The sequence below is a fragment of the Weissella paramesenteroides ATCC 33313 genome, assembly GCF_000160575.1.
Lineage (GTDB): Bacteria > Bacillota > Bacilli > Lactobacillales > Lactobacillaceae > Weissella > Weissella paramesenteroides.
The window spans coordinates 1-53,247 of the sequence record NZ_GG697136.1 but is presented as its reverse complement, the minus strand read 5'-3'; the positions used below and the strand labels follow the sequence as shown (position 1 = coordinate 53,247).

Annotated in this window: 83 protein-coding genes (1 of these 83 only partly in view); 76 read left to right on the top strand and 7 right to left on the bottom strand. The window is 38.9% G+C overall.

Translation table 11 applies throughout. The annotated features are described in order from the left end of the window. From HMPREF0877_RS09185 to HMPREF0877_RS09090, 22 genes are all read left to right on the top strand, one after another. On the top strand, window positions 1-1,325 hold the 3' portion of the coding sequence (locus tag HMPREF0877_RS09185; RefSeq protein ID WP_002829105.1) for a terminase large subunit. 490 nt of this gene lie to the left of the window's left edge; 1,325 of the gene's 1,815 nt are visible here — the last part of the coding sequence; its start codon lies off the left edge, out of view; it ends in the stop codon at window positions 1,323-1,325. A gap of 563 nt (window positions 1,326-1,888) precedes the next feature. Further along, complete coding sequence (locus HMPREF0877_RS09180; RefSeq protein ID WP_050755332.1) at window positions 1,889-3,124, top strand: phage portal protein; 1,236 nt, start codon at window positions 1,889-1,891, stop codon at window positions 3,122-3,124. Beyond that, window positions 3,096-3,824 carry a head maturation protease, ClpP-related gene (locus tag HMPREF0877_RS09175; protein WP_002829103.1) on the top strand — a complete coding sequence of 243 codons (729 nt, stop codon included), beginning with the start codon at window positions 3,096-3,098 and terminating at the stop codon, window positions 3,822-3,824. Before HMPREF0877_RS09180 ends, HMPREF0877_RS09175 begins: the two co-directional genes overlap by 29 nt. Beyond that, the gene (locus HMPREF0877_RS09170; RefSeq protein ID WP_002829102.1) at window positions 3,824-5,011 is read left to right on the top strand and encodes a phage major capsid protein; all 1,188 of its coding nucleotides are present in this window, start codon (window positions 3,824-3,826) and stop codon (window positions 5,009-5,011) included. The genes HMPREF0877_RS09175 and HMPREF0877_RS09170 overlap by 1 nt, the downstream gene beginning before the upstream one ends. Before the next feature lie 46 nt (window positions 5,012-5,057). Beyond that, entirely contained in the window at window positions 5,058-5,411 is a 354-nt protein-coding gene (locus tag HMPREF0877_RS10320; protein WP_002829101.1) for a hypothetical protein, read from the top strand. Next, the gene (locus HMPREF0877_RS09160; RefSeq protein WP_002829100.1) at window positions 5,411-6,322 is read left to right on the top strand and encodes a hypothetical protein; all 912 of its coding nucleotides are present in this window, start codon (window positions 5,411-5,413) and stop codon (window positions 6,320-6,322) included. The genes HMPREF0877_RS10320 and HMPREF0877_RS09160 overlap by 1 nt, the downstream gene beginning before the upstream one ends. Window positions 6,323-6,366: 44 nt before the next feature. Continuing rightward, the gene (locus tag HMPREF0877_RS09155) at window positions 6,367-6,702 is read left to right on the top strand and encodes a head-tail connector protein (protein WP_002829099.1); all 336 of its coding nucleotides are present in this window, start codon (window positions 6,367-6,369) and stop codon (window positions 6,700-6,702) included. Then, the gene (locus HMPREF0877_RS09150) at window positions 6,677-7,060 is read left to right on the top strand and encodes a hypothetical protein (protein ID WP_002829098.1); all 384 of its coding nucleotides are present in this window, start codon (window positions 6,677-6,679) and stop codon (window positions 7,058-7,060) included. The genes HMPREF0877_RS09155 and HMPREF0877_RS09150 overlap by 26 nt, the downstream gene beginning before the upstream one ends. A gap of 1 nt (window position 7,061) precedes the next feature. Further along, on the top strand, window positions 7,062-7,586 hold the full coding sequence (locus HMPREF0877_RS09145; protein WP_040761172.1) for a hypothetical protein: 525 nt from the start codon (window positions 7,062-7,064) through the stop codon (window positions 7,584-7,586). Window positions 7,587-7,588: 2 nt separating this feature from the next. Further along, entirely contained in the window at window positions 7,589-7,990 is a 402-nt protein-coding gene (locus HMPREF0877_RS09140; protein WP_002829094.1) for a DUF806 family protein, read from the top strand. Window positions 7,991-8,005: 15 nt separating this feature from the next. Further along, window positions 8,006-8,587, top strand: coding sequence for a major tail protein (locus tag HMPREF0877_RS09135; protein ID WP_002829092.1), 582 nt, complete (start codon window positions 8,006-8,008; stop codon window positions 8,585-8,587). A 162-nt stretch (window positions 8,588-8,749) separates the two neighbouring features. After that, window positions 8,750-9,130 carry a hypothetical protein gene (locus HMPREF0877_RS09130; RefSeq protein WP_002829091.1) on the top strand — a complete coding sequence of 127 codons (381 nt, stop codon included), beginning with the start codon at window positions 8,750-8,752 and terminating at the stop codon, window positions 9,128-9,130. A 17-nt stretch (window positions 9,131-9,147) separates the two neighbouring features. Further along, window positions 9,148-9,321, top strand: coding sequence for a hypothetical protein (locus tag HMPREF0877_RS10185; RefSeq protein ID WP_002829090.1), 174 nt, complete (start codon window positions 9,148-9,150; stop codon window positions 9,319-9,321). Beyond that, the gene (locus HMPREF0877_RS09125) at window positions 9,321-15,539 is read left to right on the top strand and encodes a phage tail tape measure protein (RefSeq protein WP_002829089.1); all 6,219 of its coding nucleotides are present in this window, start codon (window positions 9,321-9,323) and stop codon (window positions 15,537-15,539) included. Before HMPREF0877_RS10185 ends, HMPREF0877_RS09125 begins: the two co-directional genes overlap by 1 nt. 40 nt (window positions 15,540-15,579) lie before the next feature. Then, window positions 15,580-16,377, top strand: a complete 798-nt coding sequence (locus HMPREF0877_RS09120) for a phage tail domain-containing protein (RefSeq protein WP_002829088.1) — start codon at window positions 15,580-15,582, stop codon at window positions 16,375-16,377. A gap of 3 nt (window positions 16,378-16,380) precedes the next feature. Further along, on the top strand, window positions 16,381-23,355 hold the full coding sequence (locus tag HMPREF0877_RS09115) for a phage tail spike protein (protein WP_002829087.1): 6,975 nt from the start codon (window positions 16,381-16,383) through the stop codon (window positions 23,353-23,355). Next, window positions 23,321-23,446 carry a hypothetical protein gene (locus HMPREF0877_RS10460; protein WP_002829086.1) on the top strand — a complete coding sequence of 42 codons (126 nt, stop codon included), beginning with the start codon at window positions 23,321-23,323 and terminating at the stop codon, window positions 23,444-23,446. The genes HMPREF0877_RS09115 and HMPREF0877_RS10460 overlap by 35 nt, the downstream gene beginning before the upstream one ends. Before the next feature lie 2 nt (window positions 23,447-23,448). Beyond that, window positions 23,449-23,727, top strand: coding sequence for a hypothetical protein (locus HMPREF0877_RS09110; protein ID WP_002829084.1), 279 nt, complete (start codon window positions 23,449-23,451; stop codon window positions 23,725-23,727). Between the two features lie 2 nt (window positions 23,728-23,729). Beyond that, a complete protein-coding gene (locus HMPREF0877_RS09885; protein ID WP_002829083.1) occupies window positions 23,730-24,200 on the top strand; it encodes a hypothetical protein in 471 nt (156 codons plus the stop codon). Further along, a complete protein-coding gene (locus HMPREF0877_RS09100) occupies window positions 24,193-24,468 on the top strand; it encodes a holin (protein ID WP_040761168.1) in 276 nt (91 codons plus the stop codon). The genes HMPREF0877_RS09885 and HMPREF0877_RS09100 overlap by 8 nt, the downstream gene beginning before the upstream one ends. After that, window positions 24,461-25,378, top strand: coding sequence for a lytic exoenzyme target recognition domain-containing protein (locus HMPREF0877_RS09095; protein WP_002829081.1), 918 nt, complete (start codon window positions 24,461-24,463; stop codon window positions 25,376-25,378). The genes HMPREF0877_RS09100 and HMPREF0877_RS09095 overlap by 8 nt, the downstream gene beginning before the upstream one ends. Window positions 25,379-25,493: 115 nt before the next feature. Then, window positions 25,494-25,688, top strand: coding sequence for a hypothetical protein (locus HMPREF0877_RS09090; protein ID WP_002829080.1), 195 nt, complete (start codon window positions 25,494-25,496; stop codon window positions 25,686-25,688). A 1,037-nt stretch (window positions 25,689-26,725) separates the two neighbouring features. On the opposite strand, the gene HMPREF0877_RS09085 is transcribed toward HMPREF0877_RS09090, so the two are convergent. Genes HMPREF0877_RS09085 through HMPREF0877_RS09075 form a run of 3 tightly spaced genes read right to left on the bottom strand, consistent with a single transcriptional unit; the run spans window position 26,726 to window position 28,075 of the window. After that, on the bottom strand, window positions 26,726-26,974 hold the full coding sequence (locus HMPREF0877_RS09085; protein WP_002829079.1) for a hypothetical protein: 249 nt from the start codon (window positions 26,972-26,974) through the stop codon (window positions 26,726-26,728). Window position 26,975: 1 nt separating this feature from the next. After that, entirely contained in the window at window positions 26,976-27,731 is a 756-nt protein-coding gene (locus HMPREF0877_RS09080; protein ID WP_002829078.1) for a ParA family protein, read from the bottom strand. Further along, on the bottom strand, window positions 27,731-28,075 hold the full coding sequence (locus HMPREF0877_RS09075) for a helix-turn-helix transcriptional regulator (protein ID WP_002829077.1): 345 nt from the start codon (window positions 28,073-28,075) through the stop codon (window positions 27,731-27,733). The genes HMPREF0877_RS09080 and HMPREF0877_RS09075 overlap by 1 nt, the downstream gene beginning before the upstream one ends. A gap of 159 nt (window positions 28,076-28,234) precedes the next feature. On the opposite strand from HMPREF0877_RS09075, the gene HMPREF0877_RS09070 reads away from it, so the two are divergent. The 17 genes from HMPREF0877_RS09070 (at window position 28,235) to pnuC (ending at window position 38,936) form a co-directional block, all read left to right on the top strand. Further along, window positions 28,235-28,462, top strand: coding sequence for a hypothetical protein (locus HMPREF0877_RS09070; protein ID WP_002829075.1), 228 nt, complete (start codon window positions 28,235-28,237; stop codon window positions 28,460-28,462). A gap of 17 nt (window positions 28,463-28,479) precedes the next feature. Beyond that, complete coding sequence (locus HMPREF0877_RS09065; RefSeq protein WP_002829074.1) at window positions 28,480-28,950, top strand: siphovirus Gp157 family protein; 471 nt, start codon at window positions 28,480-28,482, stop codon at window positions 28,948-28,950. Beyond that, window positions 28,950-29,288: a hypothetical protein gene (locus HMPREF0877_RS09060; protein ID WP_002829073.1), complete on the top strand. Its 339-nt coding sequence runs from the start codon at window positions 28,950-28,952 to the stop codon at window positions 29,286-29,288. Before HMPREF0877_RS09065 ends, HMPREF0877_RS09060 begins: the two co-directional genes overlap by 1 nt. Next, the gene (locus tag HMPREF0877_RS09055; protein WP_002829072.1) at window positions 29,285-29,971 is read left to right on the top strand and encodes an AAA family ATPase; all 687 of its coding nucleotides are present in this window, start codon (window positions 29,285-29,287) and stop codon (window positions 29,969-29,971) included. Before HMPREF0877_RS09060 ends, HMPREF0877_RS09055 begins: the two co-directional genes overlap by 4 nt. Beyond that, window positions 29,961-31,298: a DEAD/DEAH box helicase gene (locus HMPREF0877_RS09050; RefSeq protein ID WP_002829071.1), complete on the top strand. Its 1,338-nt coding sequence runs from the start codon at window positions 29,961-29,963 to the stop codon at window positions 31,296-31,298. The genes HMPREF0877_RS09055 and HMPREF0877_RS09050 overlap by 11 nt, the downstream gene beginning before the upstream one ends. Window positions 31,299-31,306: 8 nt before the next feature. After that, the gene (locus tag HMPREF0877_RS09045; RefSeq protein ID WP_002829070.1) at window positions 31,307-31,807 is read left to right on the top strand and encodes a DUF669 domain-containing protein; all 501 of its coding nucleotides are present in this window, start codon (window positions 31,307-31,309) and stop codon (window positions 31,805-31,807) included. Between the two features lie 53 nt (window positions 31,808-31,860). Further along, on the top strand, window positions 31,861-34,251 hold the full coding sequence (locus tag HMPREF0877_RS09040; RefSeq protein WP_002829069.1) for a phage/plasmid primase, P4 family: 2,391 nt from the start codon (window positions 31,861-31,863) through the stop codon (window positions 34,249-34,251). A 25-nt stretch (window positions 34,252-34,276) separates the two neighbouring features. Beyond that, on the top strand, window positions 34,277-34,615 hold the full coding sequence (locus HMPREF0877_RS09035) for a VRR-NUC domain-containing protein (protein ID WP_002829068.1): 339 nt from the start codon (window positions 34,277-34,279) through the stop codon (window positions 34,613-34,615). Next, window positions 34,605-35,021 carry a hypothetical protein gene (locus HMPREF0877_RS09030; protein WP_002829066.1) on the top strand — a complete coding sequence of 139 codons (417 nt, stop codon included), beginning with the start codon at window positions 34,605-34,607 and terminating at the stop codon, window positions 35,019-35,021. The genes HMPREF0877_RS09035 and HMPREF0877_RS09030 overlap by 11 nt, the downstream gene beginning before the upstream one ends. Window positions 35,022-35,024: 3 nt before the next feature. Continuing rightward, window positions 35,025-35,873, top strand: a complete 849-nt coding sequence (locus tag HMPREF0877_RS09025; RefSeq protein ID WP_002829065.1) for an SPFH domain-containing protein — start codon at window positions 35,025-35,027, stop codon at window positions 35,871-35,873. 104 nt (window positions 35,874-35,977) lie between these two features. After that, complete coding sequence (locus HMPREF0877_RS09020) at window positions 35,978-36,607, top strand: deoxynucleoside kinase (RefSeq protein WP_002829064.1); 630 nt, start codon at window positions 35,978-35,980, stop codon at window positions 36,605-36,607. After that, a complete protein-coding gene (locus tag HMPREF0877_RS09015) occupies window positions 36,600-36,989 on the top strand; it encodes a hypothetical protein (RefSeq protein WP_002829063.1) in 390 nt (129 codons plus the stop codon). The genes HMPREF0877_RS09020 and HMPREF0877_RS09015 overlap by 8 nt, the downstream gene beginning before the upstream one ends. After that, window positions 36,976-37,401 carry a DUF3310 domain-containing protein gene (locus HMPREF0877_RS09880; protein ID WP_002829062.1) on the top strand — a complete coding sequence of 142 codons (426 nt, stop codon included), beginning with the start codon at window positions 36,976-36,978 and terminating at the stop codon, window positions 37,399-37,401. Before HMPREF0877_RS09015 ends, HMPREF0877_RS09880 begins: the two co-directional genes overlap by 14 nt. A gap of 1 nt (window position 37,402) precedes the next feature. Continuing rightward, on the top strand, window positions 37,403-37,705 hold the full coding sequence (locus HMPREF0877_RS09005) for a hypothetical protein (protein WP_002829061.1): 303 nt from the start codon (window positions 37,403-37,405) through the stop codon (window positions 37,703-37,705). Beyond that, the gene (locus tag HMPREF0877_RS09000) at window positions 37,680-38,108 is read left to right on the top strand and encodes an HNH endonuclease (RefSeq protein WP_155809309.1); all 429 of its coding nucleotides are present in this window, start codon (window positions 37,680-37,682) and stop codon (window positions 38,106-38,108) included. The genes HMPREF0877_RS09005 and HMPREF0877_RS09000 overlap by 26 nt, the downstream gene beginning before the upstream one ends. Then, complete coding sequence (locus tag HMPREF0877_RS10180; RefSeq protein WP_002829059.1) at window positions 38,086-38,235, top strand: hypothetical protein; 150 nt, start codon at window positions 38,086-38,088, stop codon at window positions 38,233-38,235. Before HMPREF0877_RS09000 ends, HMPREF0877_RS10180 begins: the two co-directional genes overlap by 23 nt. After that, the gene (pnuC, locus tag HMPREF0877_RS08995) at window positions 38,232-38,936 is read left to right on the top strand and encodes a nicotinamide riboside transporter PnuC (RefSeq protein WP_002829058.1); all 705 of its coding nucleotides are present in this window, start codon (window positions 38,232-38,234) and stop codon (window positions 38,934-38,936) included. The genes HMPREF0877_RS10180 and pnuC overlap by 4 nt, the downstream gene beginning before the upstream one ends. A gap of 106 nt (window positions 38,937-39,042) precedes the next feature. Here pnuC and HMPREF0877_RS10175 read toward each other — a convergent pair whose 3' ends face one another. From HMPREF0877_RS10175 to HMPREF0877_RS08980, 4 genes are all read right to left on the bottom strand, one after another. Continuing rightward, window positions 39,043-39,207, bottom strand: a complete 165-nt coding sequence (locus tag HMPREF0877_RS10175; protein WP_002829057.1) for a hypothetical protein — start codon at window positions 39,205-39,207, stop codon at window positions 39,043-39,045. A 277-nt stretch (window positions 39,208-39,484) separates the two neighbouring features. After that, window positions 39,485-40,057 (bottom strand): hypothetical protein, encoded by a 573-nt coding sequence (locus tag HMPREF0877_RS08990; protein ID WP_002829056.1) that lies wholly within the window; start codon window positions 40,055-40,057, stop codon window positions 39,485-39,487. Window positions 40,058-40,109: 52 nt separating this feature from the next. After that, on the bottom strand, window positions 40,110-40,517 hold the full coding sequence (locus HMPREF0877_RS08985) for an ImmA/IrrE family metallo-endopeptidase (RefSeq protein WP_002829055.1): 408 nt from the start codon (window positions 40,515-40,517) through the stop codon (window positions 40,110-40,112). Continuing rightward, window positions 40,514-40,843, bottom strand: coding sequence for a helix-turn-helix domain-containing protein (locus tag HMPREF0877_RS08980; RefSeq protein WP_002829054.1), 330 nt, complete (start codon window positions 40,841-40,843; stop codon window positions 40,514-40,516). The genes HMPREF0877_RS08985 and HMPREF0877_RS08980 overlap by 4 nt, the downstream gene beginning before the upstream one ends. Window positions 40,844-41,067: 224 nt before the next feature. Between HMPREF0877_RS08980 and HMPREF0877_RS08975 the strand changes: the two genes are divergently transcribed. From HMPREF0877_RS08975 to HMPREF0877_RS08825, 37 genes are all read left to right on the top strand, one after another. Further along, window positions 41,068-41,283: a hypothetical protein gene (locus HMPREF0877_RS08975; protein WP_002829053.1), complete on the top strand. Its 216-nt coding sequence runs from the start codon at window positions 41,068-41,070 to the stop codon at window positions 41,281-41,283. Further along, window positions 41,273-42,274: a BRO family protein gene (locus tag HMPREF0877_RS08970; protein WP_002829052.1), complete on the top strand. Its 1,002-nt coding sequence runs from the start codon at window positions 41,273-41,275 to the stop codon at window positions 42,272-42,274. The genes HMPREF0877_RS08975 and HMPREF0877_RS08970 overlap by 11 nt, the downstream gene beginning before the upstream one ends. 189 nt (window positions 42,275-42,463) lie before the next feature. After that, on the top strand, window positions 42,464-42,649 hold the full coding sequence (locus HMPREF0877_RS08965; RefSeq protein ID WP_002829051.1) for a hypothetical protein: 186 nt from the start codon (window positions 42,464-42,466) through the stop codon (window positions 42,647-42,649). After that, window positions 42,639-43,103 carry a hypothetical protein gene (locus tag HMPREF0877_RS08960; RefSeq protein WP_002829050.1) on the top strand — a complete coding sequence of 155 codons (465 nt, stop codon included), beginning with the start codon at window positions 42,639-42,641 and terminating at the stop codon, window positions 43,101-43,103. The genes HMPREF0877_RS08965 and HMPREF0877_RS08960 overlap by 11 nt, the downstream gene beginning before the upstream one ends. A 13-nt stretch (window positions 43,104-43,116) precedes the next feature. Beyond that, entirely contained in the window at window positions 43,117-43,275 is a 159-nt protein-coding gene (locus HMPREF0877_RS10170) for a hypothetical protein (RefSeq protein WP_207634884.1), read from the top strand. Further along, complete coding sequence (locus tag HMPREF0877_RS10165) at window positions 43,253-43,429, top strand: hypothetical protein (protein WP_002829048.1); 177 nt, start codon at window positions 43,253-43,255, stop codon at window positions 43,427-43,429. The genes HMPREF0877_RS10170 and HMPREF0877_RS10165 overlap by 23 nt, the downstream gene beginning before the upstream one ends. Continuing rightward, window positions 43,426-43,752: a hypothetical protein gene (locus HMPREF0877_RS08955; protein ID WP_002829047.1), complete on the top strand. Its 327-nt coding sequence runs from the start codon at window positions 43,426-43,428 to the stop codon at window positions 43,750-43,752. Before HMPREF0877_RS10165 ends, HMPREF0877_RS08955 begins: the two co-directional genes overlap by 4 nt. Continuing rightward, entirely contained in the window at window positions 43,736-44,026 is a 291-nt protein-coding gene (locus HMPREF0877_RS08950) for a hypothetical protein (protein ID WP_002829045.1), read from the top strand. Before HMPREF0877_RS08955 ends, HMPREF0877_RS08950 begins: the two co-directional genes overlap by 17 nt. Next, window positions 44,016-44,195, top strand: a complete 180-nt coding sequence (locus HMPREF0877_RS08945) for a hypothetical protein (protein WP_002829044.1) — start codon at window positions 44,016-44,018, stop codon at window positions 44,193-44,195. Before HMPREF0877_RS08950 ends, HMPREF0877_RS08945 begins: the two co-directional genes overlap by 11 nt. Then, the gene (locus HMPREF0877_RS08940; protein ID WP_002829042.1) at window positions 44,192-44,428 is read left to right on the top strand and encodes a hypothetical protein; all 237 of its coding nucleotides are present in this window, start codon (window positions 44,192-44,194) and stop codon (window positions 44,426-44,428) included. The genes HMPREF0877_RS08945 and HMPREF0877_RS08940 overlap by 4 nt, the downstream gene beginning before the upstream one ends. A gap of 109 nt (window positions 44,429-44,537) precedes the next feature. Beyond that, window positions 44,538-44,825 carry a hypothetical protein gene (locus tag HMPREF0877_RS08935; protein ID WP_002829039.1) on the top strand — a complete coding sequence of 96 codons (288 nt, stop codon included), beginning with the start codon at window positions 44,538-44,540 and terminating at the stop codon, window positions 44,823-44,825. Beyond that, on the top strand, window positions 44,826-44,984 hold the full coding sequence (locus HMPREF0877_RS10160; protein WP_002829037.1) for a hypothetical protein: 159 nt from the start codon (window positions 44,826-44,828) through the stop codon (window positions 44,982-44,984). Then, on the top strand, window positions 44,985-45,287 hold the full coding sequence (locus HMPREF0877_RS08930) for a hypothetical protein (protein ID WP_002829036.1): 303 nt from the start codon (window positions 44,985-44,987) through the stop codon (window positions 45,285-45,287). Window positions 45,288-45,295: 8 nt separating this feature from the next. Then, window positions 45,296-45,484 (top strand): hypothetical protein, encoded by a 189-nt coding sequence (locus HMPREF0877_RS08925; protein ID WP_002829035.1) that lies wholly within the window; start codon window positions 45,296-45,298, stop codon window positions 45,482-45,484. A 35-nt stretch (window positions 45,485-45,519) separates the two neighbouring features. Beyond that, window positions 45,520-45,717, top strand: a complete 198-nt coding sequence (locus HMPREF0877_RS08920) for a hypothetical protein (protein ID WP_040761163.1) — start codon at window positions 45,520-45,522, stop codon at window positions 45,715-45,717. Continuing rightward, entirely contained in the window at window positions 45,717-45,884 is a 168-nt protein-coding gene (locus tag HMPREF0877_RS10155; RefSeq protein ID WP_002829033.1) for a hypothetical protein, read from the top strand. The genes HMPREF0877_RS08920 and HMPREF0877_RS10155 overlap by 1 nt, the downstream gene beginning before the upstream one ends. Beyond that, window positions 45,874-46,014, top strand: coding sequence for a hypothetical protein (locus HMPREF0877_RS10150; protein WP_002829032.1), 141 nt, complete (start codon window positions 45,874-45,876; stop codon window positions 46,012-46,014). Before HMPREF0877_RS10155 ends, HMPREF0877_RS10150 begins: the two co-directional genes overlap by 11 nt. Then, a complete protein-coding gene (locus HMPREF0877_RS08915) occupies window positions 45,998-46,339 on the top strand; it encodes a hypothetical protein (RefSeq protein WP_148529128.1) in 342 nt (113 codons plus the stop codon). The genes HMPREF0877_RS10150 and HMPREF0877_RS08915 overlap by 17 nt, the downstream gene beginning before the upstream one ends. Before the next feature lie 61 nt (window positions 46,340-46,400). After that, window positions 46,401-46,598 carry a hypothetical protein gene (locus HMPREF0877_RS08910; protein ID WP_002829030.1) on the top strand — a complete coding sequence of 66 codons (198 nt, stop codon included), beginning with the start codon at window positions 46,401-46,403 and terminating at the stop codon, window positions 46,596-46,598. Continuing rightward, complete coding sequence (locus tag HMPREF0877_RS08905; RefSeq protein WP_148529127.1) at window positions 46,586-46,825, top strand: hypothetical protein; 240 nt, start codon at window positions 46,586-46,588, stop codon at window positions 46,823-46,825. Before HMPREF0877_RS08910 ends, HMPREF0877_RS08905 begins: the two co-directional genes overlap by 13 nt. 59 nt (window positions 46,826-46,884) lie before the next feature. Then, window positions 46,885-47,100 (top strand): hypothetical protein, encoded by a 216-nt coding sequence (locus tag HMPREF0877_RS08900; protein ID WP_002829028.1) that lies wholly within the window; start codon window positions 46,885-46,887, stop codon window positions 47,098-47,100. Then, a complete protein-coding gene (locus HMPREF0877_RS08895; protein WP_002829027.1) occupies window positions 47,087-47,284 on the top strand; it encodes a hypothetical protein in 198 nt (65 codons plus the stop codon). The genes HMPREF0877_RS08900 and HMPREF0877_RS08895 overlap by 14 nt, the downstream gene beginning before the upstream one ends. Beyond that, on the top strand, window positions 47,256-47,504 hold the full coding sequence (locus tag HMPREF0877_RS08890) for a hypothetical protein (protein WP_148529126.1): 249 nt from the start codon (window positions 47,256-47,258) through the stop codon (window positions 47,502-47,504). The genes HMPREF0877_RS08895 and HMPREF0877_RS08890 overlap by 29 nt, the downstream gene beginning before the upstream one ends. Next, window positions 47,485-48,030, top strand: coding sequence for a thymidine kinase (locus HMPREF0877_RS08885; RefSeq protein ID WP_002829025.1), 546 nt, complete (start codon window positions 47,485-47,487; stop codon window positions 48,028-48,030). Before HMPREF0877_RS08890 ends, HMPREF0877_RS08885 begins: the two co-directional genes overlap by 20 nt. Beyond that, window positions 48,014-48,214, top strand: a complete 201-nt coding sequence (locus tag HMPREF0877_RS08880; RefSeq protein WP_002829024.1) for a hypothetical protein — start codon at window positions 48,014-48,016, stop codon at window positions 48,212-48,214. Before HMPREF0877_RS08885 ends, HMPREF0877_RS08880 begins: the two co-directional genes overlap by 17 nt. Further along, on the top strand, window positions 48,214-48,429 hold the full coding sequence (locus HMPREF0877_RS08875; protein WP_002829023.1) for a hypothetical protein: 216 nt from the start codon (window positions 48,214-48,216) through the stop codon (window positions 48,427-48,429). The genes HMPREF0877_RS08880 and HMPREF0877_RS08875 overlap by 1 nt, the downstream gene beginning before the upstream one ends. 2 nt (window positions 48,430-48,431) lie before the next feature. Next, a complete protein-coding gene (locus HMPREF0877_RS08870; RefSeq protein WP_002829022.1) occupies window positions 48,432-48,929 on the top strand; it encodes a hypothetical protein in 498 nt (165 codons plus the stop codon). Further along, window positions 48,929-49,837 (top strand): RNA ligase family protein, encoded by a 909-nt coding sequence (locus tag HMPREF0877_RS08865; RefSeq protein ID WP_040761161.1) that lies wholly within the window; start codon window positions 48,929-48,931, stop codon window positions 49,835-49,837. The genes HMPREF0877_RS08870 and HMPREF0877_RS08865 overlap by 1 nt, the downstream gene beginning before the upstream one ends. Beyond that, complete coding sequence (locus HMPREF0877_RS08860; RefSeq protein ID WP_002829020.1) at window positions 49,827-50,165, top strand: hypothetical protein; 339 nt, start codon at window positions 49,827-49,829, stop codon at window positions 50,163-50,165. The genes HMPREF0877_RS08865 and HMPREF0877_RS08860 overlap by 11 nt, the downstream gene beginning before the upstream one ends. Further along, complete coding sequence (locus HMPREF0877_RS08855; protein ID WP_002829019.1) at window positions 50,165-50,824, top strand: hypothetical protein; 660 nt, start codon at window positions 50,165-50,167, stop codon at window positions 50,822-50,824. Before HMPREF0877_RS08860 ends, HMPREF0877_RS08855 begins: the two co-directional genes overlap by 1 nt. After that, window positions 50,824-51,057, top strand: a complete 234-nt coding sequence (locus HMPREF0877_RS08850) for a hypothetical protein (protein WP_002829018.1) — start codon at window positions 50,824-50,826, stop codon at window positions 51,055-51,057. The genes HMPREF0877_RS08855 and HMPREF0877_RS08850 overlap by 1 nt, the downstream gene beginning before the upstream one ends. Before the next feature lie 59 nt (window positions 51,058-51,116). Next, entirely contained in the window at window positions 51,117-51,257 is a 141-nt protein-coding gene (locus HMPREF0877_RS10030) for a DUF1737 domain-containing protein (RefSeq protein WP_002829017.1), read from the top strand. 68 nt (window positions 51,258-51,325) lie between these two features. Then, the gene (locus HMPREF0877_RS10280) at window positions 51,326-51,574 is read left to right on the top strand and encodes a hypothetical protein (RefSeq protein WP_002829015.1); all 249 of its coding nucleotides are present in this window, start codon (window positions 51,326-51,328) and stop codon (window positions 51,572-51,574) included. After that, complete coding sequence (locus HMPREF0877_RS08840; protein WP_040761159.1) at window positions 51,546-52,169, top strand: hypothetical protein; 624 nt, start codon at window positions 51,546-51,548, stop codon at window positions 52,167-52,169. Before HMPREF0877_RS10280 ends, HMPREF0877_RS08840 begins: the two co-directional genes overlap by 29 nt. Then, a complete protein-coding gene (locus tag HMPREF0877_RS08835; RefSeq protein WP_002829013.1) occupies window positions 52,157-52,492 on the top strand; it encodes a hypothetical protein in 336 nt (111 codons plus the stop codon). The genes HMPREF0877_RS08840 and HMPREF0877_RS08835 overlap by 13 nt, the downstream gene beginning before the upstream one ends. A gap of 4 nt (window positions 52,493-52,496) precedes the next feature. Then, window positions 52,497-52,742: a hypothetical protein gene (locus tag HMPREF0877_RS08830; protein ID WP_002829012.1), complete on the top strand. Its 246-nt coding sequence runs from the start codon at window positions 52,497-52,499 to the stop codon at window positions 52,740-52,742. Between the two features lies 1 nt (window position 52,743). Further along, on the top strand, window positions 52,744-53,019 hold the full coding sequence (locus tag HMPREF0877_RS08825; RefSeq protein WP_040761157.1) for a hypothetical protein: 276 nt from the start codon (window positions 52,744-52,746) through the stop codon (window positions 53,017-53,019). Window positions 53,020-53,247 lie beyond the last annotated feature (228 nt).

Sequence of the window (53,247 nt, the reverse complement as noted above, 5' to 3'; positions counted from 1 at the left end):
ACGGGGAAAACGGTGCCGAAGTCTATGCACTAGCCAACATGAAAGCGCAAGCTGGTCGACTGGTTGATGAAACTATTGCGATGATTGACGCATCGGAATTCCTAAAGAAAAGATTTAAGACAACTAAGTCAATGCACAAGGTGGAGCATCAAAGAACACACTCCACAATATTATCATTGTCTGCTGAGAAACATAGTAAAGATGGTTTCAATACTAGCTTTGCCGTGTTTGATGAAATCCACGAGTATAAAGATTATGAGTTAATTGAGGTTATGCGTCGTTCAATGGGACAACGTATGCAACCATTAACTGTTTATATCAGTACAGCTGGTACAGTATTAGACGGACCAATGACCGATTTCTTTCGAAGCGGTAAAGAAACTTTGGAACAGTACGACGAGAATTTAAATGAACGTTCATTTTACTACTTAGCTAAGATAGATGATGTTAAGGAAGCTGACAACCCAGAAATGTGGATCAAGGCTAATCCAAACTTACCAATGATGGACGGACTTAGTTTACTATCTAATTATAAAAAAGATATGCGTACACCACAGCAACGTCGTGATTGGATAACTAAGCAATTCAATCTGTTCAGTGAGAGTGGTGAACAAAGTTTGCTAGATGCGGAAACCATTTTAGCTAATAACGATGAAATAGATGAATCAGAATTAGCTGGTATTCACCCAGTTGCCGGATTTGACCTTTCTGATACGGAAGATTTTACGGCAGCTGCATTAGAATTCCCGTTACCAGATGGTCGGATATTTATTAAGCAGCATACTTGGATTCCACAAGCACGTTATGATCGTGAGGAACAATATAAGGAACGTTTCAATGAATGGATAGAAGCAGATGAAATGACCGTATTGCCAGGCGAACATGTTGACCATGGTGCTGTCTATGATTGGTTAATCGAAATGGATAAGCAGTATACAATCAGACAAATTAACTATGACCCAGCTAAAGCAATTACTTTGAATGCGATGTTAGAGAACCAAGGTTTCCACACTGAGGTTACTCGACAAGGGTTTACCACACTAGGTGGCCCATTACAAAATTTCAAAGAACTAATGCTTGACCACAAGGTAGTATTTAACAATAGTAGATTATTTAAATGGTATCTATCAAACGTTGCATTAGTAACTGACCGTAACAATAATTGGATGCCGACGAAAACTAGTCGCTATCGAAAGATAGATGGATTTGCCGCAGCATTAAATTGCCACGTGACAATTGCTCCAATGTTGGTATCAAATATAAATAATAGTGAACCAAATTTGACGTATATGTCGTTTGAAGAACTGATGAATTTAGACGCTTAATGGGCGTCTTTTTTTGAATGATTCATTTTTGAAATGAGTCACAAATGCGTCACTAATGAGTCATTGTTTTAAGGTTGTTTTATGTTTAATTTAAGTTATGTTTAAGCTATAAAATTGGTTGTACTAATTGTTGAACAAATATCCACAATGGTGAGAGAATTATGAGACCAATGTTCGTGATAACCGAACTATGAATGATTCATTTTGACGCATTTTGACTCTACCTTAAAAATGAGTCACTAGCTACAAACGTTTATATAATAAGGTTGTTAGCGCTTACATTTTTTAAGAATGATTCATTTACTCTTTTTTTAGAAAAAGTATAAAAGAAAAAAATAAAAAGAAATAATCTATATATAGAAAGACGATACCGAAATATCCGCCAATGAGTCATTTTTGGAATTTTCAGAGGTGCTACACACTGTGGAAATCGGAGGCATATTTCGTGTGGAAATAACTAGTTAAAATAAGTGTAGACTAATTGTAGACTAATTGTAGATTCCATAGTTCAATACAGCTATATAATGGTAGTATAGAGAAATTATCAAAAAGGAAGTGTGCCTGTGGGAATCCTACATAATGTTTGGGAACGTTTGAACGCGTCGCCAAAATCAAGCGGTACATCTTCTGCTCCTCTCATCATGACGAATAACCTTTTCGGAACTGGTAAGGTCGAGTTACAGAAAGACCCAGTAATCTTTTCTGTCATTACTCGACTTGCTGGTATCATCGCTTCTATGAATGTCGACTTGTATGATGCCGATCGTAAACACATTAGAACAGATTCAATTGATCGGTTAGTTTCTCAACAAGCTAATCCGGTTTTTTCGTCTTATGATGTTTGGCACAAAGCGGAAGTTGACCGGAATGAATTTGGCAACGCCTATGTGTTTATCCAATACGATGAGTACCTACAACCGAAAGCACTTTGGAATTTAGACCATGGGTTAGTAATGCCATTTATTAATTCGGACGACTCTACCGTGTGGTATAAAGTTCAAGGACAAAATGGCGCGATGTATGTACCAGCGTATCAGATGATTCACTTGAAACATTTGACTGGTTCGTCACGTGTTGTTGGAATTAGTCCGATTGATGTATTACAAGGTTCCGCAGATTATAACGAGGCCTTCAATAAATTCTCGCTGAATGAAATGTCTAAGCGTGATGGATTTACCATTAAGTTTGATAAGAACATTGATGACACTCGTAAGAAAGCTGTTGCATTAAACGTTCAAGCATTTATCAAAGATAACTCTGGTGTGCTGTTCAGCGAACCGGGCATGGAAGTTGATACGATTGACCGTAAGATTGCGACTGCTGATGTTGCACGTAATGATGATACTTATATCAGACGTGTGGCCAACGTGTTCAACGTCCCACTGATATTCTTGAACTCTGGTGATCAGGGTTCTGGTTATCGTGATTCCGAAGAACATTTCATCACGTTCGTTGAAGGAACTATCTTACCAATTGTTCGACAGTATGAATCAGAATTGAATATGAAACTATTAACCGACAGCCAAAAGGCAGCCGGTTTTTATTTTAAGTTCGATACCAACGTGTTGCTTCGTGGAAATACTGCTGCACGTACCGCATACTACCAGATGTTAATTCGTAATGGTATTGCTTCACCAGAATACATTCAAGAATTAGAAGGTATTCCAATCAACAACCAAGCTGGCGCTAACAAGTTATGGATATCAGGAGACTTATATCCAACTGATGCCACGATGGAAGAACGAACTGGAAAGGAGACAGAAGACAACGATGTACTTTCAGATGAAAGCGACGGATAACGAAGTTGCTGAAATTCATATTGATGGTGAGATTGTTTCTGAGAAGTTATGGGATAGCGATGTCTCAGCAACTGATTTCCGAGATTCATTAAAAGAACTTGGGCCAGTTAAAACAATCAACATGTCCATCAATTCACCCGGTGGTTCCGTGTTCGACGGAATTGCCATTTACAATATGCTAAAGAAAAATCCTGCAACGGTTAATGTAACGGTTGAGGGATTAGCTGCTTCAATTGCTTCGGTTATTGCAATGGCTGGTGATACATTGACGATGGACACTGGTTCAATGTTGATGATTCACAACCCATTCACAATGGCAGTTGGTAATGCTAGTGAGTTACGCGAGATGGCCGATACGTTAGACCAAATTCGTGAAAGCTCTGTGAATATTTACCACGAGAAAACTGGTATCGACAAAGAAGCAATCAAGTCAGTCATGGATAATGAAACATGGCTAACTGCTGATGAAGCAATCACTGCTGGTTGGGCTGATCAAAAGAATGAACGTCCAGCTGTAATGCAATCAATATCACAACGATACTCCGACATGTATGAACACGTGCCGGAGTTTTTGAATGCTCAAGAAAAACCTGACAAGGAACAATCCGAGGGAATGAGCATGGAAGAACGCAAACAACGTGCTGAGGCAATTCAAGATTATATCGATAGTGCCGAAGCTTATCTAAAGGAGATCAAGTAATGAATTTATATCAAATGCGTGGTGCGGTACAAAACCTAGGTGAAGTCGCTAAGGCTGACAACGAAAAGTACCAAGAAGTTTTATTGAATCCTAAGGCTACGTCAGAAGAAATTTCTGAAAAGCAAAAAATTGCTGCTGATTCTAAGCAACGTTACGAAGGTATGCGTGAGCAATATAACGAAGCAAAGAAAGCAGAAGATGAAGCCGCTGCTGCTGATGCAGAGGATCCAAAGAAGAAGAAGGCTACTGATACACCAGCTGAAAAAGATGTTAATGCATTTGCAGAACGTCTACGTGGCGTAATCAAGTCAGGTCAATCAATTGACTTAAACGGATTTAAGCAAGCTGCTGGCGTATCAGTTAACGGTGAAGATGGTCCGGTTGTTGGTGACAACTTCCTACCAATTACTTTGTCAAACGAAGTAATCTCAGAGCCTGATATGCCAAACCCATTACGTGGTGTTATCTCAACATCATCAATGGTCAACTTGCGTATTCCAGCTTTGGACGTTGAGTTCGGTGACGCATTCAAGACTATTGGTGAAGGTGCCGAAGCTAACGAAGCCGAAGTGTCAGGAAAGCAAATTACTTTCGGACGTTTCGAGTCAAAGGTTCGTATCGGATTTACTGATACGTTGGTAGCTGGTACGTCATTGGCATTGCTACAATATGCACAACAAAAGTTAGCTAACGGAGCTTCAATGCTTGAATTAGCACGTGCCTTTGCCTCAACGCCAGTTGTTGGTGAGGAACACATGTCATTGTATGACGCATCAAATGGCATCAAGCACATTGCTGGTGACGATTTGTTCACTGCTATTCTTGATGCTTTGGCTGACTTGTCAGATGCTGATGTTGATCAAGCAGCTGTATTTATGAAGCGTGCTGATTACAACAAGATTATCAAGGTATTAGCTAACGGTTCTGCAACACTATATGCTGCACAACCTGAATCAGTTATTGGTGTGCCAGTTTACTTTACGTCATACGCTGTAAAGCCAGTCGTTGGTAACTTCGCAATGTACCACCAAAACTACGATCCACAAGGTTCATTGATTGAACAATACCGTAAGCCAGAAACTGGTGTTACTTACGCTCAATACACATTATGGTACGACGCAGCTATCAAGCGCCCATCTGCATTCCGTATTGTTGACGTAGCAGCGAGTAGCGCCAAAGGCGAGTAAGATAACTACCACCGCTAATAGTGCAGAAATTGAGGTGAATTAACTAATGGCTAAATTCGATTTATACAAAGACGGTAAGGTCGACCAAGCTGGCGTTGAGTCACCTATCGAAATTACTGGATTAAAGCCAGCGACACAATATGACAACTATGCGGTTGCCTATGCTGGCCAATCAGCGAAGACTGAATTGTCGTTTAAGACACAGGCAGAGCCTACAACAACGACGACAACCACTCCAAAGCCGACAACAACTACAACGACAGCTAAACCAACTACAACAACGACAACCACAACAGTGGCTCCGACAACAACTACCACTACTACGTCAAAGCCTACTACGACAACGACGACTACGGTAGCCCCAACCACAACTACAACCACGGAGGCTCCTAAGGCTTAATGAAAATACTATTAGCACAACCAACAGTATTGCGCTTTAAGTGGGAATTGAAAGTCCTTCTAAATAATTTAGATAACTTACATTTTCCATTAAATGACGTAGTGCTTTTGTTTGCTAGTGATAGTAACGATTATGCTGATTACTTCCGTAGCAAGTTTGGTGTTGAGACACATACGTACACTGATAATCGTGTGGATAAAAAGTATATTCCTAGTATTCGACCATATCTTTGGTGGCAATTTTTATCAGAGGATAGTCAACGAGAAACAAGTTCCTACCTATATATAGATAGTGATATTATCTTTCGAGAGTTGCCTGTTACTCCTGATAATTTATCAACTAATAGATGGTATTGTGCCGATACGCTAGGATATACAAATTATACATACGTTAGTACACGTCCATGTGGTGACGAAATAGTTGCAAAGATGAATGATATTGTTGGTGTAACAACTAATCAATTAAAAGAAATCGATAGAGGTATGGGTGGTGCACAATGGTTTATTGATAAACCAAAATCAGATTACTGGTTTCAGGTTTATCATAACTGTATCGACATCTATAACTACTTTCAATCAATTCCAAACAAAACAGACATTGGCCAATCAACAGGAGGGTATATCCAATCGTGGACGGCCGAGATGTATGCGCAAGTTTGGACTTTAGCTGCATTCAATATTGTTCCAACGGTCACCGACGAACTGTCATTTAGTTGGGCAGTCGATGATATTGAAAAATATTATGAACATAAATTATTTCATAATGCTGGTGTCATAAGTGATATGAACGATCTTTTTTTTAAAGGTAACTATATTGATCATGAACCGTTCGATGATGATTTATCGTTTGTTAATAAACAGAAAGCCTCGTACAAATACGTACAGGCAATTACCGCCAGTAAGCATATTTAACTACCGAGCGGGTGGGACGCCCGTTATTAAGGAGATAACTTTTTATGACTGATGAAGTATACTCCGATATCTTGAAATTAGTAAAACAAAATTTACGTATCGTATTCAACGATGAAGATGATATTTTAAAAACCATGATTCAATCAGCTGACAGAACCGTACGTCATGCTGTTGGCACACAAGAAAGTTTCTTTGTGGACAATCCAAGTTATGTGTTAGCGATTTTGAAACTAACTGCAAATGACTACTTAAATCGTTCTGCTACGACTGATGTTAACTTGTATAAAACACCGACTGGGTACAATGATTTAATCTTAGAAATGAAAGCTGATTACATGGTGTGGGAGCAAAACAATGGCACGATTACAGAAGTACGTTGAGTTACCTAGATTCAATCAAAAAATAACATTCGGTCATTATCAATCCCACGAAGACCAAGACGGTATTGTACGACAAGAATTCGTGAAAGATTTCTTTTTATGGACTTCACCATACCGCATTCTTTATCACGAACAAGTTGGAAACGAAGGCCCAAACCAGCAAGAAGATCAGGTGTACGCAATTAAAGATCAGGGCAAAGTTCACATCAATATGTTAGCGCATATCGATGATATTGAGTATGTCGTGGTTCGTGTATCACCATGGGGAGACTTAAGAGATCCACGTGGTTACGACTTGCTCACATTACAACGTGGTAATGGTGTTAATCGTACATACCGCAATGCAGGAGGTACTTAATATGGAAATGGATTTAGACATTGACCTATCAGGGTTAAATAAAATTGCTGACCAGATTAATCTATCAATTGCAGAGAAACAACAGATTACTGAACAAGGTGCAAGGCAAGCACAATTAGGAATTCAGGATTCACTTAAGAGTAAGACTGATAATACTGGTGGTTCTAAGCCTCATACTACACCAGACGGTACAACCTTCACTAATCGTCAACAACACTTTCTTGGGTTGGAAAACGTTATTAAATTGCATAGCCCTGAAAATATGGCTGCAACTGATGTCGAGTTCCCGTCCGAAGGTTACTACTGGAAATTTGTTGATGAGGGACACTTCGTGGTTGATAATCGTCCACACTTTGTTAATAGTACTGGACGTAATTATCGCTACAAGTTAAAAACCGTTGATTCAGGTAGTCGAAGCTTTCAAGGTCTTCATTTCGTTGATCAAGGTGTCGAAGAAAAACGTGCGGCTGCGGTTGAGGATATGCGTAAAGCATTCATCGCTAAGTTACACGCCAAAGGACTTTGATAATGATTATAAATAAATTAAAAGACTTGCTCCGTGCGTCTGACTTGCCACTAGATAAAGTTCTGGTTGGTGACTTAGATACACGGGGCGTTTTTTCGTATCGCATTCCTAGTGAGTTTGTTAAACGAGATGACTTCACATTGCTCCTATTAGATGAAATCAGAAACACACCCGATGAGTATGCTGGCGACCATGCCAGAAAACTTAGACAACGGTTTCAGATTCAGGTCTGGTACAAAAAAGGAGTTGATGTGGATAAGTTTGAATGGCAACTTAATCGATTAATGGAAGAAAATCATTGGTTTCCAATCGATAACTTAGGACACGATTTAGACGAGGAAACAAGTCAATTAAAAATAACATTGCGTTACGAAGGGCTGTCTGATGGCAGCTCTTTTATATAGAAGGAGAAAATAAACATGACATTACTACAAGGTTTGTCAGAAGTGAAGATTGGTATTCACAAGTCTTCAACTGACCCAACTATTGCAGCTGCTGACATCTATACGCTGGACAATTCAAATGGTGGTCCAACTGGATTTAACTTGCAAAACCTTTCAAAGTCACCAACTACTCTTTATGCTGGTGACGGTGCTTTCCTAACATTGTCAGCTGGTACTGGTGATGTGCAAGCAACATTCAACGCCTTGGATATTCCAGGTGACTTGACTGCACGTTTGCTAGGTTACCAACAAGACGAGGCCTCAGGTGCATGGTTGCACGGTAAGGATTCTAATCCTGCATACGCAACCATCATGGCTGTGTCACATGACAAAGACAACAACGAAGCATTGATGGCATTGTTCCGTGGAACATTCACTCGTGGTGATGTTAATCCACAAACAAACAACGCCTCAGTTCAAAACACAACCGACTCATTGGTATTCCATGCTGTTAGCAACAAGCAAGGATTTACTTATGCAGAAGGTGTGGTTGGTGAAAATGAAGTTACGCGTGCAAAGTTCGAAGCATTGGCTTTCGGTACAGCGAGTAACGCCTAAGGTGAGTAACACCATAGTAGGTACGACCACTGCAAAAATTACGGTAGCTTAATTGCTACCATACATATAAGACCTTGCCTCCTAAAATAAAAAGGCATTGTCGCTCAGTCAGGGTGCGATAACTCTGGCATACATATTTTAAATAAAAGAGGTAATTAAATCATGGCAGTAACGAAAACATTTAAGTTTGTAGATGGTTCAGTTAAGACGTTGACACGTACAGTTGGGTCATTCCGCAAGGCATTGGTTGCAGAACAAAAACTCGAAAAGGAACGACAGAAGTTCAACGAGTTGTTAGAGGAAGATATTGAATTTGACGGTGTTGCTCTATTGGACACTGAAATTAAATTGCTAGAATTGCGAATTGATTACTTAGCAGAACTGTTTGAGACACCAGCTGATAACTTTGAGGAGTTTGATCCAAAGGCAATCTCAGACTTGTACAATGACGTGTACCTATGGGAATCAACTCGTGAAGATACTTTGTCTGAATCAGATGAAGCGTCAAAAATATTGGAATCGATGACGCAATCAAACAAGTAGATGGGTTCGTCACTTCATTGATTCAAAATTATCAGTGGGACGTCAACACTGCGTGGAATCAAGACTTAGACGATGTTATCCGATTTGTTGAAAATGGTTCTGAGCAGGCAGGCGACTCGCAAGGCGAACAAACGATGAGCTTGTTTGATTATGTTAGTTCTAATCAGGCAGCCAAGGAAGGAATTGGATAATGGCAGGAAACGATATTGTTGTCCGTGCGTTGCTTGATGATTCTGGTTTCGTAAGAAAATGGGCGAACCTAGCAAGAGAGATAAAAACAAATACGGCATTGTGGAAAACACAGTTCCGTGAATTATCGAGTTCGGGCAACTGGGTTAAAGCTTATCAGGCAAAACTTGAAGGATTACAACGAACAAGTAAGCTGTATGAACAGGAGTCAAAAGACTTAGCAAGGCAAATGGAAGCTACCGCGAGAGTTACTCGTGAAGCTAATCCTGTTTATGATCAGTTAAAAGAAAAGATTGAGGCATTAGCTAAACAAGGTGGTCAAGGTGCTACTGAAAAAATGGCTAAGCTACAAGCTCAGTTAGCTAAGACAGCTGAAACAGTCGAACGTACTAATCCAGAGTATGACAAGTTGGCCAGTAAGTTAGCCACCACTAACGAGAAAATGTCTCAGACCAATGAGCAGATTAAGAAAACCAACAGTGGATATATTGCTGCTCAGAATCAAGTACAAAAACTTTCGCACGAGTATGAGTTGCTAGATAAAACTCGGCAAGCTGATATTAAATTAGCTGATGCACAAGGTCAGTCAATGACAGCTGCTGCTAAGAATGTTGCTGGTTTAACTGCTCAACATAGTAAGCTATCAGAAAAATTATTAGCAGAAAAATCTGTACTTAATGAATTGAAATCTGCCAAAGATAAAGACACTGATGCAATCGAAAAACAAGAGTTGCAAGTTAAAGACTTAGCTTTACAAGAAGCTAACTTAACTCGTGAATACAAAGAAGCTAAGGTCGCATTAGCACAAGAGACAGCTGGCACAAAAGAACTGGCATCTAGTACTAAAGAACTTGAAGCTACTCGTCGAGCTGATATTCAGGCATTAGAGTTACAGGGTGATAAAGAGGGTGCCCAAGTTAAGAACTATCGAATGCTCGGCGAATCAGTTAAAGCTTACGAACAACAGATTAAAGCCGAGCAATCAGTTCTGAAAGAAGTAGGTCATCAATTTGGACGCAATTCAGACGAGTATCGTGAGCAAATTGCTGTTATTCGAGATTTAAAATCTTCGTACACTTCATTAATATCAGAAGAAAAACAAGCTGCTTATGCATTGAAGTCGACTGGTCTAGAATTAGTTAACGAAAATCTTAAACAATTGCGTGCTAGTGTTAAAGCTTCTGCTGAAACTTTTCGTATGGTTGGTGACGAAGCTAATGCTTTACGTACCGAGGAAACAGGATTAAAAACTGAAACGACGTTACTTGCTGACAAACAAAAGCAATTGAAAACGGCATTGGCGTCTGCTAGTCAAGAGTTTGGTTCGTCGTCTACGAAAGCTAAAGAGTTACGTCGAGATTTACAACAATTAAAAGAAGATTCAGCACAAAATAAAATTCGCATTGACGATAACAGTGTTAAGCAAGCTGAGGAATCAGTTAAATCATTGGATCGTGAATTAGCACTGATGCAAGCTAAGACACGCGAGAGTGAAGCGGTGTTCCGAGCAAACAATCAAACGTTGCTAGCTAATCGTGAGCATGTCATTGGACTATCGCAGCAATATAAAATTCTTGGTAGTACGTTAACTGCTCAGGTTAATAAGTTAAATGAATTAACCAGTGCTGAGCGTCAGAATGCATCTGCAATTAGTGAACAACGTGTGGCTATTGCTAACACCAAAGCTAATATGGCAAGTATGGCTGGTGAGATTACCAAGACTGCTAAAACGTTACCGGGTATGTCCACAGGATTTGCCCGTGTCGTTGATGGTAGTAATAAGATTGGTAACTCATTAAGAAACACCGGACGCACCATGACGAGTTTTGGTATGAATGCCGTTATGAACACTACTATGATTGGTGGAGCGTTTGCTAAAGGCGCCAAAGATGCAGCTGAATTATCTCACGCTTACAACATTAATTACAACTTGTTGAAAACGTCTGGTGAGGGTGCTGCTGAATCACAACGCACGGTTAATAAAATGCGTGTTGAAGGACGTAAGTTATCACTTGAATATGGTGATTCACAAAAGACGATTGCTAAGGGTTATGAGGAATTGATCCGTCGTGGTTACGATGGTGAGTCAGCGTTAGCTTCATTAAAAGACATCATGTACGCTTCAAAGGCATCTGGAGATTCTTTGAGTGATACGTTGAGAACAACTACATCAACCCTTGAAGGATTTGGCCTACGTTCTACTGATGCTTCAACTCAGATGAAAAACACACGTATGGTTGCTAATACGTTAGCATACGCTGCCGATACTACGGCTACCGATTTCCACGGTATGGGAGTTGCTATGACGTATGTATCACAAGCAGCTCATACGGTTGGTTATTCGGTTAGTGATACAGCTAGTGCAATCGGAGTCCTTAGCAACAACGGTGTCGAAGCGGAAAAAGCAGGAACTGGTTTCCGTAAAGTTTTGACATCTCTATCTGCGCCAACTGCAACAGCTAAAGATACACTGGATTCATTCGGTGTTAAGTTGACTGAGGTTGATGCAAAAACTGGTAAGACAAAGTTGCGTTCGTTGCCTGATATATTTGGACAATTAAATGGTGCTATTAAAGATTTGCCACAAGACCAACAGTTGGGTATTTTAAAGGCCGTCTTTGGCCAAACAGGTATGCAAGCTGCTGGTATCTTTTTGAATAACACTAAGCAATTAAGTGAAACAATGAAAGACGTTGGGGCAAACGCAACTGAAGCTGGGTCATATATTCAGAAATTGGCTCATGCGAATATGAAAGACCCTGCGTCACAAATGAAGATATTCAAAGCAACATTAGATGATGTGGTCATGCAGCTGGGCGATTCAATGATGCCGACAATCAACAAAACGATGCAGGGTATTGAACGATTAATACACTGGTTTAGTGGTTTGTCTGATGGCACAAAATCATTAATTGCTAATACCGCATTGGCTAGTGCTGGACTAGGGGCGATGGCGCTTGTGTTTGGACCATTGGTTTCTAGTGTTGGTATTGCTACTAAAACCGTCAGTGGTTTCATTAAGATTGCCGGTCGAATTAAAGATGTAACCACTATGGCTGAGTTAGCTGGTGCGGTTACGGGCTTCGGACGTTACGGTTCGGCTGCCGGCAAAGCCGGTAAAGAGGCTAAGCTATTAAGTGAAGCAAACAAAGGATTAACGTTTGCAGAAATTGCCGCACAAACTGGTGTTGGTGCGGCTGGACTTGGTAAATTTGGTGGTGCAGCTGGTAAAGCTGGCAAGGAAGTAGCGACTGCTGGTAAGTCAGCTGGGTTACTTAAAACTGCTGGAGCTGCATTATTCGGTACTATGGGCGTTGGTGTTCCAGTAATGCTTGGATTAGCTGCTGCCGCTGCGGTAGGTGTCGTTGGTTGGAAAGTTTATAAAGACCATGTGGACAAGGTTAAGAAGGCTGAAAAAGAACGTCAGGAAACTGGTAAGTACAACATTAAAATGACTCAATCGCAAGCTAAAGAATTTAGCAAGATGCAGAAAGAAGCTGATGTTGCTGAAATATCTTTGCGTAAGTTATCTAATGTTAAGCTCAATCCAGAAAATATTAAAGACGCTGCTGGTGCATTTGGTTCATGGGCGCAAGTCGTTAATTCACAAGTACAAGGTGATATTGATAAAACGTCTGCACGTATCAAAAAGTTGCAAGCTATCTTAGACGATCCATCGGCATCGGCTGCAATGAAATCCGCTGCTAAATCAGAGATTGATACATTGAACGAAAAGAATCAATCATACGAATATTCAAAGCAAACGGTCACAAATGCACAGCAAGAAGTTACTGACATTTTGACTAAGGCTGCTAACGAGCATCGTTCATTAACCAAAGATGAAATGGCAAAAATGGAAGAGGATCGCAAAGCCATTTTAGCTGAGCAGATTCAAACCAACACAAAATTTAGTCAGTCACAACGTGATGCTTTGACAGACATGATTAATAACGCTGACTTATCTGATTTGTCATTAAAGCAATTGCGTACATCGATGAAAAACTACGGTGAAGTTCTGGGACAAAGTCTTGGTGATGCAATCACACAAGCTAAGGAACAAGCTAAAGCTATCGGCGGTAAAGAAGGAAAACGTTTAGCGTGGAAAGACTTTTTTGAACAGAATGCTGAATCAATCAAGCCGTTAGTTAGCGATTTCAATACCCAACTTAAGAAAATTGATTGGGACAACCAAGCACAATCCGTTAAGGACTATGGTAAATCTTACGATAATCTGAAAGCATCTGTTCAAGCAGCTGGTATCGACTGGGGACAATTCCAAAAGCAATTCCACATTGCAAGCAAGCAAGGTGTTGAAGATGTTGAGAATTGGAATCATACGACACCAGAACAAAAAGAAATAATGCTTAAGAACGACGAAGGTCATGCTGTTCTGTTAAATGCGATGGAAGGTTTGGATTCGTGGAATGGTTTAAGTGTTGAAGAAAAGGCTTTTATTGCAGAAGATAAAGCTAGTGAAGCACTTATAAAACCACTTGAAAAATCAGGCGAATGGGACAAGATGGATCCTAAGATTAAGAACCTGATAGTTAAAGACCTTGCATCAGGAAACACCGATCGAGCTAAAGCAAAGGTAGCTTTGTGGAACGCATCTAAAGCTGATTCAAAGAATCTTAAAGCTAACGATGCTGCAAGTAAGGTGTTGGCACAAGCTGGTATTAAATTCCAAGACTGGAATAAACTGTCGCCAAAAGAAAAGCGATTAGTTGCCGAAGATTTATCTAGCGGAAAAGTTGATAGTGCTAAAAATCGAATTAACGTTTGGAATACTTTAAAGCCAGGTAAGAAAAAACTTGAAGCAACTGATGCGGCTACTAAGTTGCTTAAGACTGCTGGCGTCAGCGTTGATCAATATAATAAATTATCACCACGAAAGAAAAAGTTGTTAGCGGACGACTTAGCTAGCGGAAACGTTAAGGGTGCTAAGAAACAAGTCGCTGATTGGAACAAGATTAGTCCTAAGCAAGCAAAAATTATTGCAAAAAATATGGCTACTAAGGAAGCACAATTAGCTGTTGGTTCTGTTAAAAATTGGAATAAGTTAACTCCCAAACAACAAAAGATTCTTGTTAACGATATGGCTTCTGGAAAAACTGATAAAGCTAAGCAAAAAATTGCTTTGTGGAATGCTGCTAAGCCAAATGCCAAAAACCTTACTGCTAAAGATAGTGCAAGTAAGTTACTTTCTAGTGCTGGTATTAAGCTTAAAGATTGGAATAAGCTGACACCATCTCAGAAGAAGTTGATTGCTAACGACTTAGCTAGTGGTAAGTCAACAACCGCCAGAAAACAAATCGAAAGTTGGAACAAGCAGAAAGCTGCTCAGAAAAAACTTGAGGCTTTGAATAGAACTCACCCTGGTGTTATGGGCGCTCAAGGTACCATAGATAGTTTACACGGAAAGACTTCACCATTGAAGGGTTCTAATCAAGCTGGTCCCGGTAAAGCATCTGCTCAAGGAACGATTGATAGTTTACATGGTAAAACCTCACCATTGCAAGCAAGCAACCAAGCTGGACAAGGTAAGGGTAGCGCTCAAAGAACAATCAATTCCTTGCAAGGTAAAACTGCCAACTTACATGCAAGTAATCAAACTCACGGTGGTGTCAGTTCTGCTAAATCAAGCATTGATAGCGTTCACGGTAAAACAGTTACCATTACTTCTGTTTTCAAAAGTATCTATAAAAAGATTAAAGAAGGTTTCGCTACTGGAACTTCTGGCGCATCAACTGACGGTAACTATTGGCTAGGTGACGGTGGTAAGAATGAGCCATACCTAACACCTGAAGGACGCTTAGGCGTTTCACCTGCTGATTGGACGCTAACACCATTGCCTGCTGGAACGAAAGTTTGGTCGTCAATGTCTGCATTCTCTGCTGATACTGGACGGACAATTGATCCAAGTATGATTCCTAAGTTTGCGACTGGTGGTACGGTTCCAGTTGCTGGACAGATGCAGGGTATCGTTAATGCTAACGACACGTTCCGCACACAGCAACAACAGCCTGCTCCACAATCTACCGTAGTTAATGTCGATAACCAAGACGTTATTCAGGTACTACAAAAAATGGTTTCCTTATTGACCGAGGGTAATCAGATTAATAAAAACAATAGGTCTAACACATACGTAGAATCAGCTAAATCAATGAGTGAGCGTTTAGCTTTCGAAGCGATGAAGGAACAACGTGGTTCTATGGGGTAGGATTTTCCTACCATACATATATGATACGAGGTAATTATTCATGAAGTTTTATAAACCAGCAACTCAGACGTTGCTAGATGCACAAACAAAATTCAAAGCATTACCGAGCGACGATCGACACTTTTTTTATGGCGGTAAATACTCGTCAGACTTTGGTGTTTATCTGCAACACAGTTTTACGTTTGTCTCACCAGAAACAGATATTACATACGTTGAGGTACCTGGTCGTGATGGGTCGGTTGCTATTTCAAACAATCGTTATAAAACAGTCGTGCGTACACTACCTATTGCTATTGTCACTGCTGGTAACCGTTCAATTGAAACGGCAATTCAGGAAGTTGACGAGTGGTTCAAAGGGACTTACGCTGGTGGTGCCTTCATGTGGTCAGCCGAACCTGATGTTTACTATAACGTTTACATTAGTGCTGAATATACATTCACGCGTATTAATCAATATGCTGCAACCGCTGATGTACAATTCCGTTTTGAACCCAAGCGGTTCTTACTTTCTGGTTTAACGGAGACAACAATTAAAAGCGGTGGCACAATCAATAACCCAACGAAGTCAGATGCATATCCAACAATTAAATTAACCGGAAGCGGAGATACCACCATTACAATTGGTAGCCAAACAATGAAGCTACTTAATTTAGATGGTGGTATTATTTTGGACTCGAAAGCTATGACAGCAATCAGTACGAAAACAAATGACAACTCAATGTTTCGTATCAACAGTCTACCGTTCCTAAAACTATTGCCCGGTAATAATACCATTTCATGGACCACAACCGGTGATACAACAATGACAATTATTCCAAAATGGGAGGAGCTGATATAGGACATGAGTTATCCAATTATTTACAAACCGGGTACGACTGACTTCGATAACTTAGGTCTAGGATTGTTAACTGATACCGAGAAAGCGATTGTCACTGAGGAACTCAACGGACAATTTATTTTTGAATTTACTTATCCAGTTGGCGGTGCATTAGATAGCGCAATCGAGGAACAGGCGTTTGTTAAGGTTGATGCTGGCAATGTGCTTAAGGGGCAAATATTCGAAATTAAAAAAATTACCAGTGATACGACTTATAACCGTAGCGTTTACGCCGAGCATATTAGTTATCGATTGAACGGTATTCCAACAAAAGCCTATACCGCTACTGGCAATGGCCTACAAATGTTAACTGCGTGGAAAGCTCAGTTATTATACGGCAGCGATTTATTCACAGTTAAGTCTGATGTCATGACACAATCTACTGGAACATTCACACCGCAAACGTTCGGTAACGCACGTACGGTATTAGGTGGTCAGGAAGGTTCGATACTAGATTTAGTTGGTGGACAATACAAGTTCGATAACTTTGAAGTTTCACTACTAAATCAGCGTGGTAAAGAATCACACGACATGTTGGTGTATGGGAAAAACATTACCACATTAACGCAAGAGGAAAATATCACCTCAACGTATAATGCAATTTATCCATACGCGCAGTTCACTGACGATAGTGATAGCAAAAAAACAATTGTTAAGACGTTACCTGAGACAATTGTTGAATCAAAATATTTTGACAACTTCAATGCGCCTGTTATACAAGTGGTTGACTTCTCGGATAAGTTTACTGGTGATAACGCAATCAAGAGTTACACTGATGACAAGTTGCGTGCGTTTGCCAAGCAATATATAACCAATAATAAAGTTGGTATTCCAGAAGTTTCAATTGACCTATCCACGGTTGATATGAATAAAGCCTTAGGCGAGAATGTGGAGTCACTCGACTTAGGTGACACGATTAAGGTTTATTTCCAAGCATTACGTATCAATACGTTAGCACAAGTTAGCGCAATTACATGGAACGTGTTATTAGATCAGTACGACAGTTATACAATTGGTGCTAAGAAACGTACGCTGACACAACAGTTTATTAACAATGTTGCCAGTGCGAAAGAGACTGCTGATAAAGCTTTACATATTGCACAAGGTGCAGCTATTGCATCTGCTGATGGTAAGAATACTGACTACTACGGAAATTCAATCAATGATCCATTTCCTGCTAACCCAAAAGTTGGTGACAAGTATTTCGTTAAAGATGGTGACGATGAGTACATTTTCATGTGGGACGGTACAACGTGGGTTGAGTTAGTTTCTACTAAAACTGGTGAATACATTGCTAACAAAGTTGATGAAGCTATCGAAACTGCTAAGTCACAAGCAGCTGCTATGGACGCAGTCCGTGCTAGTGAAGCAGCCGAGTTCCAATCAGAGGCTAACACAGCATTGAGTAGTGCGGCAAGTGAACGCGAGAGTTTAGCTGCCGAAGCTGACTCAATCGCAAGTAGTGCAGCACATCAATTACAACTAGCAACTTCGGAGCGAACGGCGTTTTCTAGTGCTGCCACCAGTATGGCCAACAGTGCTGCAAGCCGTGCAAATAGTATGGCGAGTTCGGCTGCTGCATACGGTAAAGCACAAGCTTCCAGTGCATTGAGTAGTGCAAACGTGGCACTCTCCGAAGCGGAAACGCGTATTAACACAACGGCTGGTAGTGCTGCTAAGTCAATGGTAGATACAGCAACAGCAACAGCTCATTCAGAAGCTCAACAAGTTGCTCAATCAGCAAACCAGGCCCTTGCAGATGCAAAGAAAGACTTGGGAGATGATATTCAAAAGAATCATGCTGATATTGTAGCAACCCAAGAAGAATTATCAAGTAAAGTCTCACAGTCAGACTATGATACAAAAACAAAAGATTTAGATACTAAGTATGCACAAATTAAGCAAACAGCTGATGGTGTAACAACTGACGTTGCTAGTTATAAATTGGATAATGATAAAAAAGTTTCTGCAAATACAGCACAACTTAAAGTTGTTTCTGATGAGGTTTCAAGTAAGGTTTCTCAAACTGAATATAATCAGAAAACAGGTCAAATTGACGAGAGTGTATCACAATTAAAGCAACGAGCAGATGGGTTTGAAAGCACCGTTACCAAGATTAATAACTTAGCGGTTGGTGGTAGGAACTACATTCCTAACTCAGACTTAAAAATTGTACAATCTGATGGTGTTCCTTATCCATACAAATCAAATTTGGGAACAACAGTTAATGGTTCTGAATTTTCGCACAAGATGGTAACAACATCATTGTATGTTGATATTAAAAACATTACATCATTTAGTAATGGCTTCAATCGTGTATTAATGGAACTTATTTTCTTTGATGTAGACGGGAATAAATTATATGTGTCACCAAGTACGAGTATCACCCAAAGCTATCTTAAAGTTGGCGACTCATTTTCAGGTAGAATAACAGCATTCAAAAACCTAACAAATGTCGATATTGACCCAAATAAAGGGGTTAGTGTTGGTATATATATTCAAGGAATTAAAGCAGATTATATCGAAGCTTCAAGACCTAAGTTAGAAATTGGTACTATTGCAACAGATTGGACACCAGCTCCTGAAGATGTTCAGTCAGGCATTGAAACCAATACATCTTCAATTACTCAACTAGCAGACGAAGTTAAAACAAAAGTTGCTAAGTCAGATTATGACAAGAACAATCAAACGTTAAATAATTCGATTTCCACGGTTAGTCAAAAAGCTGATGGTGTTCGTGCTGATGTAGAAGCATACCAAAAGACTAATGACGGCAAGGTCTCGTCTAATACTGCTGCGATTGATGCGAATAGTAAAGCGATTACAACTAAAGTCAGCCAATCAGATTACGATAAGAAAACTAAAGATCTAGATACTAAATATGGTCAGGTTAAAACAACGGCTGATGCAGTGACGGCTGATGTTGCTAGTTATAAATCTACTAATGATAAGAAAGTTAACGCTAATACCGCAAGTATTAATGTATTAAATAACCAGATAACTTCTAAGGTAAGTCAGACTGATTACGATAAAGAAACAAAAGATTTGGAAGGTAAGTATTCCGAAACCAAGCAAACTGTTGATAGCATATCTAATATCGTTACCGAGTTGCAGGCGAAAGCAAATGCGCAAGGTCAAGTTAATCAGTTGATGAATACGGAGTTTAATCCTGATTTGGAAGGGTGGTATACCGAAGCTGATACGGGAAGTAAATTTCCCTATCGCTCATACTGGCAAGGTGTTATTCAAGCAAATGTCGTTGGGTTTGATACACAGAATGCTCCTGCAAATACATGGGTATCATTTAAACAAGATTTTATGCTTGCATCTACACCTGGTTCCGGACATCAAATATCAATGTCATGGGCTTCGTGGGCTAGTCGAGTAGATAACTATAATGGCTTGTGGGTAAGGTTTTATGATAAGTCTGGTATGAAGGTTGGTGAGAGTTATAAACAATGGAGCCAAACAGACACAGACAATTCATGGACGAAACGTAAAAAGTGGGAAGGTATTGATGTTCCTGAAACAGCAGTTAAATTAACTGTATGGTTTCAAGCCCGTGAAGGTACGTTAGCCTATCTATCACAACCTATGTTGGTTCTAGGTTCAACTATTGGTGACTACGTTCCGGGTAACTACAACAACAATGCCCGTGTCGCCGAATTAGAAGTCAGTCTCGATGGTATCACTGGCTTAGTTAAAGACCCCAATAACGGCTTATCTGCCACAGCTACACTTGCAGCTAACGGTATGACAGTTGCTACCAATGCACAATCTGCTGCATCAACGGCTATTCAAAAAGCTGACGGCATACAGACCACAGTGGAAAGTATGCAATCAATTAATTTGTTCAATAATTCAGATTTCAATCCTGACATTGAAGGTTGGGGTACGAGTTCTAATGACAATAAGCACAATTTTTATCGTTCGTTTTCGACAAATGAATTTAATGGGGTTGCCGTTGGTATTGATACTACTAGCGCTGATACATCAAACGGTGCTTACTTTGCAACCTTTAGACAAGAGGTTAATTTGTATGGAACGCCACAATCGGGCAAGTATATTTCAATGTCATGGCGTTCGTGGACTCGTTCAAAAACTGATGGCATGTATCAACATATATGGATTAATTTCTATGACTCTAACCACAATGATATAATCACCGGCAACGATAGACCAATGAACAATTGGGACGACAAAAGCGGTTCAAAAAAATGGTTACTGCAAAAATGGGAAGGGATTTCCGTTCCAGATAATGCTAAGACTGTACGTATTTCATTTGAAGCTAGAGAAGGTGTTAGTGCTTATTTGAGTCAGCCTATGATTGTATTGGGAAAAACTATTGGTGACGTATATGTTTCTGGTAGTTATAACAATAATTCCTCAATGCAGTCAATTCGCACGCAGCTAGCTGATCAGATTACTGACGAAGTTGAAGACAGAAAGACTGGTGACAAGTCAACGGTCACACAATTGACTGGGGTGATTAATCAAAAGGTTATTGATATAACTCAAGGGTACACCTCGTTAAATACGCAAACATCGCAGTTGTTCGAAACAAAAATTAAAAACGTTGCTGATCAAGTTAATTCTATGGGGCAATCAAACCTATTAATTAATTCGGAGTTCAACCCAGACTTAGAAGGGTGGTATACAGAAGGAACCAATGGTATAAGGAAACCATATCGCTCATACACACAAGGAAATATAAATGCAACTGTTGTGGGCTGGGAAACTTCTGCCGGTACTGACTCATCTTATGCACGATTGAGACAACAAGTGCAATTGGCTAGTACGCCTTTATCAGGACAATACATTTCGATGTCATGGTACGCAAACGCTAGAACGACAGCGTTCTATAACAACTTATGGTTAGAGTTCCAAGATTCAAATGGCGTTAAAATTTCAACTGTTTATGTAAATTGGGCTGACTTGAATGGCCATAGTCCCAGTGGTCAGAATAGTTGGAATGTTCAAAATAAGTGGGAAGGCATTGCTGTACCGGACGGAGCAACTCAACTTAATGTTTCGTTCGAAGCGCGTGAAGGGACAAACGCTTATCTAGGACACCCGATGCTAGTCCTCGGTGCGACAATTGGGTCATACACACCAGGGCCATATAACAACAATAACTTAGTTGAGTCTACCAGAACACAATTAGCTGGCATGATTCAAGATAAAGTCGATGATGTTGGTGGACAAATTAAATCACTTAGCACACAGACGGCTGGTCAGTTTACTACTGAAATTCAAGACCGTAAGAACGGCGATACTAATACATTATCGCAATCTAAAAGTTATACAACTAGTCAGATTGCAAGTGCTAAGTCCGGATTGGAATCAGAAATTAGCCAGAGTGCTGATGGAATTATGGCCAGTGTATCGCAAGTAAATCGCTTATTTAACACGCAATTCACCCCTGATTTGCAAGGGTGGAATGTTGCTAACAACGGAGCGAATGGTAAGAATTATAATTTTTATCGTAGCTACGTTGTTGATGGAGAAACAACTGTCGGTATTAATGTTCCAACAGACGCGGGTAACGATACCACTAAATGGTATTCATACTTCGAACAAGATGTTGCAGTACCTGGAAATAACGGGAATACAGTATTCTCGTTGTCATGGGACGTTAGAACTATTACCAATACAAATTACACGTCGTTATGGTTTAGTTTTTTAGATTCCAATCATAAAAACGTAAATAGTGACTTGAATGTATTAAAGTACTGGAACGGTACTGATGATGGAACTTGGTACAGTAAAAAAGTTGAAAACATTTCTGTACCAACAGATGCGAAATATATTCGTGTTTCATTCCAGTGCAGAGAAGGAACGAATGCTTATTTAAAAAGACCAATGCTAACGTTTACGAAAGCTGCTCAACCGTATATGCCAGGTTCTTATATGGCTACTGATACTGTCCTACAACTATTCAAAGATAATTGGGCAATTGGTATTCAAGATAACTCTGGTAAGTTAATAACCGGTATCAATGGTGATACATCTAACACTCGTATTGTTGGTAAGCAAATTACGCTTGATGGTAACGTCTCAGTTACCGGTGATTTCTATGCACTCGGTGGAAACTTCAAAAACCTTAACGCCTCCAACATAACGGTTGGTACGTTAAATGGTGCGAACTTAAATATTATTAACTTAGATGCAGGTTCAATTTCCACAGGTACGTTAAATGGTGCCAAAGCCAATATCACCAACATCAATGCTTCAAATATTAATACTGGTAATTTCAACGCAAGTCTAATTACTACTGGACAGTTAAATGCCAAAGTGTTGACTGGTGATACAGGTCACTTAGGCACGACTGATACCGGACGTATTATTAACAAGCAGGATAACCACTTACAGTTAGCTGCCAAAAGCATGTACAACAATTCAACTAATCGTGCGCAACTAGAATTACTAGCTAACACTAGCGATGTTGACGATAGCATGAAGGGTACGTTGAATTACTATTCTAATCCAACTAACTCAGGACATGGTTTGGGAATACGTTTCAAAGCTAACCAAATTCTAGCAATCGACGAAGATGGTGGGTCAAAGAACCTTTATCTTTCACCTTATTCTGGTGGTCAGGTTCGTATTGTTAGCCGTGATTTGTCAACATACTATGATATTGCAGCAGCACATTTCAATGTTTCGTCACAACGTAAATTCAAAACAAACATTACTGATTTAGAAGATAATGCTTTGGACATTGTTAATAACACAAAGATTCACCGATACACCAAAAATGGTCAAACGGAAATTGGTGTGATTGCTGATGAAACCGATGAGCGTTTATTAACCGATGATAAGAAGTTTGTTTCGATTTACGATTACACGTCAGTATTGTACAAAGCGGTCCAAGAATTATCAGCAGAAATAGAGGCATTAAAAAATGAACGATCAAATAGTCAACAACCTAGCGATTGAGATTGCTAATCTAAATATCAAGAACGCTCAATTGCAAGCAGAAAACACACAGCTTAAGGCACAACTTGCCGAAGTACAAAAGGAGAACTAACTATGGATATCAAACTAACTAACATCAACTACCGTATTGATTCAACTGGAAACACGTCAGAAATTGGCACAGCCTTTTCTGGCTATGTGGACAATGATAGTGTCAATGCAAATATGGCACTACGTCCAGCAGATTTAGAAGATGGCGTAACTCTAGATGATTTAAGTCGTAAGCAAATCGAATCATTAGGACGTAAAAAATTAGCTGATACAGTAGCCGTTGAAACGCCTGACACAACTGTAACTACCGGATCAGATGATGCTGAGGTTGACGCAAAGTAATTATGGATAAGTTGAATGAGATAGCAACGATTGTCGGAATCGTCGGAACTGTCTCTGCGTGGTCAATATTTAAGCCGATTACTCGTTGGTTTCAGCAGAGACAACTGAAAAAGTCAGAAAGGCTAACTAAAGCAGTAGAACAAGCCACGCAACCACTAATTGAAGCTTACGAACGTGAGCATAAAAAGTTAGTAGAAGAATTGGACAAGCAGAAGAAAGCATCAATATCAGTATTACACGACCGTGTGTATCAGGAAGGACGACGGTTGTTGAAACAAGGTTGGGCAACAATGGACGACATTGACAATTTTCTAAATATGTATCAACCATATCTTGATTTAGGTGGTAATGGTACTGGTGAAGCGATGGGGCATAAGGTTCTAGACTTACCAGTGAGTGAGGGAACTGATACGTTAATTCAAGATGCCCAACGTATTCATGAAGAAAGGGACAAAAGGAAAAATAATGAATGATATATCTGCGTGGTTAGCAGGTGGTGGAATTGTAATGCTGCTTGTAACCTACGCTGTAATTGAATTAGTAGAGAAGATACCAGTTATCAATCCAAAGTGGCTACCAGCATTATCGGTGGTTGTCGGATTGTTAATTGGTTTTTTGTTTGGCATGACAACCGGCACACCAGTGTGGACTGATGTCGCCCTTGGTGGGTTTGCTGGTGCAAATTCCACTTGGTTGGATCAGATAGTCAAGCAATTTATGAAAGGTGGTAATAATGGTTAACGTAATTAAAAATATTGTGGTTCCAGGTAAGCCTGCAGTTGCAGCTGGATTGGCGCGTGCGCCTTTCCGACAAGTTCATTTGCACTCAACTGGTAATCCTAATGCAACTAATGCTAACTCAATTTCATACCTATCACGTTCGTATGGTAACGCCTATTACACACACATCGTTGGTGAAGGACAAGCTATTCAAGTAGCTGCTACTAATGGTGGTGCGTATGATGTTGGCGGAGATTGGAACTGGGAAGGATATGCAGCAATCGAGTTCAATGAACATGTAGCTAACCAAGCTGAGTTCAATCGTGACTATAAAATTTATATTGAACTTGCACGGCAACTAGCAAAGGAAGCTGGCATTACTGATTTCACGTTAGACACACCGGGTACTGTTGGAGTTAAAACTCACAACTATGCTTCACGTACTGGTCATGGTTCTGACCATGTCGACCCACTACCATTTCTACAAAAGTGGGGTGTATCATACGATAAGCTAAAGCATGATATTAAATACGGTGTCGGTGGTGCAGTCACCACTCCCGCCACTTCTGCTAAGTCAACTGCAAAAGTCGACCAAGTATTAAACGTTGGCGAGTATTTCAAAGCTAAACCTGCATATCGTGTGGACGAACTAAAGCAAGTTAATGGCATCTGGCAAGTTGTCAACTATGCTTTTGCTGGCGGTAAACCAATCAATTGGACACTTAATGGATTAGGTGTTGAATCAGTCGATAAGGTTGATAGCAAAGGAAATAAGACTGCTAACCAAACGCTTAAGGTTGGCGACTATTTCCGTCTACACTCTGACCGCATTCGTGTGGAAGATGTTGATGAAGCCTCTAATGGTATTGCATTCAGTACCCGATATGGCAACGTATGGGTGAATGCTGCTAGTCTTACCGAAGTTAAATAAATAACGTTAACGTTAACGTATACATTTACGTTAACCCATTGCCCCACTGGTATCTGATGGTACTGGTGGGGCTTTTTGTGTATAATAAATATATTTAAAACGGAGGGTAATTGTTATGTGGCCATTTGTATTAGCATTAGTATTGTTTGTTATTGGTTCAATCGGGTATATATTTAATTCGTTTATAGAGGGATCTAATCAAGGTCAGCAATATAAAATGAATAAGATTAACGAGCAGAACGCACGGCTTGAAAACGAGTTGTTGCGTCAAAAATTAGCGGAATTAGAAAAGAAAAACAACTTACGATAATATAGATTATGTAAACTTTAATACGTCTTTAGCAATTCTTACAATTTGGTTGTTGACTTCTAGCCCACCGATAGGTTATGATTGAGACATCAAATAACTTAATACAAAAAAAGAACACTTCTCAGCTGGCAGGCTTTGAAGTGTTCCAGATATTAGCAATCTCATTCACACGTTGCGAGTATCGAAATGTTATCTTGGTTGGCAGACCTTGATAACGACTCACAAAGAATTACTATCTTTATTTAATAGGATAATTATAACCTATTTCAGATAGAATTTCAAGCAAGTAGAGACTTCGATTACAACAGATGGATTGTAACTGGAGTCTCTTTTTTTGCGTGAGAAACCTTCGTCATTGGTTATCCACATTGTGGCGCGGAGAGGTTACCGCGGTTATTCAAAGGGCTTCCCGATATGCTACTTTCTATCAGGTGTATCGGGGTGTGGGGAGCGCATCTAAGGACACTGCCTCTGGCTTCCAACTCAGTAATGGGAAAATTTCTAAACGTTAAATATTAATATTAACGCATGATTAACTGGGCTTGTGGGTGGCAAAACATTGACGTGGTTATACGCTATGAACGGTAACTAGGTTGATCTACGATTCCTCGTTTGGTAAGACAAACGAATGGACGTTACAAATTGAGAAATCAAAACATGCAGGTATACGGAATCCGACACATGGTAAAGTAATGTTATGAGTGAGCGATAGATGTGATGAGACGACCGACTTCGCGAGAAGCGTTAATCAATTCAGTTACGGTTCATACTACGACTTATGGGTGAACTGTATCTTCAACTCACTCCTAGCGCTCAAAGCGTTAATCTTGGTTACTTGTCAAAGGTTTTAGAAGATTTTTAAAAGAACGTAAGTGATAAATGCCTGCCGGCTTGAGGCTACTAAGTGACTGCAGGATACTAACAATCGGTTCTGGATATAATTTAGTCGTACATTAAGTTCACTTGTACAGCGAGCGTTTTGGATAGCGTTAAAAAACGACTAGCAGTTGCACATACGCGATAGCCAGTCGTTAAACTTAATCTTTTTGTTTTTCATAGTAATCAAACAAGGCGTCTTCGATAATTTTTCTTCTACCACCCTGCCTAACACCAAGTTCACTACCTAAATCATCTAATAATTTCTTAACTGTTGGTGTTGCTCTAACAGCTAATAATTCGGTTGCTGTTTCCTCACTGCTTTTAGTTCTTAGATCCACTTCTTTTTCAGGTTGTGGATCCTGCTTTAATACGTTTGTTGGTCTCCTTAGAAATTGTGGTTTAGCCATATTAATATCCCAACTCTTTCGTTAATTTATGATAATACTGTTGTGCCTCTTTATAGCTAGGTTCATCAACTAGCGATAACGGCATTTGATACCTACCCATACTGTCGCGGAATGCAGCACGCATTGGAATATACGTATCAGCTAACTTTACGTTATGTTCTGTTGCAATTTCCTTTAACTGCTCTAGAAATTCTTTATCTGTATTGACACGCTTATCCACCATGGTTGCAACTATCCGTCGAATTGGTACATTGTAGCTGTCAGTTGTGTTTAAAGTACGTTCGGTATTACGAACTGCGTATGGTTGTGGACTAGATAATACCACTAAGTCGTCAACTACATTCAACACATTGGCTAGGATAACGTCGACTGCCGGTGCCATATCGATAAATATGTAATCATATTCGTCTCTCAGCCCTTTTAGGAAGTCATTAAGGTAATTGTTCCCTTCTGGGTTTGAGGCGATGAAATCGGCTAACGTTTGATTTGCTGGTACAACATCGAGATAGTCGTTTATGTGAATAAAGTATTCTTTTGCTTGTGAACCTTCTAACTTGTTGTACAACATTGTACCTAGTTCAACATCAATTGAGTCTGCATCATATCCAAAACTTAATGTTGAATGCCCCTGTGGATCCGCGTCGATTATCAGGGTCTTTTTTTGTTGCTTAGACAATTCCCCAGCAATATTAATTGTTGATGTCGTCTTAGCTACCCCACCCTTGTTGTTATAAAACGCTGTTATGGTTGCTGACATTAACCTTCCTCCATTGATTTAATTAAATCGACTAATATGATGTACTGGCTGTCCGTTAAGTTTGATTTGTTTACTGTCGTCATTAACACGCCTTTTGGTGTTGTTTCTGGTATTGTATCAATTCCTAAATCTTCTGCCGTGTATGGCAACAAATCTAATATCGATACGTCCAGCAAACTTGCGATGTGTTCAACCTGAGCCATGCCAGGAAAAAATTGTGACCAATTACCAATACGTCCAGACGTATATCCAGATTCTTTTGTGATGTCCGCTAATGATTTTCCTTGCTGCTCAGCTAAAATTTTTATTCGTTCTTTTAAGTCGAAGTCTTTTACCGAGTTCATAATATTGACCTTTCTTATAAAATTAATTGTTTTATTGGCATTCTTTATATTTGATAGTTCCCTGACCTGTTTGGATTTATATTATTACTTGTAAGTTGACGTTAACGTTCACGTATACGTTTACGATAACTTAATAAATTATAACACAAGGAGTGACAAATGTCCCTAGATGAATATATGGATTGGTTATCTAAAGAGGAACCAACCATTTACGACAATGTGGAGAACGTCATGACCTTATCAGAATTCATTAATAGTGATGATATTTGGTATTGGATAACCGTTGGTTCATACAGTACCCTATCGAACGATTTAGCTGATGTAGAGGATTTTACAGAAGATAATATCGTCACCGTTAAACGAGTAACTGAGGAAGATTTTTTCTAGAAAGGAGTGTGTCGAGATTGAACTTATATGAAATGCAAGGTGATTTTTTGCGACTATATAATTCAGATATTGATGATGATGAGTTAAAACAAGATACCTTGGACGCAATTCGTGACGCAAGTTCTGACAAGTTAATTGGTTATGGGCATGTTATTCGTAATCTTGAGGCTGACCGAGATGCATTGAAAGCTGAGGAAAAGCAGCTAAGTGAAAAGCGTAAGACAATTGAAAATAAAATCAGTCGTATGATGTCAGCTGTTGATGAAGCGATGTATACATTTGGTATGAATGAAGTCGATGCCGGTAATTTTAAATTCAAGTATCGTAAATCTTCAAAAGTTGTTATCGACGATGAAGAATCTGTACCACCACAATATGCTGAATACAAGGTTTCATTAAAGCGTGCTGACATCAAGGACGCAATTAAGTCTGGTATTGAAGTGCCAGGAGCACGCATTGTGGATAATCAGACACTCGGATTACGTTAATGGGAGATTATGATGTTGGGACAATGGGTCCAAGTAAAATCCACACTGGTAAGTTTTATAAAGCAAGTGAACTTAATCTGACAGCCGTTGTTGAGCGCCCTGCACAAGGAAAAAGCACTGGGTATAACGATGAACGGAACATTACGAAACGTGCTGAGAAGCTACGCAACGAACGTGAACGACGTTTGAAACGTTTCCGTGAGTTGGTATTACAAAATGCTAATTACTTACAGATATACAATGAGTTAAACGTTGGTATTAGCACGCTCGATCAATACGCCAAGGATTTGGATTTATTTCCTGCGTTTACAAAAATTAAGAATAGGTATTTTAAATGACAATTAATTTCGCCCCTGCTAAGGGACTTAAGCGTATCAACAATTGGCGCATCTTACTTTATGGAAAGCCGGGCGTTGGTAAAACGTCAGCTATTCGTAATTTGCCTGGTAAGACGTTGGTCGTTGATTTAGATAATTCCAGTCGTGTATTGGCTGGTGAAGATAACATTTTTATCGTGCCGTTTGATCGGCAACACCCCTCGCAATCAATGGAGGAATTGCTGCGTGATATACCCACTACTATCGAGGAAAATCATTTCGATACATTAGTGATTGATAACGTATCTTCCCTTGAGAAAGATTGGTTCGTTGAAAAAGGTCGCGAGTCTAAGAACGGTATTAGTAATGAGCTGCAACACTACTCACAATGGACGAATTATTTTGCACGTATCATGACAGTTATCTATGAGCTACCAATCAATATTTTGGTAACCGCATGGGAAGTCAATGATGATGTACCAAATGAAAGTGGTCAAACATTTAAAAAGTTTGTTCCAGAAATTCGTGCTAACTCACGTAACGGATTACTTGGGTTAACCGATATGGTCGGTCGTATGATGATTAATCCTGATACTGGTAACCGTGGCGTTATCCTTTCTGGTAATGATTTCGTTACCGCTAAGAATCGTTTAGATAATCGAACAGCGTCGTCTAGTGAGGACTTGTTCAAGTTTGACGTTTAGTTTATACGATTACCAACTGGAGTTAATCGATGGGATTTATAAAGAACTTACTAACGGTCATAAACACGTTATGGTTGTTAGCCCGGCTGGATCAGGTAAGACCGTTACTATGGCAGAAATTGCTAAGCGTACCACCGACAAGGGCAACCGCGTATTATTCGTGGTACATCGTGTGGAAATCGTCAATCAGGTTAAGAACAGTTTTACTAAGCATGGTGTAAACATGGACTTGGCGGACGTCGGCATGATTAAAACAATCGAACGAAAAAAAGACAAGCTCACCCACCCTGACGTTGTGTTCGTTGATGAGGCCCACCACAGTTTAGCTGCTACGTATAAACGTTTGCTGGCACAATTCGATAATGTGGTTCAGTTAATGTTTACTGCGACACCCGTTAGATTATCTGGTGAAGGTTTTAGAGATGTAGCCGACGGTATGGTGATTGGCAAGTCAGTGTCATGGCTAATCGAACATAAGCGATTAGCGCCGTTTGAATATTATGCCCCTACCCTGTTTGACTTAGAAAGTTTGAAAGTGTCACGCGGTGATTACACGAATAAGTCGATGCATGAGGCATCTAAGAAAGTTATCTTCGGTGATGTTGTTAAAAGTTACCAGAGAATAGCTAACAACACGCAAGCATTTGTTTACGCAGTTGATGTGGAAAGTTCTAAGGCAGTTGTACAGGCGTTTAATGATGCTGGCATACCTGCTGCTCACGTTGACGGTAAAACGCATAAGGACGAGCGTGCTGCGTTAATGAATTCGTTCCGTGACGGAGATATCAAGATACTATCCAATGCGGAATTGTTTTTGGAAGGTGTTGATGTTCCTAATGTTGAAACTGTTATTCAGCTACGTCCGACGAAATCGCTATCAATGTACATTCAATTCGCTATGCGTTCAATGCGATACGTTCCGGGTAAAGTCGCTAAGATTATTGATCACGTTGGTAATTATGCAATACACGGTTTTCCTGATACTGACCACGACTGGTCATTAGATGGTGAGACCAAACAATCGGGATTTGATAAATTACCAGTTCCAAAATTCAATGAAGAATTCACGTTCCTCGAACCGAACTCAAGACGACAATATGAAGTTAAACGAGAAACGGAACTGGAACAATTAATATCAGCCCCTACTAAAGAAACAATTACTTTGGATTATCGCGAGTATTCAGATGCAAAAACATTTGATGATTTACTTGCGATAGCCAAAACAAAGCAGCATTCAGTTTATAAAGCTGTGCGTGAAGCTGCGATGAGAGACATTCCATACCCAAAGAAATACAACTGGTGGGTTCATAAATTTGTAAAGAGGTAAATTATACAATGAGTTTCAAGCTAGATTTTTCAGAAGTAAATGATAACGACTACAATATCGCTGATGGTGAATATGAAGTTGTTGTTAAGAAAGCCGAAGAAGGAACTAATCCAAATGGCAAGTCACGTCTACATTTTGATTTAGTTATTCGTAAGGATATTACTGATCAACGTTTCGGTGGCGCACACATCTTCGACGATATGTATCCGCAAGCTGTTGATGGTAAGTATAACAACAGTATCTTAATGGGATTTGCTAAGGCTGCTGGATTAAATGAAGGACAAGAATTTAAAGATTTTGGCGATTTCCTAGATGCCTTTGTTGGTAAGCCACTACGAGTTCGTGTTAAGAACGAGAAATCATCATGGCAAGGTAAGGAATATGAGAACTTGCGCGTGAAGGCACGCAACGTATCTAAGTTCCCACAAGTAGATTACCGTGCTAATGGCATTGATTTATTCGCTGGTGGTGAAGAGGTCAATATTTCTGCTGACGATCTACCATTTTAATTTTAAAGTTAACGTTAACGTATACGTATACGTTAATTTAGAAAGAGGATTACATGAGCTATCAAGACTTACCAGAAGAATTAAAGTCAGTTAATCAATGGGGCTTGTATCGTAAAGAATGGAACGATACGAGCAGTCGTTATACGAAAATTCCTGTCAGTGCAATGACTGGCCGACACGCTAGTTCTACTGATGAACGTACATGGACAACTTTTGATGAAGCTTTAGCAAACATGGAAATCTTTGATGCAGACGGTTTGGCTTTCTTTTTGAAGCCACCGTTTTTCGGTATTGATATGGATCATTACCAAGATGAGATTGACTTGTATGAACAAGGTTATAATACTACGCAACTTGGTATGGCAATTGAAGCAATGGGATCATATACCGAATTGTCACAATCTCACGAAGGCATTCATATCATTGCTAAAGGTACCTTGCCCGGTGATAAGTCGCGTCAAAACCAAGACGGTGACAAAGTTGTTGAGATGTACAGCACAGGTCGTTTCTTTGCTTTAACTGGTATGAGCATCATGGGTCACAAAGATACTATTAATGCTCCCGGACAAGAAATGATTGACCACGTATATAACACGCTTATTCGTCCAGAGGAACGCCCTAGATTAGAAGATGTTGTGATTGAACATAACGATTTAACTAAAGAAGAAGTTATCGAAAAAGCTTTGGCATCTAATGGTGGTGCTAATTTTAAAAAGCTTTATGACGGTAACTGGCAAGACGAATATGGTTCAGCATCGGAGGCTGACCTAGCGTTCGTTAATCTATTAGCATTCTGGACTGGTCGTGACCGTTATCTCATGGACGAAATATTCCGAGACTCTGGTTTGATGCGTGATAAATGGGACGAGAAACATGGTAAGTCAACGTATGGTGAAGGTACGATTAATCGTGCAATTACTGACGTGACTGAAACGTATCGTCCTAAGACAGAAGCTTTCTCAGTTGTGATTGGAAACGGTGACGAAGAAAAGGTTTATCCACACCATGATTACACTGATCAAGGAATGGCAGAACGTTTCTATGAACGTTGGGGCGACAAGGTGTTACATGTTGATTCGGAAAAGTCTGAGACAACGTTTATGGTATTCGACGGAACGGTATGGAAACGTGACGTTGAGCGTGTGGTACACAAATTGTTTATTAAGCTCAGCGATATTATCCTTGAGACTGAGGAACCTATCATGCCACCAGAACCAACCGTCGAGAATTATCCAGACCAAAAGGATTTAGAACTTGCTGAGAAGAATTATTCAAAAGATAAAAAATCGGCAATTAATGCGTTCCATAAATTTGCCAAGTCGGTACGTACTGATAAAGGGTTGAATAGTGCTAAGAAGTTACTAGCCTCGATGGTTAATGTGGACATCAATATATTCGATAAGGAAGTTGGTGTTATTAACACACCAGATGGTGTCTATGATTTAGCAACTGGTGAGCGTAGTGACAATGACCCTAAGCGATATTTCACTAAGAGCACGCTGATTGCGCCTGATAAAAACCTTGAACCTAAGGAATTCAAAACTTTTCTAAATCAGGTTATGTTGGGTGACGCTGACATGGTTGACTATCTGATGAAATTCGTTGGATATTCAATGTTCGGTAATGGTGAGGAACAAGAATACGTCTTGCTATACGGTAACGGTCGTAATGGTAAAGGTGTTTTGATGAGTGCAATTAAAAACGCCTTAGGAGATTACGTAACAGCTGTTAACCCAGATACATTCATGGACGACGGCAAGAAAAGTACCAGCAATAACGATGAGTTAGCGCGTTTGCGTGGCGCACGTTTGGTATCGGTATCTGAGATTGCACAGAATAAAAAGTTAGACGCAGCAATCATTAAGAAACTTACTGGTGGTGGCACGTTCGTTGCCAATGAAAAATACAATCGTCCATACGAGTTCCAATCAGCTGGTGTACCGTTCTTTGATACAAACTACTTACCACAAATTAACGATACGTCCGAAGGTATCTGGCGTCGTACGAACGTCATACCATTCAATTTAACAATCAAAGAGGAAGACGTTGACGTTAACCTTGGTCATAAGTTAGAAACGGAAGCTGGTGCAATTCTATGGTACCTTATTAAAGCTGCTACTAAGTGGCGTAACGAAGGACTAGGTCCCGTTCCTTATGCAGTGAAACAAGCAAACGAAAAATATCATTCAAGCAGTGATCCGATTGGCGAATTTATCAAAGAAACATTCATTGAAAATGAAGCTGGTTTTGTAGAAGGTCCAGACGTTACAAATGCTTGGGGTCAATTTGTTGGTGAGGAACCTGATGATTATCCAACTCGTAAGATGTTAGGTAGTGAGTTAGCTAAACGCTTTAAAACAAAACGCACAGCTAGAGGCCGTGGATACAAAGGAATTATGTTGAAGGAGGGTGTATCGTATACGTTTAAGATACCAGAACATTAACGTATACGTTAACGTTAACGTAAACATGAGAGAACAAGATATTCAAAACGCTATTCGTGCTGCAGTTGAACATGACGGACACGTTGTTTTCCGTATTAACACTGGTAAAGTTCTGACTAAAGATGATCGTTGGTTCATGACTGGCGTACCGAATGGACACCCTGATTTATATGGGTTCCGTAAGACAGATAATCAGGTGTTCTACATAGAAGTTAAAACTGCCACTGGTCGGCCACGAAAAGACCAGATATTTTTCCATCAAGCATTAAGCAACCGTGGAGTTATTCACGGTATTGCACGTTCGTCAGAAGATGCCTTGAAAATTATTAATGAAGGATTGGTAGGTTACGGATTTGACGAGTAAAGAAACAGCAACAGTTGCGGCTTGGTTGAGACGCTATCCAGAGCTTGATGTGGAAATCAAACGTACCGAATTCGAGTTAATGGTTAAGCGGAATGAAACCGATGAAAATATTGGTGGTGGACGTATGCAGAATAACAACACGCACGCGTTCGAAAGCACAGTAATCAAGGTTGCTGATGATAAAAAATTAAATACACTGACACACAATCAAAAGACAATTCGTCGCATGGTTGGTCGTGAAAGTGATGAAATGCAAACACTAATTAATGAATTGTATTTCAAACGTCATACACAAGAGACAATGGTCTCGTTAGCAATAAAGTTTGGTGTTAGTCGAGCTTTACTTTTTAGACAACGAAACGCTTTTTTCAAGCGATTATATAAACGATTACTTACGGAGGAATAAAACATGCAAGAGAGTACATTTGTGAAGATGGTTAAGGGAGGCGCGATTGTCGCTATTGCTGGTGTAGTAGTTACAATTGGAGGTTTTAAGACGTTTGAGAAAGTTGACAATGGAAACGTTGGTATCGAGTATTCAATGAGTGGTGGTGTACGCAATCAAGCACTGACACAAGGTGTTCACTGGGTTGGGCTAGATAAGGTTACACAATATCCAATTAAGTCACAAACAGTTAAGCAAACAGTTTCGTTAGCAACATCTGACGGTAAGAAAACAGATACAGCAATCACATTTACGTATCATGTGGATCCGTCAAAGGCAACTTCTGTTTATAAGAAATTTGGAAACGTTGATATTGAAACAATTGAAAAGGGTTGGTTAAACCAACAGTTAACTGCATCTGGACGTACCGTATTATCTCAATACACGTTGTTAGATGTTGTTGGTTCTGATTCAACTAAGGTTCAAGCAAAGCTATTGGATATGTTCCGTGAACGCGCCGATAAGCAAGGATTTATCATTGAAGATTTATCATTTGGAACACCAACATTGGATCCACAAACACAAAAGTCAATTGACGATATTATCAAAGCTGGCCAAGACAATAAGAAAGCCCAATTAGAAGCTGAAACAAAGAACACGCAGGCAGAAGCTGATGCCAAGGCTGCAAAGACTAAGGCGAAGGGTGAAGCTGACGCAACCATTGAAAAGGCTAACGCACAAGCAGAAGCCAATAAGAAAATTAATGATTCTGTAAATGACAAGACTATCCAATACATGGAAGCAGAGGCTCGTAAGCAACATGGTTGGGTTACCGTTCAAGGTTCTAACGGAACGATTGTCGATAACAAGTAAGAGGTAACTAACATGGCATTTTTCATCGGTAAGATTTTTATTGTCACGATACTAGCAATGCTGATTATCTTGATGTATCAGATTAACAAACGAAAGTAGGAGTAATGGTGATTATTACAGCAGGCATGATTGGTGTAGGGAAAACAACACTGACCACACTATTAGCAGAACATTTAGGTACACGACCATTCTACGAACCAGTTGAAGGTAACCCCGTGCTACCTGATTATTATAAGAATCCGGAACGGTTTGCATTCTCGTTGCAGATTTACTTTTTAAACAAGCGGTTCGCGATGATTAAGCAAGCGCTAGCAGACGATAACAATATCTTAGACCGTTCGATTTATGAGGACGCTTTGTTCACCGCAGAAAATCATAAATCAGGTAATATCACCGATGTTGAATATAACATCTACTTAGACCTACTTGATAATATGATGGGCGAAATTAATGCGACGGCTAAGGAACGTCCAGATTTACTGGTATTTATCGATGCAGATTTTGATACCATTCTAAATCGTATTAAGAAACGTGGTCGTGATTATGAACAAATTGAAAATGACCCAAGCCTTGAAGAATATTATCATCGTATGTGGAATCGTTATCGTGAGTGGTTTGATGATTATGATATATCTCCAAAGATTCGAATTGATTTGGAGCACAATGATTTATCTAATCCAGAAGATGCACTGAGAGTATTGGATATTATCGATAGGAAAATTGCCAATGTATAAATACGTTGTGGTGTACGAACTAGCTGGTATGAAAGCATATTTTGCTAGTGAGAACCCAGTGAATTTAGAGTGGGTATATTCGGCTGATGGAGCTAAATTATTTAGTCGAACGAAGGCTGATGAGTTAGCTGAAACGTTAAGCCGATTAGATTTATTTTCCGCAGGTAGTATCTCAGTTGAACAAGATCCTAATCCTATCAGCGTGTGGGAAGTGATTGGTGATGACACCTATTCGTTATGGTTATCAGAATCAAAACGCAGTGCTTATGAGTTTGGATTGAACAACCTAGACCGTTTATTGAAACGATTTAAACGAGTAGATATTTACCAGCGTGTATTAGATTCTAATTTAGAAAGAGAAAAGGTGTATGAGTTCATTTGACATTATAGATAAGCCAGAGCATTACGTACTATCAGACGGTACTGAAGTGAAGGATCATATCAATAGTATTGTTGCTGGTATGAACGGCAGCGAGGCATGGAAGGTTGCTAATATCATTAAGTATGTTTCTCGCGCTGATAAGAAAAACGGCAAGGAAGATTTAAAGAAAGCCCGTAAGTATATTGATTTGCTAATTGACGGTAACGATGATGACAAACCATTTATGTTGCGTACAGAACGTGGTAAGTATATTGGTCGTAATAAAGTTACTGATCGTATTGAAATTAATATGAACGAGGAACTTGCTGGTATGTTAGACATCGATTTGGTTTGGACTGACGATGATTTCCCAGCAGTTGAACAGGAATATCCGTGGATAAATTTCGCAGCAATGGAAAAGGAGTATATCTAATATGCCAGATTATGTAATCGATTGGTTAGAAGGTATGAAACACACTGACACTGGTAATCCAGATGTGATTGCTGACGTATTTACTGCATTAAGTATTAAAGTTTTATCAAACCAGTTTAAAGAATCTGGCGAAGATTCTAACAGAGGATTTATGTCACGATCATTGCTTAAATCAATGGGTAAGTTAATGGAAGATTCTTTAGTTAAAGGTAAGCCAGTACCTAGTGATGCAGTCGTTGAATGGTATGAAGCTGGTGTTGGAAATGAAGGTGAGTTAATTGCAAACTACCTCATTAATAAGTGACATGCAACAGACGGCTATCAACAGGCGCAAGAAAGCGTTTGATAAGTATCGACATACGAATAGTTACCAGCCGTCTGAAAAGGAAGTACAAGCGTTCTATCGTAGTCGTGAATGGCTATCGGTTAGACGTAAAGTAATCAATCGTGACCATGGTTTTGATCAAGTGGAATTAGTGGACTTTGGTCGGTTGATTGATGGGAATACAGTTCACCACATTGTGCCTTTGCGTGAAGCATGGGAAGGACGAGCTGATGTGGATAACCTAGAAGTTGTTTCACCAGCTAATCACAACCGTGAGCACATTGAAAAAGGTAACAAGCAATTGAATGGTAAACGTAAAAGGATTGAGGAATTGAAAGTTGTTACGGAGGTAGTTAGTAATGACAAAACAGAGGAACTTTAGTGTTCACGATTCTGACGTATATATTGCAGGAATTAAAAATAAAGATGGAGAAATCGTTTCGTATGTGCAGGGTGCTATTGATGGTATGAGCGCGTTCGTTAAAAATGGAAAGGTAGTTATTAAATGACAGGTTATGGGAAATGGTTACTAGATGAGATTAAATCTCTGAATGCAGCTGGCGCAATTATGCTAGCGTTTATTGTGGGGGTACAGTTAGCGTTTTATCTAACAGCGCCGATTACAGTGCTATCCACAATTACATTATTCGCAACAATTATTGGTTCGGCATGTACCGTGTACATGATGATTGGTAAACCTATTAATGGGCTGCTTGGATTAATCAGTGCGTTAGGGTATATTTACATTAACTGGTCTGCTGGACATTTCGCTAGTGTATTAGATCAACTGGTATTCGTTGCCTTGATTGATGTGCCATTAATCATCACATGGAAAAAGTGGGGCAACCGTGTAAAAGACGGTGTAAAATTCCTATCTATTAAAGGCTGGATTTTTACTATCGTATTAATTCTAGCACTATGGTACCCAGTACTGATGGCGTACACAGCGTTAGGTGATACAAACCCACTATGGGATTCAATCGTATTGATTATTGGAGCAATGGCTTCATGGTACGTGTTCAAGGGTTATGGTGACAGCTACTCATTGTGGTTAATGTCTGACTTTGTTAATATTGCTCTGTGGGTATCAGCATTGTTTATCGGTTACTCAGCATCTAGCTTGCCTATGTTACTAACGATGTTATTCTACTTAGTGACTGCATTGTATGGAAAGTTTTACTCTATCTGGTCACGAAAAAATGCAAAATAAAAAAACACGAGGGTGGCAATAAAGTGACCCCAAGTGTTTTAAGGTATGTATTGGCTTGCTAGGCTACACTTATCTTATCGGTGTAGCCCCATATACAAAGCATCGCTTATTGTTTGTCTTGCTTGGTGTGCTCGTTACCACCAACGATATAAATCGTGTAAGCAGCGACGAAATGCAATGCAGCGAGAATTAATTCACCAGTGCTACCAGTTATAAATAACATAGCAAAAGCGAACAAGAATTCTCTAAAGATAAATGAAATTCCTGACATATCGTATGCTCTCCTTTCGTTGGAGATAGTACATAGATGGCTAATCTATGTACTAATTAGTATAGCATAATAATTGATGATGGTTGACAGGTATAACAGTTGTGTTATTATTTATGTATAGATAAATGAAATTCATAGAATATATTGTATGTTCGATGTTAGTTGGATTAGTGTAGTTGGCTACTATGCTGGTTTGTTTGTTTGGGTTGTCGTGGGTCGACAGCTCTTTTTTATTACAATTAAAAACGCACTCGATTAATTTCGGGTGCGTTATTTTTTATGGTTCGATTAGTTTACCTGAGTTTGTGACGGTGTAGTAACCCATGTTGGCTTTGTATGTTTTAATTACTTTTTTAGATGTGGGCTCTGATAAAAATTCCGTCCCAGCAAATATCATATACTTTCCATTTTTATCGTCCATGTCTGGGACAAACATAGTCTTGAATTTACCATCATGTACAGTAGTTGCAAAAGCGTTTTGATTTACGTCTACTTTGTTTATCATTTGTTGAGAAGTTAATCCGTCTGCTTTGTGTGAATATGTAGCGCCCATTCCAATTCCTTTAAAATAACCAGACGAAACATCTTGTTTAATAACAACTAGCGACCCGTCAGGAGCTTTAGTTTTCCCTTCAATATCACGAACTCCTTTAGCATAGCCACCTTTTAATGCGGGCGGATTAGCAGCTGGTACATCTTTAGTTATTTTAACCTTATACAAATCGTGCCCATTTACCGTCGCAAATTTCTTTGTTTGGTTGTTATTCACTGCCCACATTGATGTGAATACGATCGCTACTATAACGATTAGCCCGATGATACTAGAAATGATTACCTTTTTGTGTTTCATTGCCCATTACTCCTTAGCTTTTATCGTGGATCAATTATTGCACGTATGTATTTTAAACAGCTAATATAGCGTCCTTCACCATGTTTTCCATACTAGCTGGTAAACCGAATTCATTCATAAAATTAATGTAGTTACGATATTCTAAAGGTGTATCAGTGTATAGATACTTGCACAACATCTTTAATGCATTGATATTGGCTTCACGTTCTGCGTCACGATTGCTTCCAATTGAAAATGAATAGATTGCATCTGAAAAACGTGATCCAAATATTAAATGAGATAACTCATGCGCAAGTCTAAAAGCCACATCAACTTTTGTAGCATAATTCTCGTTAATAATAATTGTATTAATTGCTGGAATACATTTGTCGCTTTCATATTCGTCTAGCTGGTCAGTAACAATAATAGTGATACCGTTCACGTCAGCTAGATATTGTAAGTAGGTCATTACATTTTTCATTTATGTGTTTCCATCTCTAAAATTCTTTCTAATATGTCGCGAGTTTCATCTGATACTGGTTTGCCGTCGTATGCAAGTATAGGGGCGTTCTTAATGTCCAATTGATTATCGTTTTGATTTGAATACATATCATCTGTATTGCCTAATAGATAATCTGCTGACACACCAAGTATTTTTGCCACAGCATTCAGATTGTCGGCAGAAGGACTCTGCGTTTTCCAACTATATAAAGCATTCTGAGACATGCCAGCAGCGATAGATAAATCACGCACACTTTTAAAATTTCTTTTATTAGATAAATCAACTACACGTTCGTATAAAGACATAAAAAAATCCTTTCAAATCAATATACACATAATTAAGTGTAAAAACATTGCACGACACATTATTGTGTGTTATATTAATTTATGTACAAAGCTACTTGTTAGTAAGAACTGCTATTTAATCAACCGTTTCCGCCAAGATACGTTATTAAAAGTTCTTTATGTGTATATTATAACACATAATTATGTGATTGCTAACAATATGACTACATTATTGGAGGTTTTTTATGGAACAGGAAGTTCTGGATCGTGTTGGTACGTTAAAAGGAAAAATGTTTTCCGTTCAATTGCATCAAGACGAATTGTTATATCACATCGGTGTGAACAATACGACGTTTGCACGAGTTCAAAAAGGAATTGCATCAAAGGAAAAGACTAATGAAGTTCTAAGTAAAGCAGAAAGTTACGTCAACGAATTATGGGAGGCTCGTCATGAACAATGAGTTACAAGTTCTAGGTTTTGAAGGTAAAGACGTCCGCCAGGTAATGATTGATGATGAACCATGGTTCGTTGGTAAAGATGTGGCTGAGGTATTGGGATATGCGAAAGCAAAAGATGCTGTTGTAAAGCATGTTGATAATGAAGATAGAAAGATGGGACCCCAAGTTGGAGCCCCATCGATAACAGACAGCCTTGGCCGTGAGCAATATCCAATCTTCATCAACGAGTCAGGTATCTACTCAATGATTTGGGACGCATCAAAGCAATCACGTAACCCACAAATGAAAGAGCAAGCCAAGAAATTTAAGCGCTGGCTAACGACCGAAGTCTTACCCGACATTCGTAAGCATGGTGCTTACATGACTGAGGAAGTGTTGCTAAGTCCTGAAACATTAATTCGTGTGGCAACCGACTTAAAGAACGAACGTGCATTGACTGCGAAGTTACAGGAAGACGCAAAGGTTGCCTTAATCATGGAAGGCAGCAAGGAAAGCATGGGCGTGTCAGCATTTGCGAAAGTGTTGAATAAGGAATACGGAATTAAGATTGGTGAGAAAAAGTTATACCAATGGTTCCGTGATAACGGTTGGGTATGCACAACAAAACGTGGTGATAATTATAACTTACCTACATCTAAATCACTTGATTTTGGATATATGGAAGTTAAAGAGACACTTTATACTTACCAAATAGTTAGCAATAACAAGGTAAGCCGTACAACTATGATTACTCCTAAAGGTCATAATTACTTTGCCAAGAAATTGAAATCTGAATATGTTAGTCCAGCAGTTGCGATTGGAAATAATGTTAATAAATATCGTTTAGAACGTGGGTATTCAATGAATGAATTAGCAAGACGTTCAGGGCTGTATGTAAATAATATTTTTAATTACGAAAACGGACGTACAACTCCTAGATTAGAAACTATTTTCAAACTATCAGATGCCCTAGACGTTTCGATCGAACAACTAACTGGTGAAGCACATGGATAGATTAAAAATAAATAATCACATGAACTATCTAAGCAATATGCTTTCAGTTCATGTACTGGTTTTGTCGATTATCAACCTAGTATTACTGTTTACAGGAAACGTATTCGTCATTATCCTTTCACTCATTAGTATTGTCCTATCAATTTTCTGGGCAGCCAGAGCGTTCTTATATAGAAGGAAAATAAAAAAATGGTTCAACTATTAATTAAAATGTTTGTGGAAATATTGATTTGGTTCGTTCCAGTGTTCCTGCTAGTGTATTTGCTACCTTATATCAAACGTGTGATTTACTGGGGCATCTACCAGCTAGTTCGATTCTTTGGAACAGAGGAGCAAGCAAATCGTATCGGAGAGGTATTGTTGTATGGGCATTAAACGAATTGAACTGTATGATTTTTCTGATCATGCAGTGGAACAAATGGAAAGTCGTTTCAAGACGAAACGAAGCGGTTGGAAAAATTGGCTGATTAACTTTAACGAGAATGCAGAATTAACTCGTAATCAAAAAGACGGCTGCCAATTGTGGACAAGTGGTGAAGTCGGTATGGTAATTAACCCAGCACAAAAAGTAATCGTTACGGTTATGCATGTATTTGGTAATGATTTTCCTGATAGATTGCGTAAAGATTTAGATGGTGTAGCCGAAGATTTGCATAAAGAAGCTGACACAGATTTGCTTGAACAAGCAAAAGTTATTGGTACGCATTTAAATTACGGTAAGTTAACGGTTGATGATGTAAAAGACACTACTGAAATGTTGGATAACGTATGGGCGGATTACGTTGCATATACAGATGGGCTAACAGCGTTGACTAGCTATGCGGAGTAGAGAAGAGAATGATTTGTTCAACCAGATGCGTATGTATAAAGCAATTGGTATGAACGATGAAGAAGCAATGCGGTTGCTAGGTGTGAGCGAATACGCTTATAAGTATCACTACCTACACAGATACAACCAAATGAAGGAGTATGAGTCAGATGAATATAACCGTGAAGATTGAAAGCAACGGTCGTCCTGCTGATGAGTTGGCAGACGAAGTGATAAACATTGTGGATAGAGATTACGTTCACATGTATTCGAAAATTAGTAAGTTAAAAGGTTTGATGTACACAGGTGATTTTAAACGAGCAAAGGCGTTGGTGGACAGTTTATGATTTGGTTTTTTGGGTTATCAGTCGCGGCATTAATAGTAATTATTGCACTGTTCTGGGGAACATTTTTTGGTATTGGAGATTACATTTTTTGCGTAATCGTGTGGCTATTCATTGTTGGCGTGTTGATTGTGGTCGGAACGGCGTCATCAACTAATGCTGGTAACACTAGCAAAAAATATAACAACGACCGTTATCAGGTCACGGTAACTACCAATTACAGATACTGGTATGGCGATAAACACTACAAGTTTAAAAATGACAAGCGAATTGTTATCTATGATTCAAAGAAAAAAGAGGTTGTTAGAAATGAAGAAATTAATTGATGTGCCGTTCGATGTAGAAACGATTTCATATTCAAATGGTAATGGTACGTTCACTAACGTTAAGGTTGCTGATTTACCAGAGGGTGCGGAAAAGAAATATGTTATTACCAGTGACGATGAACTATACGTTAGTCGATTAGATGGGGCATATATTATCAGTGATGAATTTGACCGTCGCAAAAGCGTGTTAGATAACCGAGAGGCACACTATGTGATTGGTAAATTAGACGAGTTTGGTTTCGTATTGGAGGACGCTGATACGTATGAATACTAGCCTGTATATTGTATACGACACTGATGATTTACCTATTATGGTGGGTAGCAGAATTGAAGTTGCTGATTGGTTAGGTATTAAACTAGGTTCCTTTGATTCAGCAGTTAGTCGTATCAAGACAGGCAAGCGTGAATCGGTCAGAGGGAATTATAAGGTATATAAGATATGAAAGAGATTAAAACAATCAGTTTACGTGAGCAGGTGTATGTCCACGGTAAATATCCAGCAGTTACGTTTACGGTTGGCGAACCGGTGTTCAAAGAATTCACATTGAAGGAATGGATTAATGGATCAGTTGTTACGGATATTGATAACTGGTTAGACGATACTTTTAGAGTAACTACTGTACACAATTTTGTGCTTATCCCAAACGAAAACATTGCAGGAGTGGAGTACGAATGACTAAATACGTTGTCTACGAAGATAATATTCCGTTCGACTGGGGTATTGATTTAAGCGAACTACTTAGTCGATACCATGATAAGCGGTATGAAATTCGGGAGGTTGAGGAATGACGTTTGATGAGGGCATGGATTTATTACTAGAAAACATTCCAACTAGAAAGACAGAATTAAGAGTGTTAGCTATCTATGTTATTGACAATTTTAAATTAACTTATACGCCAACTATCAAGATGTCTAAAGAAGAGAAGGCTTTATTATTAACCCAAAAAGAAACTTCTAGTCTTACAGGTTTTCTTGATTTCATACTTTATTCAGATGAACTATATGGTCATTTAACTGATGAAGAATTAGCACAAGCGTGGTTGCACCCAGAGTGCGTAAAGGTGGTTGAATAAATGGATAATAAATTTGTGAAAGTTGAATTATCACAGTTTATGGTAGCTGCGATTATGCAAAAGTTTGCTTTGTATGACGAAGATGGAGATTTAATTACCGATGCCGATGAGTATGGATCAATCGTTGTGGAAGGTCAGTTGGTGGAGGGTGACGAGTAAATGAAAATTGAAATTACAAACGAGATGATTGCCAATTGGTTGGAGACACATAAGGAAGACTACCAAGCGATCATTAATAAAAAGATTGATCGAGCAATTAAAGATGCAATTAACCAAGCGTTTAATTCAAATCGTTGGGAACGAAAAGATGGTTCGGCATTTGCCATTGTTGATAAGCAAGTGAAATTGGTTATTAACAAAGCTATCGAGAGTTGGGAAATTGATACCGAGGATATTAATCGTAGGCTGTTGAAGCAAATTAATACTAAGGTTAAGCAAGCAACAATCGACATTAAAATTTAGGTGATGGTATGCGAAATGAAACTCTTGATATCGAATTAGGATTTGGTGTGGCAAAAATTGAAACTTTAGCCACTGTGCCAAACGATTATTTAAACAAATTAATTCAGTTAGAAGACGTCATTCAAGGATTTATCGACAATGACGAAGGTATTTCTGCAAGTGAGTTAAAAGAAACCGTGAAAGAAATCGGGTTGTAGATATGTACAAACTAACGACAGAGGAATTCCGAAATATGTGGAGAGATTCAGAAGGACTTGTTGATCGTGCTGGATATATGGAAATGAATATGATTTTATTCGATTACGTTTACGAATATCCGCGAGACGAATACAACCGCTTGCATGATGGTGGTCTGCACACGATTACGGAAGTTGATGATGCAGTGCATGAAATGATTGCACACGATACGAATGTAGTGAGGTTAGTGTAATGGCAGAACATGTAACTGTTAAATTAGACACAAAGTTAGTTATGGAAGGTGACGATGAAGTGTTTTATTCAGAAGTCGCTGAACTATTAAAAGACGGATATAAGATACAACCAATCAAGACAGCAGTACTAGCTAAAACTACTGAGGTTGATAGTTATGAACGCTAAAGATACACAACAAATATTCGCAGACTTTTCTACCTATTTAAATACCGGCGAGGTAACGGTTGAATATGCGAACGGATTTATTGATGGTGCATTGGCTGTACTGGAGGCGGTGAATGATGACGGAAAATGATAGTTACAGAAATAGTATCGACGATAAATTAACAACTGCTACTACTGAAACACAAAAACTCAGCCAACGCTTGGACGTGAACGATGGTAAATTAACGGTAGCTACTACTGAAACACAACGACTTCATAGTCGTGTAGATGAAACTGACAGCAGGGTTACTAAGTTACAAGATGATGTGGGTAAACACACTGAATTGTTCGTCGGCGTTACCGATACATTCAAGGCGGTCAGTAATAAACTCAACGACCATGATGAAGCGTTCCGACTAAACAACATCTTACTCGGACTGACAATGATTATCGCAATCGTAGGTCTGTTCACATGAAAGCAGCATTGTGGTTATCAATCATACTGCTAGTGATCGTTGTGTTAATCGGGTGGTATCTATGAACAAGAAAAACGGTAAGGCAGAACACCAGTACCAAGTATTCAAAGCAGCTTGTGATAACAACCACGGTGAATTATCCAGACCGTTATTATACGCCAAGATTGCTAAGGAACTAGGCTGGTATTACAAGAATAAATTATATGAAGATGAGTTTCAGGGACGTTACCGGAGGGAGACAGGGAAGTGGATATATTAATGAGTTTGCTAGTTGCTAGTGTAGTTACAGTTATAGCAGTAGCAATATACATTAGTTTAGACATGCCATATAAACCAACAGCCGACAAAAAACGTAAAGAAATCATTGATTGTTTGTGGCATGAGATTAGGGATTCTGTTAGTAATCATATCTATACAAAATACAGTGGTTTAACAACAGACGAAATCCGTAAAGTGTTTGAGCCAAAAGGTTACACCGTTACATAAGATGAGATTAAATGGTAGGTTAACGTTAACGTATACGTTAATGTAGCAGGAGGTTAACTTTGAAACGAGTACGAATTGAGTTCGATAAAATCACTGACGTTCCAGAAGTATGGTTAGACGGCAAGAAAGTCAGCAAAGGATTAGCTACTTTAAAAATTGATTGGAACACTAACACTGTAACGCTAAAACCAAAGGCATATAAATTGGAATACTTCGATAAGCATAGCGGTGTATTAAAAATAACTGGAGAGGCAAATAATAATGATTCAATTTAAAGAGTTATATAACCTAAAGATTTACACAACCAGTGGATCATATCAAATCATTAACAAAATTTATGGTCGTGATATATCACAAATGTTAAATCAACTAGCAACACAAGGTTATTCAGATTATGAAGGACAAATATTTTTCCGAGGTGGTGTGGAACGTGTTGAATATAAACGTGACGGAGAGTAAAGAAATTTATATCAACGATACGAAGGTATCACTATTTGAAAATTACGGTTACGTGGCAATTGATATGGCAAACCTATTGTTTCCAGAAACGGTAATCAGTATGCTGCACAATAATTTCATTATCGATTTTAATGATTACCGAGATTATGGTGTGGACACTGGATATAAATTGCTTGTACCAGAAGGGAAATATAAATTAAATGGCTCAGTTATTTTATAAATACGGCACAATGGCGAGCGGTAAAAGCATTGAGATATTAAAGGTTGCACATAATTACCAGCAACAAAATCGACGTGTGCTACTAGCAACCAGTAGCGTTGATACACGTTATGGAATAGGGAAAATCACGTCACGTATCGGTATGGAAAGCGATGCTTATGCAATTGGCATGGACGAAGATTTATCCCAGCTAAATACTGACGGCTATGCAGCAATCTTAATTGATGAGGCACAATTTTTGACACGTAAGCAGGTGGTTGCACTGGCAAAAATTGTGGATACAAATGATATACCAGTGATGTGTTTCGGGTTAAAGAATGATTTCGATAATTGTTTGTTCGAAGGTTCGGAAGCGTTGCTAGTATTTGCCGATAAGATTTCAGAGATGAAAACAATTTGTAACTATTGTGGACACAAGGCAACTATGAATAAGCGATTGTCAGATAGTACAGAACAGATTGTTATTGGCGGTGACGACGATTACGTACCAGTATGTAGGAGACATTATTATGAAACTAACCTATAAAGACCTTTTGTATTACCAAACTGCATGGGCATTGGAAGTTGCAGACTTAGATAAAGACGTTATTGTCGAGCGTTTCCACATGGCTATGGAGGAATTCACTGATGAAGATAAAGTGTTAGAAGTCGGTAATAAATTTCGCAAGTTTTTAAATGTCGCACAAGAATTAGATGAGGAGAACAATTAATGAATCATAAACAAGCCGTAGCATATATGGTCGTAGATTTCGACAACCTAGTTAACTTGTCATTACAAGATGACGAAACAATTGCTAAGAAAATCAAATTGTCCACAATGTTATTAAATCTTGATGATCCAGATGAAGATGATAGCCGTGCGGCATACGGTCCATTAATGCGTGTGTTGGGTATTGCTAAGCAGTTAGATGAAGAGGCTGAGTAATTATGGAATTAAAAGTTAAATGTAAGTCATCAGGCGTAGATGTGTGGTCAGGAGTTTGTGATTACACAGTTACTCCAAGTATTCATATTCATGTTTATGGCAAATACAATAACGGTCATGAGTATAACGCAATAATTCCATGGTCTCGTATGGCTGATCCACAAGATGTTTTGAACCAACTAAAACTTATTAAATCTAATGACATCTACGTAGCAGAAACTGGTTTTCCAGGTGGACGCACGTATGAAGGCGTAACGTCTTGCACAGTTGTTGAAGGTAAATACATTTCGTTAATGGCTAATGTGGATAGCAATTTCAGTTATGGCGTTCGCTTGGAATGGGACACGATGAAAGATCCACAATCAGTTATTAATCAATTAAATAACAAGGATATTCCAGTGGGACATGCTATCAATTCATACGATAACTGCGAACCAGATGCTGCAAGCGTTGGTGATGTATGGTTCACTGGTCACAGCGTATGGCGAAAGGAATCGTAATGAAATTTCTAAAATATCCATCATTAACTAATCACTATAAAGTTGACGAACGTAATTTTGAATTGAATGAACTGATGTATGCTACTGAAAAAGTAGACGGATCAAACGTTTCTATCACAATCGATATGGCAACTGGTGAGTATAAGTTTGGTAAGCGGTCAGGATTTATTAAAGATCCAGACGAAAAACCTTTCAATGTGTTACCTGATTTAATCAGTCATGAAGATGTTGATACCATGCGTGAAGCAATTGATTTTATCTATGATAGTAAGATTGTTGAAGCACATATCTATGGGGAGTTATACGGAGATAAAATTCAACGATCAAATTATGACGTAAAAGGTAAAGCAGTTGTGTTATATGATGCGATTCTGATTGTTGAAGATAAATTTTTGCAACCTGACCTTTATGACTTACAAGCAATAGTTAATGATTTCATGGTTGAAACGGTTAGTGAACCACAACCATTGGGAGAGTTATTAAAACAAACACCTAGCGAAAAATCATTATACGGCGGTATCAGCGAGGGGTTAGTATATAAACCATTTAAAGCTAGTCTGTACGATAGCAATGAACTGGAACACTACCGAGTAGTTAAACACAAGACTGATAAATATCTTGAAGTGCGACACGTACCTAAGAAACATAGTCAACCTCATGAATTATCAGCGTTGGCAATCGATGTTGAGCGCTATGTAACTGATAATCGTGTCATGAATGTATCATCACATGGTATTGAGTTGGACTTTAAAAACTTTGGTGAATTAAGCAAAGCTGTAAAGGCTGACATTATTAAAGAATATGTTCGTGATGAAGGTGTATCACAAGAATTAGTTGAGCCAGTAGTAAACAAGGAATTAAACAAGCAGATTTCCACAGTGATTAGAGGTGTGATCAATGACAGATAAAGCAATCGCTAAGTTAATCGACACCATAAACAGCGGCGCACAAAACATGCCAAGTATGGTTGATACAATGGTGCATCAATACGTAGTTGCACATTATGTTGGAGCAATTATCTATGCTGTAATTACTGTTATCTTAATTTCAGTAGCTCACACATTATATAAAAGAGGCGTGGCAATAGATAGTGATGAAAGTTATGCCGATGGTGAGGCACATTATGTGGTGGCAATGGGGTTACTGCTAGTAGCAGTTGTGACAATAATTATATCATCATTCAATATTATGGACGCATTAAATCCAATATATTCAATTATTAGGAGTATGAGTTAATGACAGATAAAGCATATATCGTGGTGAATGAAGAGCAAGAACATGAAGTGCTAGAACAATTTGAAAATCAAGGATACATTTGGTTTGGCGGAGGTGAAAAACCAACTGAATGGACTCCCACTAGTAAGGTGGCCTTAGGCGCTTTTCCGTATGCACTACTTGATGATGGTGAACTTAGTTGGTGTTATATGTCGCAATTAGATAATCAAAAAATCGTTTATGACGGACGAAAGGAAAGCAAGATGAAGATTAGCAAGGAAGTATATTATGCGTTGGTGGAGTGGCGAGACAACCATGAATTGCAAACAACTTTTATTAGCGGGTCAGATTTGTTTCATTTTCCTCACAAAATAGTTGAATGGGTAAAAGATACTAATACATTATTTGATAACCGAAATCGTTTAATCGCCATTCTACAATGGTTAAACAACAAAGATATATTCGAAGTTGAGAAACCTAAGAAGTGGGTGGTTCGGAGTAAAGAGACTGATTTAGACAATAACCGTTTGTATGTTGAAATTGAAAACCATGAAACTTTAAAATATGATGTACCAACACTTGCTCAAGATGTTCCAGAAAACGCCACAAAATTTGATACCAAAGAAGAAGCCGAAAGCTGGGCTAATGCTCATCAAGAAGTGGTGGAGGTAGAAGGATAATGGAACTTGATGGTTTTCGTAATTATATTAACAGACAATTGAAAAATGCCAACAGCGAACTCAATTATTGTATTCGTGGGTTACATGGTGATTTAGAATGCAATGATGATAACCCAGATACGTCATCTGAAGAGTGGTCAGATAGTATTGATTATGCAGAACGAGATATTGAAGAACTAGAAAACGCTAAAAAGATATTAGATAGATTTGAGACATTTTTGGAGGCAGAATAATGAGTATTAACGACGACGGAGAACTGGGCATTATTATCACTAAGTAAGGAGTTTGATTAATGAAATACGAATTACTTTGGGCACCTATGGTAGGTAGATTAAACGATGAAGTCAATGAATTAATCAAAGACGGTTGGAAATTGTATGGCTCACCATTCTCTGATGATCAGGCAGTGTATCAAGCAATGGTAAAGGAATAAATTATGGTACTAGATACACAAGTAGTGATTGATAAGTTGCATGAAGATACTTTGGAGGCAATAGATAATTGGACGAGTATTATCGTGGCATAGAAAAAGTTAGCAATGATGATTTCATTAGGTTGTTGCATGGCAATCGGAGTATCCAGTTAAAGAATGACTATGAAGTTGGTGACGAAATTCTTGTCGCTGGACCGTATGTAGTTGAAACAAAAATTAAAGGTAAATATAACGGCAAGTATAAAGTAAGCAAAGCTATCCGTGTGGATATTTATGGAGGTAACCACAATGGCAAAAACTGTGGGCGAAATGTTTAAAGATTTAAAGAAAGCAATCAACAAGCGTAAGGTGAGCGATGATGAAATTGATACGGTACTAGATAACATTGATCATTTGTTACCACAAGCAGAGGCGATTGGCCAAACAGCTATGACTGTTCAATTGAAAGCACAACAATCATTTGCACAACGTATGAAAGATGATATTGTTCCAGCTGGATTGCGTACGACAATCAGTTACGACCAGTTAGACAAGGCTATCCATAGTGCTGATGACTACGAAGCTGAACAGTTGTTAATGAAAACGTTAGCTGAGTATACGCGATTAATTCCTGATAAAAACATGGCAAAGATTAATGATGTGAAAGATTTATTCGACGACATCATTATCGTTTACACAGATCAATCAGGAACAGAGCGCAAGGTTGCTGACGATATTAAAAAAGAAAAAGACCCGATTGCATTTGGTATTATGCGTTATGCACACGATGAAAACATTCGCGGCATTCGTAATGGTGGTATTACTTCTGATGATTTGGTATTCATTACTGACTGGGTTGATGAGTATTCTGACTTAACGTTAGGTAAATTGCTGACTGAGTATGACATCAAGGCGAACACATGGCAGGAATAAAGCACGCAGATATTACCGAACATGGGACAGTTTCTAAATATTTTGATGAGCGGTTATCGAATCTCCGTAGCAGACCACAACCGAAATTTGGCGTCAGTGAGGTAACGATTACACCAATCAACGAAACGATCGTTACTAGTTTCCAACAAGAGGTACAACAGGTTATTGATGGACTGCGTTGTGAACGATGTGGTAAGGTGTTTGATTTCTTTGAACGCATGAGTGGCAATGGTGGTTTGTGCGAGGCGTGTGACAAGGAAATGGATAGAGAGTTCGGTGTAGTTAGAATTAACACTGACAGTATCGTATCAAGTGTGGGGTAGTACTATGTTAACAGCAGATGAAGCAAGAAAATTAAATCCGTTTATTGGTATCGAACAAGAGGTTAAAAAGGCTGCGTTACACGGATATGATTTTACAGTGTTTAAGTTTCCAACTAATTATTATGAGGAAGGCGACATTGATCCAATTAAATCTATGCTTATTCACAATGGGTATAAGGTGGATTTGAGTTCAGTATATGGCGACAATAAGCAGGCAGAGTTTATATTAAGAATTGATTGGGGTGAATAAAATGGAATTACTAACAGCCACCGAGGCAAATGAAAAGATAGTTAATAGTTTGGAATATAAGTCATTGCATAACCACATGTGGGCAGAAGTCGTTGATACAATCAATGAGGCCATTAACCGTGGTGATTCAAATGTTACTTATGATTCAGGTACAAATACGCAATTAGGAATACGCATTGTTAATAGAATAGAGGACAAATTGCGTAACAGTGGGTACATTGTTCATCGAGGATTTCAAGGTAAGTCAGAACTTGTGATCAGTTGGAATAACCTATGACAGCGTTAGCAACTATTATAGGTTGGATTGGGCTAGCCGGGATTGCATATGATTGGTTTAATTCAACCACACCATCGTGGATAGCGAGAATGTTTATGGTATTTATGCTGATAGTATCTACTGTTTGGTTGGTGAACGATTTAAATATATACAATATGCTACTGGTGGTTGGCTGGAGCACTCTGATAACATTTAAACAATAAAAAATAGCACTCGGCTTTAATTAGT

Bases quoted from the DNA above. Each gene is read 5' to 3' on its own strand.
- HMPREF0877_RS08985 (WP_002829055.1), bottom strand. From the start codon at position 40,517: ATGAAAAATGTAATGACCTACTTACAATATCTAGCTGACGTGAACGGT.
- HMPREF0877_RS08965 (WP_002829051.1), top strand. From the start codon at position 42,464: ATGGTTCAACTATTAATTAAAATGTTTGTGGAAATATTGATTTGGTTC.
- HMPREF0877_RS09880 (WP_002829062.1), top strand. From the start codon at position 36,976: ATGAGTTCATTTGACATTATAGATAAGCCAGAGCATTACGTACTATCA.
- HMPREF0877_RS08895 (WP_002829027.1), top strand. From the start codon at position 47,087: ATGATTCAATTTAAAGAGTTATATAACCTAAAGATTTACACAACCAGT.
- HMPREF0877_RS10180 (WP_002829059.1), top strand. From the start codon at position 38,086: ATGACAAAACAGAGGAACTTTAGTGTTCACGATTCTGACGTATATATT.
- HMPREF0877_RS09120 (WP_002829088.1), top strand. From the start codon at position 15,580: ATGAAGTTTTATAAACCAGCAACTCAGACGTTGCTAGATGCACAAACA.
- HMPREF0877_RS09080 (WP_002829078.1), bottom strand. From the start codon at position 27,731: ATGTCAGCAACCATAACAGCGTTTTATAACAACAAGGGTGGGGTAGCT.
- HMPREF0877_RS10150 (WP_002829032.1), top strand. From the start codon at position 45,874: ATGAACGCTAAAGATACACAACAAATATTCGCAGACTTTTCTACCTAT.
- HMPREF0877_RS09175 (WP_002829103.1), top strand. From the start codon at position 3,096: ATGTACTTTCAGATGAAAGCGACGGATAACGAAGTTGCTGAAATTCAT.
- HMPREF0877_RS09100 (WP_040761168.1), top strand. From the start codon at position 24,193: ATGAATGATATATCTGCGTGGTTAGCAGGTGGTGGAATTGTAATGCTG.
- HMPREF0877_RS10160 (WP_002829037.1), top strand. From the start codon at position 44,826: ATGGATAATAAATTTGTGAAAGTTGAATTATCACAGTTTATGGTAGCT.
- HMPREF0877_RS08880 (WP_002829024.1), top strand. From the start codon at position 48,014: ATGAAACTAACCTATAAAGACCTTTTGTATTACCAAACTGCATGGGCA.
- HMPREF0877_RS08865 (WP_040761161.1), top strand. From the start codon at position 48,929: ATGAAATTTCTAAAATATCCATCATTAACTAATCACTATAAAGTTGAC.
- HMPREF0877_RS08885 (WP_002829025.1), top strand. From the start codon at position 47,485: ATGGCTCAGTTATTTTATAAATACGGCACAATGGCGAGCGGTAAAAGC.
- HMPREF0877_RS08970 (WP_002829052.1), top strand. From the start codon at position 41,273: ATGAACAATGAGTTACAAGTTCTAGGTTTTGAAGGTAAAGACGTCCGC.
- HMPREF0877_RS10030 (WP_002829017.1), top strand. From the start codon at position 51,117: ATGAAATACGAATTACTTTGGGCACCTATGGTAGGTAGATTAAACGAT.
- HMPREF0877_RS10460 (WP_002829086.1), top strand. From the start codon at position 23,321: ATGAACGATCAAATAGTCAACAACCTAGCGATTGAGATTGCTAATCTA.
- HMPREF0877_RS08830 (WP_002829012.1), top strand. From the start codon at position 52,497: ATGTTAACAGCAGATGAAGCAAGAAAATTAAATCCGTTTATTGGTATC.
- HMPREF0877_RS08910 (WP_002829030.1), top strand. From the start codon at position 46,401: ATGAACAAGAAAAACGGTAAGGCAGAACACCAGTACCAAGTATTCAAA.
- HMPREF0877_RS09145 (WP_040761172.1), top strand. From the start codon at position 7,062: ATGGAAATGGATTTAGACATTGACCTATCAGGGTTAAATAAAATTGCT.
- HMPREF0877_RS09095 (WP_002829081.1), top strand. From the start codon at position 24,461: ATGGTTAACGTAATTAAAAATATTGTGGTTCCAGGTAAGCCTGCAGTT.
- HMPREF0877_RS08835 (WP_002829013.1), top strand. From the start codon at position 52,157: ATGGCAGGAATAAAGCACGCAGATATTACCGAACATGGGACAGTTTCT.
- HMPREF0877_RS08875 (WP_002829023.1), top strand. From the start codon at position 48,214: ATGAATCATAAACAAGCCGTAGCATATATGGTCGTAGATTTCGACAAC.
- HMPREF0877_RS09140 (WP_002829094.1), top strand. From the start codon at position 7,589: ATGATTATAAATAAATTAAAAGACTTGCTCCGTGCGTCTGACTTGCCA.
- HMPREF0877_RS10155 (WP_002829033.1), top strand. From the start codon at position 45,717: ATGGCAGAACATGTAACTGTTAAATTAGACACAAAGTTAGTTATGGAA.
- HMPREF0877_RS08955 (WP_002829047.1), top strand. From the start codon at position 43,426: ATGATTTGGTTTTTTGGGTTATCAGTCGCGGCATTAATAGTAATTATT.
- HMPREF0877_RS08935 (WP_002829039.1), top strand. From the start codon at position 44,538: ATGACGTTTGATGAGGGCATGGATTTATTACTAGAAAACATTCCAACT.
- HMPREF0877_RS10320 (WP_002829101.1), top strand. From the start codon at position 5,058: ATGGCTAAATTCGATTTATACAAAGACGGTAAGGTCGACCAAGCTGGC.
- pnuC (WP_002829058.1), top strand. From the start codon at position 38,232: ATGACAGGTTATGGGAAATGGTTACTAGATGAGATTAAATCTCTGAAT.
- HMPREF0877_RS08855 (WP_002829019.1), top strand. From the start codon at position 50,165: ATGACAGATAAAGCATATATCGTGGTGAATGAAGAGCAAGAACATGAA.
- HMPREF0877_RS08860 (WP_002829020.1), top strand. From the start codon at position 49,827: ATGACAGATAAAGCAATCGCTAAGTTAATCGACACCATAAACAGCGGC.
- HMPREF0877_RS08990 (WP_002829056.1), bottom strand. From the start codon at position 40,057: ATGAAACACAAAAAGGTAATCATTTCTAGTATCATCGGGCTAATCGTT.
- HMPREF0877_RS08850 (WP_002829018.1), top strand. From the start codon at position 50,824: ATGGAACTTGATGGTTTTCGTAATTATATTAACAGACAATTGAAAAAT.
- HMPREF0877_RS08950 (WP_002829045.1), top strand. From the start codon at position 43,736: ATGAAGAAATTAATTGATGTGCCGTTCGATGTAGAAACGATTTCATAT.
- HMPREF0877_RS09160 (WP_002829100.1), top strand. From the start codon at position 5,411: ATGAAAATACTATTAGCACAACCAACAGTATTGCGCTTTAAGTGGGAA.
- HMPREF0877_RS10165 (WP_002829048.1), top strand. From the start codon at position 43,253: ATGAATATAACCGTGAAGATTGAAAGCAACGGTCGTCCTGCTGATGAG.
- HMPREF0877_RS08980 (WP_002829054.1), bottom strand. From the start codon at position 40,843: ATGTCTTTATACGAACGTGTAGTTGATTTATCTAATAAAAGAAATTTT.
- HMPREF0877_RS08915 (WP_148529128.1), top strand. From the start codon at position 45,998: ATGATGACGGAAAATGATAGTTACAGAAATAGTATCGACGATAAATTA.
- HMPREF0877_RS08930 (WP_002829036.1), top strand. From the start codon at position 44,985: ATGAAAATTGAAATTACAAACGAGATGATTGCCAATTGGTTGGAGACA.
- HMPREF0877_RS09085 (WP_002829079.1), bottom strand. From the start codon at position 26,974: ATGGCTAAACCACAATTTCTAAGGAGACCAACAAACGTATTAAAGCAG.
- HMPREF0877_RS10175 (WP_002829057.1), bottom strand. From the start codon at position 39,207: ATGTCAGGAATTTCATTTATCTTTAGAGAATTCTTGTTCGCTTTTGCT.
- HMPREF0877_RS09020 (WP_002829064.1), top strand. From the start codon at position 35,978: ATGGTGATTATTACAGCAGGCATGATTGGTGTAGGGAAAACAACACTG.
- HMPREF0877_RS09170 (WP_002829102.1), top strand. From the start codon at position 3,824: ATGAATTTATATCAAATGCGTGGTGCGGTACAAAACCTAGGTGAAGTC.
- HMPREF0877_RS09070 (WP_002829075.1), top strand. From the start codon at position 28,235: ATGTCCCTAGATGAATATATGGATTGGTTATCTAAAGAGGAACCAACC.
- HMPREF0877_RS08975 (WP_002829053.1), top strand. From the start codon at position 41,068: ATGGAACAGGAAGTTCTGGATCGTGTTGGTACGTTAAAAGGAAAAATG.
- HMPREF0877_RS09045 (WP_002829070.1), top strand. From the start codon at position 31,307: ATGAGTTTCAAGCTAGATTTTTCAGAAGTAAATGATAACGACTACAAT.
- HMPREF0877_RS09115 (WP_002829087.1), top strand. From the start codon at position 16,381: ATGAGTTATCCAATTATTTACAAACCGGGTACGACTGACTTCGATAAC.
- HMPREF0877_RS08960 (WP_002829050.1), top strand. From the start codon at position 42,639: ATGGGCATTAAACGAATTGAACTGTATGATTTTTCTGATCATGCAGTG.
- HMPREF0877_RS08840 (WP_040761159.1), top strand. From the start codon at position 51,546: ATGGCAAAAACTGTGGGCGAAATGTTTAAAGATTTAAAGAAAGCAATC.
- HMPREF0877_RS09035 (WP_002829068.1), top strand. From the start codon at position 34,277: ATGAGAGAACAAGATATTCAAAACGCTATTCGTGCTGCAGTTGAACAT.
- HMPREF0877_RS09090 (WP_002829080.1), top strand. From the start codon at position 25,494: ATGTGGCCATTTGTATTAGCATTAGTATTGTTTGTTATTGGTTCAATC.
- HMPREF0877_RS09015 (WP_002829063.1), top strand. From the start codon at position 36,600: ATGTATAAATACGTTGTGGTGTACGAACTAGCTGGTATGAAAGCATAT.
- HMPREF0877_RS09040 (WP_002829069.1), top strand. From the start codon at position 31,861: ATGAGCTATCAAGACTTACCAGAAGAATTAAAGTCAGTTAATCAATGG.
- HMPREF0877_RS09135 (WP_002829092.1), top strand. From the start codon at position 8,006: ATGACATTACTACAAGGTTTGTCAGAAGTGAAGATTGGTATTCACAAG.
- HMPREF0877_RS08925 (WP_002829035.1), top strand. From the start codon at position 45,296: ATGCGAAATGAAACTCTTGATATCGAATTAGGATTTGGTGTGGCAAAA.
- HMPREF0877_RS08870 (WP_002829022.1), top strand. From the start codon at position 48,432: ATGGAATTAAAAGTTAAATGTAAGTCATCAGGCGTAGATGTGTGGTCA.
- HMPREF0877_RS09155 (WP_002829099.1), top strand. From the start codon at position 6,367: ATGACTGATGAAGTATACTCCGATATCTTGAAATTAGTAAAACAAAAT.
- HMPREF0877_RS09130 (WP_002829091.1), top strand. From the start codon at position 8,750: ATGGCAGTAACGAAAACATTTAAGTTTGTAGATGGTTCAGTTAAGACG.
- HMPREF0877_RS08940 (WP_002829042.1), top strand. From the start codon at position 44,192: ATGAAAGAGATTAAAACAATCAGTTTACGTGAGCAGGTGTATGTCCAC.
- HMPREF0877_RS09025 (WP_002829065.1), top strand. From the start codon at position 35,025: ATGCAAGAGAGTACATTTGTGAAGATGGTTAAGGGAGGCGCGATTGTC.
- HMPREF0877_RS09055 (WP_002829072.1), top strand. From the start codon at position 29,285: ATGACAATTAATTTCGCCCCTGCTAAGGGACTTAAGCGTATCAACAAT.
- HMPREF0877_RS09150 (WP_002829098.1), top strand. From the start codon at position 6,677: ATGGCACGATTACAGAAGTACGTTGAGTTACCTAGATTCAATCAAAAA.
- HMPREF0877_RS08825 (WP_040761157.1), top strand. From the start codon at position 52,744: ATGGAATTACTAACAGCCACCGAGGCAAATGAAAAGATAGTTAATAGT.
- HMPREF0877_RS09885 (WP_002829083.1), top strand. From the start codon at position 23,730: ATGGATAAGTTGAATGAGATAGCAACGATTGTCGGAATCGTCGGAACT.
- HMPREF0877_RS09125 (WP_002829089.1), top strand. From the start codon at position 9,321: ATGGCAGGAAACGATATTGTTGTCCGTGCGTTGCTTGATGATTCTGGT.
- HMPREF0877_RS08945 (WP_002829044.1), top strand. From the start codon at position 44,016: ATGAATACTAGCCTGTATATTGTATACGACACTGATGATTTACCTATT.
- HMPREF0877_RS08920 (WP_040761163.1), top strand. From the start codon at position 45,520: ATGTGGAGAGATTCAGAAGGACTTGTTGATCGTGCTGGATATATGGAA.
- HMPREF0877_RS09005 (WP_002829061.1), top strand. From the start codon at position 37,403: ATGCCAGATTATGTAATCGATTGGTTAGAAGGTATGAAACACACTGAC.
- HMPREF0877_RS09060 (WP_002829073.1), top strand. From the start codon at position 28,950: ATGGGAGATTATGATGTTGGGACAATGGGTCCAAGTAAAATCCACACT.
- HMPREF0877_RS09075 (WP_002829077.1), bottom strand. From the start codon at position 28,075: ATGAACTCGGTAAAAGACTTCGACTTAAAAGAACGAATAAAAATTTTA.
- HMPREF0877_RS09110 (WP_002829084.1), top strand. From the start codon at position 23,449: ATGGATATCAAACTAACTAACATCAACTACCGTATTGATTCAACTGGA.